The sequence below is a fragment of the Alteromonas alvinellae genome (genome assembly GCF_902705805.1).
Genome location: NZ_CACSIH010000062.1, coordinates 1 through 57,671 on the forward strand (window position 1 = coordinate 1; position 57,671 = coordinate 57,671).

The following is a 57,671-nucleotide window of genomic DNA, read 5'->3' on the forward strand; positions in this document are numbered from 1 at the left end:
GCACTACTACCGCGGAGCGGTTTAGTCCTTTGGCACAAAACGGAAGTAGTCGAATAAAAGTAGAATTGTCAGTATCTTCTCCCAAACGAACCTTTAACACAAACGCTACTCTAAACAATCACCGGCGCCCTAAAAAGCAATTCTTGGTGAATATAAATTACCAATCAGCGCTGTATACTTTGTTGGCTGCGGACGCTTCTACTTCTAGTGGGGCTTTATCGTAACCGTATTCAGCCATGTCGAAAAAGTGTTGGGTGACAACTTCATCTAAACTGGCTCGTTCAATCTGTAACACATGCACTAATTCGTGGGCTAACTTTGGTCTATTAAGCTCGAAATCTTTACGAGCATAAATCGAATAGCCGAAAACTTGTGCGTTATTTATTATTCCTTCTCCAACAAGTCCAACGGCTTCGCCAAACACTTTAAGCGCGAAGTTTTCGTAGGGATATGGCACTTCATCTACATAAACAATTCTTACTTTCTTAGGCTGTTTAATGCCTATCTCCGCTGCTAGCGCCAATTCTTGTTCATTCAACGGTTGACCTATTTTTAAGCCTTTCATATCTGTTTCATGTGCCCACTCTATGTACTGCGGCAACAATACGCGTGCTATTATTTTTTCATAGGAGAGTGCCACAACGACTATTACTATAAACAAGGCTAACGATACGAACTTTATAAATTTCATGTGGTTAAAATCCATTTTAAAGGGGAGTTTGTGCCGCTTACACGCTTTGTTACAAACAGTTGAAGCGTGTAGTCAGCGCAATCGCATTAATGCTATATGCGTAGTAGAGCTTATGATGGCGAAGTGTTCCATCAAAGGGCTACAGGAAATGTGATTAAAAACAAAGTAAAAGGTTACACACCGCTATTCAACAGTGAATTGTGACTAGCGGTGGTGATGGTTCAAACTACGATATAGAGTTTTATTCGTCGTCAGACAGAGTGTTTCTTGGCTTGCGTTTCACAGGAACCATACCAATATCTTCTCCAGACATGGTATCGACACGCTTTTTAGTGCCAGGTTTTGCTGGTTTCGCTACGCGCTTTTTACCATTTTTCGCATTTGATTGTTTTGACACTTTTTGCTTCGGCGTAAAACCTTTAAAAGATGCCGAGAATTCGTCATGCGGTGAACACTCTAATGCATATTGAAGGTGATTCTTAAGCCCCTCGAAACTGTTCCAATCACGAGGGCCAATTAGCGAGAATGCTTCGCCTTTTTGCCCAGCACGGCCTGTACGGCCGATACGGTGAATGTATTCATCCGCGTTCTTAGGAAGGTCAAAGTTAACTACCAAACCTACTTTTGATAAATCTAGTCCACGAGAGGCGAGGTCGGTAGTAACCAGAATACTGTGCTGTCCACGAGCAAACGCACTCATGACTGCTGCGCGTTGGCTTTGTAGCATATCACCACGAAGCGCAATAGCTTCTAAGTTTTGTTCGTTAAGCAGTGCTGCAATTCTATCGGTATCTTCACGGGTAGCTGTAAATACGATAGCTTGGTTGTAGGTACGATTGGCTAGTTCAAACTGTAAAATTTGATCTTTGTTATCAACATTGTCTGCAAAGAAGCACTTCTGTTCGATATCGCCATGCTCTGCGGTTGAGTCTCCTACAGCCACACGAACAGCGCCTTTGGTTAACTGCGTTGTCATATACTTTAGCTCAATATTATCGAGCGTGGCAGAAAACAACATAGTTTGACGCTTTCTGTGATCAGCATAGTCGTTAATCATTTTAAGCTGAGCAGAGAAGCCTAAGTCTAACATTCGGTCGGCTTCATCAAAGATAAGCAACTCTAAACCGTTTAAATACACACTTTTATCTAATAGATGATCGGCTACACGACCAGCGGTACCAACGATAATGTGAGGGTTACGGCGAAGCGCTTTAACTTGGTCGTTATAATTTTCACCGCCCACAATAAGTGAACAAGTAAGATTTAGCCCGGTACACATTGATTTAGCTTCAATGAAAACTTGTTTGGCTAGCTCACGAGTTGGCGCAAGAATAAGTGCGCGTGGGTCTTGACGACTAAGGGCTTTTTGCGACATTAGCCTGTTTATAGCTGGCACTAAAAAGGCGAAGGTTTTACCTGACCCCGTTTTTGATGACGCAATAATATCTTTGCCCTGAATAGCAGGCAGCATAGTGCGTTCTTGAATTTCGGTTAGCGTCGAAATGTTTTTCGTTTCGAGCTTTGAAATAATTTTGTGGTGAACAGGTAAATCAGTAACTAGCAAGAAGGTATAGCCTTTTTAAAATGACATTCGAGCGCATTATCCCTTAATGCACGGTGCATTTAAAGGTTTAATGGAAAGGCTTATAAGTTTGCATAACTAAGGCGGGCACTTGTAACATTCGTTACTCAACGAAGAATATAAAGTTAAAGCAAAAATGTGAGTTAACTCAATGGCGCGCGCTTACCACAAGAGCATAATTGCTGAATGATAAGCGCGACATTGCTAAGCACAATTAAATGAGAAGCTCAATTAAACGCAGAGTTTATTTGAATTAGTTTAAAACTGCATTTCAGGTACATTGTCAGGAACAACGAGCTTTCCGCCCGTTTTCTCTTTAATTTCGTCAACGCTGACGCCCGGTGCACGCTCTTGAAGCACAAATGCACCGTCTTCAACACTCAGCACTGCTAAGTCGGTAATAATGCGCGTAATACAGTTCACTCCGGTTAACGGTAAGGTGCATTCGCTAAGTAGTTTTGGGTTACCGTGTTTGTCGGTATGGGTCATAGTAACGATGATGTTCTTTGCGCCAGCAACTAGGTCCATAGCGCCGCCCATGCCTTTAACGAGTTTGCCTGGTATCATCCAAGACGCAATATTACCTGACACATCAACCTCAAATGCGCCAAGTACAGTAAAGTCGACGTGACCACCGCGGATCATGGCAAAGCTCTCAGCGCTACTAAAAATAGACGCGCCCGTGATAGCCGTTACCGTTTCTTTACCCGCGTTTATCATATCAGCGTCAATTTCATTTTCAGTCGGGTAACGTCCCATACCCAAAAGGCCGTTTTCTGACTGTAGCATCACACTGATGTCATCTGGCACATAGTTAGCTGCAAGGGTAGGGATTCCTATGCCTAAATTGACGTAATCGCCATCTTTAAACTCTTGAGCGACGCGCATTGCGATTTGTTCTCTACTAAGCATTACACTGACTCCTTGCTAACTACACGGCGTTCAATTCGTTTTTCAAATGAACCTTGAATGACACGGTTTACATAAATCCCCGGAGTGTGGATCTCGCTAGGGTTCAATTCACCAGGCTCTACAATTTCCTCTGCTTCTACCACAGTGATTTTACCTGCAGTAGCGGCCATAGGATTAAAGTTTTGTGCTGTATGGCGATAAATACAGTTTCCGTAAGTATCTGCTTTCCATGCTTTTACAATGGCAAAGTCTCCAGTAATAGCATGTTCAAGAATATAAGGGCGACCGTTGAATTCTTTGACTTCTTTTCCTTCACCAACGGGCGTGCCATAACCTGTGGCAGTGTAGAATGCAGGAATGCCAGCACCACCGGCGCGCATTTTTTCAGCCAGCGTTCCTTGAGGTGTAAGTTCAACTTCCAACTCACCGTTAAGCAGTTGTTTCTCAAACAGGGCATTTTCACCTACATAAGAAGACACCATTTTGGCTATTTGCTTATCTTCCAATAAAAGGCCCAAGCCAAATCCATCTACACCACAGTTATTAGAAACTACAGTAAGTCCAGAAACGCCCATTTTCTTAATTTGGCCTATCAGTCCTTCAGGAATGCCACACAAACCGAAGCCGCCCGCAATAACTGTCATCCCATCTTTAAGGCCAGTCATTGCTTCTTCGTATGAGGATACAACTTTGTTAAATCCCGCCATTCTCTATCTCCAATGTATTTGTTAAAAATAAGTATCGACATTGTTGCTTCATTTGTAAAATCGAATTAATCTTGCAATTAATAAATATTGTTTATTAATAGATGGGCTGAGTTGAAAAATTTATGGATGTTTCATACCGTCAAATAAAAGCGTTTGTAGAAGTGGCAAAATCATCAACCTTTGCTGAAGCAGCGGTAAATCTGCACTTAACACAACCAGCTTTATCATCGGCAATTAAAAAAATGGAAGAGCAGTTAGGCGGTAAGTTATTTCAACGCAATACACGCAATGTAAGTCTAACACCGGAAGGAGAGGTGTTGTTTCCAAATGCTTTGAGGCTACTGCACGACTGGGACAATACATTTTCTGATATTCAAAATTTGTTTGCTATGGCGAAAGGGCAGCTTACCATCTGCGCCATGCCGTCATTTGCAGAATCTCATCTGCCAAATATCTTGTCAGTTTTTCATCAACGTATTCCAAACGTTAACTTGCGAATTGTCGATGTAGTTATGGAACAGGTAATTCATGAAGTTACTACTGGTCGTAGTGAAATTGGTTTCTCGTTTGAACCAGAGCGCAAAGATGGTTTAGTGTTTAAAAGCCTATTCGCCGATGAGTTTGTTGTTGTGACCAACAAAGCACAATCAGCCCATTTAGGGGACAAGTTGCATTGGCAGGATTGTCTTAAACTGCCATTAGTAATGATGAATAGGGGATCTGCAGTACGCCACTGGACTCAATCTAAGCTAGCACAATATGGTGAGTTAAATATAATCGCGGAAACCGGGCAGCTATCTACCCTCGGAAAGCTTATTCTAAATGGATTAGGAATATCCATTATGCCAGCGATTTGTAAAGCGCAAATGGAGGGATTGGGGCTAGTAACAAAAGAAATTAGTGACATGCCTCTGGTGAAAAATATTGGAATAATTCGAAACGCGCGAAAAGGGTTATCTCTGCCGGCTCAATCTATGTGGGACATGGCCGTAGCGCATTATGAGTGAAATAATGCGCTTTATTCTTAAGAAAAGGTTCGACCTACCACTTCTTTTTAGGTGCGAACAACTCGTCTAATTCGTCTCTTTCTTCTTCTTGCTTCTTAGCGCGATCCTTTTCGTTCACACTCTTAAGGTTGCTTTGTATGTCGTGTAACCACTCGTTAAGTGTAGAAAGTTTAGACATTGAGTATTCATCTTGAGGGTTTTGATTTTCTAGTGCGTTTTTCGCCTTTTCAAAATACTGTCTGGCAGACCCAAGCATATTGGTTTGAAGCGCAGCGCGGCCGCGCTTAATCAATGTTTCTACATTTACTTTTACCTGCAAGCGTTCAAGCTGCTTATCTTCATCCATGAATACTTTAGAATCAATTTGACCTTTGCTGTGCTCAGAGCGAAGGATAATACGAAGTTTTTTAACCGCTTGAATATACTGAATAATCATTTTGTCGTTGTCGGGTAACGAGAACTCCGTCGTAGCGCCAGAGTTGTCAGAGAGTGCCGCAGCCGTCGCTTGCTCACTACTAGAAATTCTTTGCTTTAACTCAGCGGTGCTTGATAACTCGTTCATCGCTTTAAGTGCATTAAGAATACGATTATGAAGAATGCCCATAATACGTGAAGATACCGGCATATTTACACTTGCAGCGATAACGTTTTCCGTTTCATCGACAAGGGTACGTTGCTTAGCAAGTTCAGTACGTCGCTCCGCCTCTTGCTTTTGTCGATGTTGTTGTATTGCATTTATGAAAATAGCTGCAATAAGCAAGACAACAATTAAAATAATAATAATCACGTACATGCGTGTGTTTCCGTCTGTTTTTATTTCTTATAACGTCAGTTTTTTCTTAAACGCGAGCGTTACTTTCTGAATTATCTATTGTTATCGGACAATACTACGGTATTTTTACTTCAAATACACTTCCGCCGAAACATCCATCATTTGATAGGGCAATAGTGCCATATCTATCGCCTTGCGAATGCGCACTTGCAATAAGTTTGGCAAAGAATAGCCCCAAACCTGTCCGGCCTTGGCTTAATTCAAAGTCACACAAATCTTCGTGGCTTTTGGATAACATTTCGTCTGGGTAACCACTACCATCATCTTCAATTTTTAATGTCATAAAATCATTATCGTCGACATGCGCTGAAACAAGTATTTTTGATGTCCCATAGCGCATAGCGTTTATAATGACGTCGTTCAAAAGTAAATAAATTAACTCACTGTCCAAATACCAGCTCAAGTCTTCTTCAATATCAATGACTATATCAATATTTTTTTGAGCTACGTACAGCGCATTTGAGCCGATAACGTCTTCTACTAGATCTTTTAGAAAACTTTCGTCAACCGTTATGGGAAGGCTTTCTAGCTCTGCTCTGTATAAAGAGAGGATCTGAACAAGGTTAGTGTTAAGCCTAGACGCTTCATAATGAACACTGGCAACTTGTTCTCTTGCTTTTGTGTCCCGCGGAGAGAGGGTATCGCTTAGCGTTTCAATAGACTGAATCAAAAGAAAAAGTGAGTTTTTCATATCGTGTACAGCTGCAGCTAGTACCGATGAAAAATCAATTGTGGATGTAACCTGTTTACTGCTACTCATTAACTATTAAACGCCGTGCGACTATTTCACCCTAAACATACTGTAGAAGAGATTGAACAATGAAGGGCAAATTACGCGTAAATTTGTAAAAAAATAAACAAATTCAACTTTATAATGCAAATTTTGTAATAGCAACTAGTAAAAAACAGTAGTTTTGGTTATAACGGTGGGAGTAAAGTGTCAGTCTATCCTTTGAACGGTGTAAAATATGAAGCTACAGCAACTACGGTATATCGTAGAAGTCCTCAATAATAATTTGAACGTGTCGGCAACTGCAGAAAGTTTGTATACCTCTCAGCCTGGTATTAGCAAACAAGTTCGCATGTTAGAAGATGAGCTAGGCGTTCAAATTTTTGGCCGTAGTGGAAAGCACCTTACACACGTTACTGATGCAGGCAACGATGTAATTAATATTGCGCGTGAAATCTTGGCGAAAGTTGAAAGTATTAAAGCCGTGGCTAGAGAGCACACACTTCCTGACCAAGGTAAACTTAATATTGCGACTACCCATACGCAGGCCCGTTATGCATTACCTGATGTGATACAGGGTTTTATGGGCAAATACCCCAAAGTTTCACTGCATATGCACCAAGGTACGCCATCGCAAATTAGCGACTTAGCAGCTAAAGGCGAAGCTGATTTTGCTATTGCCACAGAAGCACTGCACTTATACAACGATTTGGTCATGCTTCCCTGTTATCACTGGAATCGCAGTGTAATCGTAAACAAAGATCATCCGCTGTCGAAAAAGGGCACTATCGATATTTCTGATATCGCAAAGTATCCATTAGTTACGTACGTTTTCGGTTTTACAGGACGTTCTGAGTTAGACCAAGCCTTCGAAAGGGCTGGGCTAACGCCAAAGATTGTATTCACTGCTACCGATGCCGACGTAATTAAAACTTATGTACGCCTAGGAGTAGGTATTGGCGTAATAGCCTCTATGGCCGTCAGTGAAGAACTAGATGATGACTTGGTAAAAATAGATGCGAGTCACTTATTCGATTACAGCACTACCAAAATTGGCTTTAGAAAAGGCTCGTTCTTAAGAAGCTACATGTATGACTTTATTGAACGTTTTGCGCCACACCTAACAAAAGACAAGGTCGAGAAGGCCATGATGCTGAAAAATAACGAAGAAGTGGAAAAGATGTTTAAAGGCGTAACGCTTCCAGTAAAGTAAACGTAGCGCTTGTTAAAAACGTTCATGTAAAAAGGGGCTATCTGCCCCTTTTTTGCAATTCACACACTATCTAGTTCGAACGAGACGCTAACATTCGATAATATTTACCGCGAGTCCACCTCGCGCCGTTTCTTTATACTTAGTCTTCATATCGTTACCTGTATCGCGCATCGTTTTAATAACCTTATCTAATGATACCTTCTGCTCTCCGGTTCCTCGCAATGCAAGGCGAGATGCGTTGATGGCTTTTATCGCGCCCATGGCATTTCGCTCAATGCATGGCACCTGAACAAGGCCACCAACAGGATCACAGGTTAGACCTAGATTATGCTCCATTCCTATTTCAGCAGCATTTTCAACCGAAGCGGCTGTGCCACCCATAATTTCCGCTAAGGCTCCTGCAGCCATTGAACACGCAACACCCACTTCACCTTGGCAGCCTACTTCAGCACCAGAAATCGACGCATTCTCTTTATAGAGAATACCAATAGCGCCTGCAGTAAGCAGGAAGCGGCTTGCTACTTCTTCATCCACTGGTCTGATAAATTTATCAACGTACTGTAGCACCGCTGGAATAATACCCGCTGCACCATTAGTTGGTGCGGTGACAACTCGACCCCCAACTGCGTTTTCTTCATTTACTGCTAAAGCGAACAAGTTTACCCAGTCCATGGTCTGCATGGGATCGTTGGTATGTTCAGTTTGAAGACGACGATACAAGCCAGGAGCACGACGTACTACTTTCAAACCGCCAGGCAAAATCCCTTCGCTTTCAATACCGCGTTGTATGCAGGCTTTCATTACTAACCAGATATTATGAAGTTGTTGTTTAACTTCGTGCTTAGGCCTAAAAGTCGCTTCGTTTCGCAGCATTAATGAGCTAATACTCAAACCATTATTCTTGCACAACGCTAGAAGGTCGCCAGCGGTTTTGAAAGGAAAGGGAACAGATTCCTGCAGACTGGCTGCGTGAGCTTTAGTGGCGTCAAAGTCCTCATCTTTTATGATAAAACCACCACCAATACTGTAGTAAGTTTGCTCTTTGACCAACTCGTCTTTTGAATACGCATAAAAAGTTAATGCGTTCGCGTGCTTTGGTAGTGTTTTTCGACGATGGAAGACAATAGCGTTTTTATTAGGAAAGCGCACTGACTTTAGGCCGTTAAGACAGAGTTTTTCGCTGTTGCGAATTTCTTCAAGTTTAGTTTCTATACTGTCTACGTCGACAACGTCGGGTAACTCCCCCAAAAGGCCCAAGATAACGGCTTTGCCAGTACCATGGCCGATACCAGTTTGACCAAGAGAGCCAAACAGTTCAACTTTCACGCTATCCACTGAATCAAAAAGCGCAGCTTCCTGAGCGAGTTCAGTGACAAACTCGGCGCCTGCTTTCATTGGTCCTACGGTGTGCGAACTCGATGGGCCAATGCCCACGCTGAACATATCAAATACACTGATCATAAACTTTAAAAATTAAAACAAAGTAATAGTAAGATCATGCATCCACCGCGTAAAAACCACAATACAGAAAAGCTAATAAAGGGATTAGTTTTGCTAATACGCTGTAAAGTTTAATTTATAGTACACACAAGAGCGGATAAGCAAATACAAAGGCTATGGGTGAATATGATGAGATAGATTGCGTAACATTGCCGCCGTTGCGCCCCATATCATACGGTTTTTCCATGGGATAAAGTAAATTGGAAATGCCTTTTTATCGCGATGCGTCGTGTGAACTAAATGATTTTTTCTGTCTAACACATGTGCCAGAGGCACCTCAAAAGCGCTTTCTACCTCATTTTTGTCAATAATCGGTGTAAAGTCAGGCTTTACAAAGCCAACCACTGGCGCGATTTCATATCCACTGATGGTTCGGTATCTAGGCAACATTCCTACTACGTCAACGTGGGTAGCGGGTAAACCAACTTCTTCTTCAGCTTCTCTAAGTGCTGCGTCAAAAAAAGAGTTGTCAGCTTCGTCGACCGCTCCGCCTGGAAAACTGATTTGACCTGGGTGATGCTTGAGGTGGTGAGCGCGTTCGGTAAGCAGTAATTGAAGCGAATTCCCGTAATCTATCAGGGGGATAAGTACAGCCGCAGGGCGTCCTGTTTTTCGCAACGGAAAATCTGGCTCGGTGTGGGGCTGCCTTAAGTGGTGAAACTGTGATAGGAACTCGTTCTTTGTCATAGATATTTGCTTACAACCTACATGCTTACCTTTCTGCTAAAACATTACATACAGCATACTATGCTATTGGTTAATTGATTCAAGTACTGGCAGTATTCTAGACACTTTATCAAGAGTTTCTTGATATTCTTCGCTAGAAACAGAATCTAGCACAATACCACCACCGGCCCAGCAATGTAATCGACGGTTCTCTGCCAGTACGGTTCTAATACAAATACTTGAATCCATGTCTTCACGAAAACCCATATAGAACACGCTGCCACAGTAGATATTCCGGCGGTGTGGCTCAAGCTCATCGATAACTTCCATCGCGCGGATTTTCGGTGCTCCAGTTATTGACCCTCCAGGAAATGCCGACGCCAGAAGGGATAAAGGCGAAGAAGACTCATTTAATTCACCGGTTACCGTACTTACTAAATGGTGCACAGCCTGATAACTTTCAAGAGCAAAGAGTGCAGGTACGTTTACCGAGTGAGGTTTGCAGTGCTTTGAAATATCGTTGCGCAGCAGATCTACAATCATAAGATTTTCTGCACGGTCTTTTTCTGCTGAGAGCAAGCTCTGTGCACTGGCGGCATCTTCTTCTTTGTCTTCAAATCGCGGGCGTGTACCCTTTATCGGTTTTGTTTCTACAACCCCATCTTTAACGCGTAAAAAGCGTTCTGGTGAAATGGAAGCAATACAACCTTGGGGAAGGTTATAAAACGCTGAAAATGGTGCTTGATTTTGATTGCGTAGCTCACAATATGCTTGCCACATATTCCCTTCAAACGCTGCGCTAAAACGTTGCGCCATATTTACCTGGTAGCAGTCACCGGCACGCAAATAGGCCTGTATTTTATCCAAACAAGCTTCATAATCCGTTTTAGACAAATTTGATTCGAATCGTGACGTTAACTTGAAATTTGGCTCAGGAGTTTCGTCGTTGAACGAAGAAAAAACCTGAGTCAGCGATTGACTGTCAACGGAGCAATAATAGATGTAGCCTGTTTTTGTATCTTCAATGAGCGAACGAAGATAAAGGCCAACCGCGAAATCAGGGGTTTCGTAGTCATCTTTGGCGATGCTTGGCATCGTTTCATAAAAGCGCCCAGTGTCATAGCCTGCCATACCAGCCACACCGATAATGAAAGGAAGGTGCGATGTATTTACACTGGCATGTATCTGTATATTTGAAACGCGCGCATGTAAGTGTGCTTGCACCGCTTCAAAGGGGGCCTGTGTCAATTCCTGGCGCTTTGAAGTGTTTAGTTCGATGAGTTGAACCCTATCACCTTTTGCTTCGATAACTGCGGAAGGCGAAAATGCCATGATATTGAAGCGACCTTCACTTTTTGACGAACCGGAAGTATCTAGTAACAGGGAGTATGGGTGTGTAGATACTCGCTTAAAAAGTGCATTGAAAACGGCTGCGTTCTCGTCACAATTTAGCGCTAATTTGTCGGCTAATTCCTCTGCAGTGAAACGGGAAACATGAACGTGAATAGTATCTGCGTGTGACATAGGTGTTTTCTGTACTTCTTTTTATCGTGGGCGTTTGGTGCTCGAATTAAGCACCAAACGTCCTTCTATTTCTAACTGGCGTTAACAAATAACGGCTAATAACCAGTGACATTAGGCTACTTTTTCTGATATCCCTTCAGCATAGTTTTTAAAAATGACTGGAATTAGCCACAAGCACATGGTTTTACATGGTGCGTTGTCTTTAGATGCGCTAGTATACGCTTTTTTAGCTAGCTAAGACCACGAAAGCCAAATAAAAAGAGGATGTCATGACCGTTATCCGTCAACAAGACTTCATTGACAGCATTGAAGATGCCCTGCAATTTATTTCTTATTATCACCCGCTCGATTACGTTAAAGCCGTAGAAGAAGCCTATAAGAAGGAAAAGAGCCAAGCCGCGAAAGACGCGATGGCACAAATTCTTATCAACTCACGCATGTCGGCAGAGGGTAAGCGCCCTTTGTGTCAAGACACGGGGATCGTAACCTGTTTTGTTAAAGTTGGTATGGGAGTGACGTGGGATAAAACTGACATGACCGTTCAAGAAATGGTTGATGAAGGTACACGTCGTGCATACCTTAATCCAGACAATCCACTTCGCGCCTCTATCGTTGCTGACCCTGCCGGTGCGCGTAAAAACACTAAAGACAATACGCCCTCAGTTGTTCACATTGATATGGTGGCAGGCGAAAAGATTGAAGTAATGATCGCGGCTAAAGGCGGCGGCTCTGAAAACAAATCGAAAATGGTAATGCTTAATCCAAGCGATGATATCGCTGACTGGGTAGTAAAAACATTGCCGACAATGGGCGCTGGCTGGTGTCCGCCTGGAATGCTTGGTATAGGTATTGGCGGTACGGCTGAAAAAGCAGCAGTACTTGCGAAAGAAAGCCTTATGGACCCAGTAGACATCCAGGAGCTTATAGAGCGTGGCCCGCAAACTACCGACGAAAAACTTCGCTTAGAAATTTTTGACCGCGTAAATAAGTTGGGTATCGGTGCGCAAGGCCTAGGTGGTTTAACGACTGTTGTTGACGTTAAGATTAAGTCGCTACCTACTCATGCTGCGTCAAAACCTGTAGCAATGATCCCTAACTGTGCGGCGACTCGTCACGCACATTTCTATTTAGATGGTTCAGGTCCAGCCGAGTTAACACCACCAAAGTTAGAAGATTGGCCAGAAGTAACTTGGGAAGTGAGTGAAAACACTCGCCGCGTTAACCTTGATGAAGTAACAAAAGAAGATATCCAAGAGTGGAAAGTAGGTGAAACGGTACTGTTGTCAGGTAAGATGCTTACCGGCCGTGATGCCGCTCACAAGCGCATTCAAACCATGATGGAAAACGGTGAAGGTTTGCCTGAGGGCGTTGACCTAACTAACCGCTTTATCTATTACGTTGGCCCTGTAGATGCAGTGGGTGACGAAGTGGTTGGTCCGGCTGGCCCGACAACGGCTACCCGTATGGATAAGTTTACTGACATGATGCTAGAGAAAACAGGCCTTATTGGCATGATTGGAAAAGCAGAGCGTGGTCCAGCAACCGTTGATTCAATTGCTAAACACAAAGCGGTTTATCTAATGGCAGTTGGAGGTGCAGCGTACCTCGTATCTAAAGCCATTAAGAAATCTCGTGTCGTAGCATTCGAGGACTTGGGTATGGAAGCCATTTACGAGTTCGACGTAGAAGATATGCCGGTAACCGTTGCAGTAGACAGCACGGGTGCCAATGCTCACAAAAATGGTCCGGCCATTTGGAAAGCAAAAATTGAAGAGCTTGATGCCTCGCTATCTAAATAGAGAGGAAGGCAAAACTTAAGATGAGCCGTTCTGCTTAAGAAAGCTAATTAGGTTTTTCTTCACAGTACAAAAAACGGGTGCAATAGCACCCGTTTTCATTTGTGTAGTTTCATTTTTTCAAAGGTTTACGTGCTAGACGTTTTGCCCCAATTTCATTTTAAATTTATACCAGTTGGTATATTTATCTGATTTTGTTTATAGTGCTGTACAAAATAACAGTATGAACGTGCACTATGTTAATTAACCTTATTTCTAGCGAACCCATTTCCTTTCTAATAGCCTTCGTAAGTGTGTGTGCTTTTTCTCTTTATTCATTTATTCGAGGCCAGGCGAATGCCACCAAGATAGCGCAGCTTTCGCAAATCAATGAGCAGCTACAAAATGATTTGAATAGCGAGCGTATTGCAATTGCCAAGCTTCAAGCACAAAACGATGCGCACCAAGCAAAAATTCAGGCGCTTCATACTGCGCATGAAGATAAGCTTGCGTCTATGAATGCATCTGAACAACGTCTGCAGACTCAGTTTGAGAATTTAGCAAACCGTATCTTTGAAGAAAAACAGCAGCGATACACGCAGCAAACCAAACACAACATAGAAGCTGTACTTGCACCGTTTAAGAACGAATTAGAGGGCTTTAAACGCCAAATAAATGAGCAACATATACGTGAAGGCCAAGAGCGAGCTTCACTTAAAACAGAAATTTTAAGTTTAAAAGCCCTTAATCAGAAAATAACTGAGGAAGCCGCAGCACTCACCAGTGCACTCAAAGGTGATAATAAAAAACAAGGAAACTGGGGCGAGGTAGTGTTGGAGCGTATTCTGAAGGAGTCGGGTTTACGCGAAGGGCATGAGTTCGAAACTCAAATGTCTGCGACATCAGACCAAGGCAAGCGTTTCCAACCAGACGTCGTAGTTCATTTGCCCAACGATAAAGACGTAATTATTGACTCAAAAGTAAGTCTTGCCGCCTATGAGCGTTATTACAATTGCGACAATGAAACCGAGAAGGCGCAATATTTAAGTCAACATGTATCATCCATAAAAGGCCACATTAAGGGCCTTGGCGCAAAAGACTATCAAACCTTACAAGGCATAAAAACGCTGGATTACGTTTTGTTATTTATCCCCATAGAACCTGCATTTCTTATCGCAGTTGAAGAAGAGCCCGAATTAGTCACCTTGGCACTCAATCACAACATAATGTTGGTAAGCCCAACAAATTTACTGGTTGCATTAAGAACCATTAACAATATTTGGCAATATGAATACCAAAATCAAAATGCCCAGCTAATTGCTGACCAAGCGGCAAAGCTTTACGACAAGTTTGTTGGCTTTATCGTTGACATGGAAAAGGTAGGAAAGTCTATGGATAGCGCACAAGCAAGTTATGAGCAAGCTATGAATAAATTAACTAGCGGGCGAGGGAATATCGTAAGGCAAATTGAGAAATTTCGTGAGCTAGGGGTGCAACCGAGTAAAAGGATGTCTCAGCACTTACGGCAACTTTCTAACGACGATTAAAAAAGGCCGCGATTGCGGCCTTTTTTGCTTATGAAGAGAACGTTATGAACGTTTCATGCGTCTACGCAGGTATACCGCTGGTGCTAGAAGCAATGCAATCCAACCCATAGAACCGCCAGACTTATCGTTAACTGCGATAGTTACGCTGTCTGTGGTTGTATCAATACCGTCGGTTGCTGTTACTTGAACGGTTACACTACTAGCTTGCTCGTGGCTTGGTGCAGTTCCAGTAAATGACGTTGTCTCAACACCGTCAATAGTGATAGTAACGTCGTCGCCGTCTGCGTCAGTGGCCGATGCAGTTACGGTGAATGACTCACCTTCATCTACGCTAGATGGCGCAGAGATTGAAAGGACAGGTGCATCTTGTACGCCTGCAACCGCTACCGTTACTGTACCTTCGCCTACGATGTCGCCTTCAACAACTTCGCCTGCGTCAGTAGTGGTACCCTCAACCTGAACTGTGTAGGTAAATGCGTCTTCACCGAAGAAGTCTGCATTTGGCGTGTAGGTTACCGTACCATCATCGTTAACCGTCACTGTACCGTTTGCCGCTTCAGTAGTAACTGTAACAGTTGACGGATCAAGTGGCGCTTTATCGATTGTAATAGGCGTAAACGTACGGAAGTCTCCTGAAAGCGATTCCATAGTAAACGTGTTAATAATGGTGCTATCCATTTCATTAGCAAGAATATTAGCCGTTACCGACGCATCTTCGTTCACTGAGAGCATATCGTCCATATACTCGCTTGAAGGAATTACAGTACCTGCATAACTGATTCTTACTTCATCGCCTGCATTAGCCGTTAGTACGAACTCATCACCTTCCACTGGAAGAGTGCCTTGGACGCCTGCTGACGTTAGTGACGCAAGGGTAGTACCGACACTACCAGATGAATTCTCTGCACCAACAACAGTTGCATACACTGGCGTGTCCATTGGACCGTAAACAAAGTTCACGTTACCTGTTTCGTACTCAAACCATAGCTGGAAGTTAAAGCTTGTACCTTCTTCATTCCAAATCTGAGCATTTTCCCACTCAACAACGAAGTGACCTGTTGTGAGACTTACCGCATAAATGTTACCCGTACCAGCACCACCGCCAGCTAAATCCAAGTCAGTCCAATATGGAGCAACAATGTTATTAGGCTCGCTTAGATTAGGAAGCACTTCAGCAAACGGAGTAGTAATGTTACCTGAACTTGTGCCTAGTGATACAAAACCATTCGAAGAAATCTGCATGGTGGTGTACTCAGCACCTAGATAGGTGATAGTACGCGGCAAGCTAATTTCAATAGACGCATCATCACACGCACCAGAACACACAAGAGGGGCAACGCCAATTGAAGCCATAGGAACGTATCTACCTAAGCCGAAGCCTTCAAGTAGGTCACCAATTGTGGTGTCTGCATTCATTGAGAATGACGCAGTATTTAATGCACCTTCCCAATATACCGTGCCAGATTCAGCGTCGTAGCTTACAGGTTCTTGGTTACCGTTTTTAACAGCAGAAATCGTTGACGGGTTGATGTCGTATTTGTGATCAATTTCACCAGATATACTAATCATACCAGTAACATCAGTGTTAGTAGCAAATGCTTCAGTAACAACTAGTTCACCTTCAGCTGCGAATTGATTACTCACGTCACTATCGAATAGAGAAGGCTCATCGCTGCTAATTGGATAAACCGCTACAGGGATAAAGTAATCCGTCGTAGTATCGTCTGTATCAGCCCAGTTAATGCCACCGAAAGACCATGAACCAGTAGAAGCTGTAGTTACGTCTACCGCGACCATAATCTCAGCTGAAGCACCTGCTGCTAGGGTAGCCATTTGTGGTGTAACGGTTGCTACAATTGCGGGGTCGTTAAACATCGCTGTTGCATCAACAGTTACATCTTCGTCACTTGTATTTGTTACCGTTATAGACATTTCACAGTTCAGATAACAGTTACCATCTACAAGGCTCAAATCGCTATAAGTAAGTTCAACACTAGTTGCACGAGGAAGATCTAGACGACCTGCACCCATGTCAAAGTTGTCGGCTTGAGTAGCTGCATCTTCTTTAAGTACATCACGGATAGAAGAAGTTACAAGGGCACTCTTAATCTGTTGTGCAGTCCAATCTGGGTGCATTTGTTTAAGTAGAGCCGCTGCGCCAGCTACGTGTGGAGACGCCATTGACGTACCACCTTTAAACGAGAAGTTCTCGCCTTCATGACCAGGAGCATCTGGAGATTCACCAGAGAAGATTCTTACACCCGGTGCGGCAATGTTCGGTTTAAGGAACGTAGGATCGCCGTTTGGACCACGTGAGCTAAAGTCGGCCATAATGTCCGCTAAGCTTTCAGATACAACGCGAACCACTTCAGCACCGATTGTAATATTTACCGCTTCCTCAGTACCTGAGATTAGGGTTGCTAATTCCTGACCCGGTGTTGCAGGTACCATGAATGATGGAACAGTCTGGTCTGGGCTAAGACCACCCATTAGGATCGGAGCTTCACCACGTCCGTCGACGTTGTGAATTACAACCGCAACCGCACCTGCAGCTTCAGCATTTTCTATTTTTGTTACGAATCCACATGTACCACGGCTAATAAGCGCAATAGCACCGTCAAACGCACCGGCAGCAAACTCTTCACAACCTTCAACGTTAGCCTCTGCAACTTCACCAGCATAAACAACGGGTGCAGTTAAAGCCGTATCAAAAACAATGCTTGGGTTACCAACAGAGTAAAGTGCAGGGATAGTGCCAATTGAAGTATCACCTTCAATTGTCAACTCATTAGCAAATAAACGATCTGTTGTTGTTGCAGCTACAGTAATAACGTCTTCAGAACAACCAGGGCAACCTATAGTTCCTTCTCCAGGGCCATCGTTACCTGCGGCAAATACTGTAACTACGCCGGCATCGTGCATAGCTTCAAGAACGTCTTCGTAAACAGAACCGTTAGGGTTGCCGCCTGCGCCGCCGCCCCACGAGTTATTAACAACATCAGCACCGTCTACTAAGGCCGCTTCTAGCATTGAAAGCAACATAGACGAGGCGCCACTTGAAGACGCAGGGTTTGCTGGCGTAGCGTAAAGACCTTTATAAGCCATCAGGTAGGCCGCAGGTGCAACACCTGAGATTTCGGCTTCAGCTCCATCGCGCTCAGCCATAACACCAAAGTTACCAACGGCAGTACCGGCAACGTGTGTACCGTGTCCGTTGAAACCTAGTGGGCTTTCATATTCTTCCTCAACAACCGCGAAACCTTCTACAATGTCAGCTGCACGTGCAACGATAAGCTTGTTGTTACAAAAATCAGGAACTTCTGAACAATAATCATCTGTAGGTAGCGTTTCTGCAGCTGGCGCTTCAAAGTTCTCACCGCTAAATAGTGGGTTTTCTGGGCGAATACCGCTATCAATGACGGCTACTTTTACACCAGCACCGGCGCTTTCTTTACCGCCAAATTGTTCCCACGTTTCAACAGCACCAATTAGGTCAAGGCTTGCGTCCATTTGCGCATGATGAATAACATCTGGATAAACTGCTTTAACATTTGACAGGCTTGAAAGCTTATCAAGCGAGCTTTTTGACACAATACCCGCAAAGCCGTTGAATGCTGCAGTGTAAGATAGGTCAGCTTTAAATGATTTATCAAAAGCTCTAATCGATTGGATTACAGATTGCTGTTTAGCTTCAAGGAATGATTTGTATTCCTTTGCAGCATTAGATGCAAAGTTAACCTTTTGACCTTTATGCGCAGCCATGCTGCTAACACTTGGATTTACTCCGCTAAACTGTGCCATCGGGGCATCGTACAGTTGGATAATTACACGAACACTATCGCTATTAACTTGGATAGCGTTTGCAAGAATGTTTTTCTTGTCGAAAGATGCTTCGATAGCGTTTTGTTGTTCAACGCTATGACCGGAAATTTGATTTGATAGTGCAAACGCGCCAAAAGCAGAACCTGCTAAGGCAGTGGCAACTACCGTGCTAATAATTGTTTTTTTCATAATTATTCTCGTGTGAAAAGTTCCCTGGGTCTGACGATCTTTGTAACGCTTTAAAGGTCATTTGCCTTTTTAAATCACTTCAAGTCGTCATGACACATTTATTGTTAGCACACTTTTTTAGGTTATGTAATGTGTATTTCAGAAATACACAATTTACATATTTTGTTACATTTGGAAGAAGCTTCATTATGAAAAAAACTAGAATATTTAGGCGTAAAAGTGCAGGTGAACCGCATATTTATTGAAATAAAATTACTTTAATAAACCTTTGGTACAACGTACCGCAGCACAGAAACGCACTTTCCTGATGAAAAATATCCTACTGCGTTTTCATATAATTTACATATGTTTTACGTTTTTAGGACGATTATCCTTCCCAACCAAATTAAATGAGTATGGCTATTTCACCCATTTTGAAAAATACCTTTTAATAAGTAAGACACTCCTGCTTCTCCTCATCTAGCATATTTCAAACTCTATAAGTCGCTATTAACCCTCATATTTAAGGGGAACAAACGTGAAAGACAGAAATCATTTGGCCGAAGTAAAAACAACAAATAAGGTCGAAATTATTACTAAAGGGGTTGTTGATATCCCAATGCTGCAAATTCTTTCTGCTGAAGGTGAACTCATTGAAAAAGCAGTTGAGCCTGACCTCAGCAAAGAGGAAGCATTAAAAATATTTAATACCATGCATTACATTCGAGTATTAGACGAACGTATGGTCGGCGCGCAGCGCCAAGGTCGCATTAGTTTTTACTTGGCCAGCACAGGCGAAGAAGCGGCTTCAGTAGCAAGTGCTGCAGCACTATCGGACGACGACATGATCATGTCTCAGTACCGTGAGCAAGGCGCATTGGCGTACCGCGGATACACCACAGAACAATTCATGAACCAAATGTTTAGCAATAAAGACGACCCGAACAAAGGACGTCAAATGCCTATCCATTATGGTGACAAACCACTTAACTTTATGACGATATCTTCACCACTAGGCACACAGATCCCTCAAGCATCTGGATATGCCTATGGCCAAAAAATGTCAGGTAAAGATGTGGTTACTATCTGTTACTTCGGTGAAGGTGCAGCCTCAGAAGGGGACTTCCATGCAGGGCTAAATATGGCCGCTGTACTAAACTGCCCAGTAATCTTCTTTTGCCGAAATAATGGCTACGCCATTTCAACACCAGCAGAAGAGCAATTCGCGGGTGACGGCATTGCGTCTCGTGGTTTGGGTTACGGAATTAAAACCATCCGTGTTGATGGTAACGATGTGTTAGCCATCTACGCAGCTACAAAAGAAGCCCGTCGTATTGCCATTGAAGAAAAGTGTCCTGTACTTATTGAAGCCATGACTTATCGCTTAGCGGCGCACTCCACGTCAGACGACCCAACAGGCTATCGCTCTCGTGAAGAAGAAGATAAGTGGCGTGCAAAAGACCCTATCGCTCGTATGGCGAAATGGTTAGAAAGCAAAGGCTGGTTTGACGAGGCTGAGAACCAAAAACGCGTCGATAAAGCAAGACAAGACGTTCTAGCAGCAATGAAGAGTTGTGAAAAGACTGACGTATGTGCCATTGAAGACATTGTCGAAGATGTATACGACACAGCACCTTGGCACTTAAAAGAACAACTCAGTGAATTGAAAGCGCATATTAAGAAGTACCCGAAGATGTACCCTAAAACAGCAGGGAGAGTAAAATAATGGCTAAGATGAATCTACTTCAAGCAATTAATAATGCACTCATCACAGCCATGACCGAAGATGAAAAAGTAATGGTCTTTGGCGAAGACGTTGGCCATTTTGGTGGCGTATTCCGTGCGACCAGCCATCTTCAGGAAAAATTCGGCAAAGCACGTTGCTTTAACACGCCGCTTACTGAACAAGGCATTATCGGCTTCGCAAACGGATTAGCATCACAGGGCTCTGTACCTGTTGCTGAAATTCAATTCGGTGATTACATTTTCCCTGCGTTTGACCAAATCGTGAATGAGACGGCTAAATGGCGCTATCGTTCAGGCGGTCAGTTCGACGTTGGTACGCTAACAATTCGTACACCTTATGGCGGCGGTATTGCCGGTGGCCATTATCACAGTCAATCACCAGAGGCCTTCTTCGCTCACTGCCCAGGGTTAAAGATTGTAGTCCCTCGTGACCCATACCAAGCAAAAGGTCTGTTGCTTGCGTCTATTCGCGATAAAAACCCCGTATTGTTTATGGAGCCTAAGCGTCTTTACCGTGCTTCAGTGTCAGAAGTGCCTGAGGAAGATTACGAACTACCGTTAGGTAAGGCAGATATCGTTCAAGAAGGTAGCGATATCACGTTACTGGGATGGGGCGCGCAAATAGAAATTCTGCAAAAAGCCGCAGAGATGGCACTTGAAGATGGTGTGTCGTGTGAAATTATCGATTTACGCAGCATATTACCGTGGGACGTTGAAACGGTTATGCAATCTGTAATGAAAACAGGTCGTTTATTGATAAACCACGAAGCACCGCTAACGGGTGGCTTTGCGAGTGAAATCGCAGCGAGCATTCAGGAACGTTGTTTCTTATATCTTGAAGCGCCTATTGCAAGAGTGTGTGGTTTAGACACGCCGTATCCTTTGGCGCACGAAAAAGAATATATGCCAGATGAAACAAAGACGTACGAAGCCATAAAACGTACGCTTCACTACTAAGCCGGGGGACGATGAAATGACAATTGAATTTATCTTACCGGACATTGGTGAAGGTATAGTTGAATGTGAACTTCTGGAATGGTTAGTTTCTGAAGGTGAGCATATAGAGGAAGACCAACCTGTCGCGGAAGTAATGACCGACAAGGCTACCGTGCAAATTCCTGCAATGCATGCGGGTGTGGTTAATAAACTGCATTACGCGGTAGGCGATATTGCTAAAGTGCATGCGCCGTTGTTCTCTATGACGCCAGATGATGCAGGCACTAACTCAGATACTCAAGAAGACGCGCAAGCGGAAGTAAAAGAAAATGCGTCTGAAACAGCGACAGCGAATGACAGTGCTTCTTCAAGCGCTTCAAACGGAAAGCACATCGAAGACTTTATTCTGCCAGATATTGGTGAAGGTATTGTCGAGTGCGAAATTGTGAAGTGGAACGTGGCCGAAGGCGATGAAATTGAAGAAGATCAAGCCGTTGTAGAAGTGATGACCGACAAGGCAGTGGTAGAGATCCCCGCTAAAAACGCAGGTACCGTGCATCGCCTTTATTACGCGCAAGGCGATATAGCGAAAGTGCATAGTGCATTGTTTGCGCTAGAAGTTGCCGGCGAAGCCACAACGACTAGCGGTACTGATGACGAATCACTATCGGCAAACAACAGTGCTTCAAGCGTTGCATCTCAAAGCTCGGTGACTGTGCAAACAAACGGTTCAAGTCAGCAATCAGCGCAAGTTGCTCCTTCAAAATTCAGCGATGGCGAATACGAGCCACCTATCGCTATAGAAGGTAAGGTGTTGGCTAGTCCCGCGGTAAGACGTGTTGCAAGAGAAAAGAATATCGACCTTTCTTCGGTGAAGGGCTCGGGCAAAAAAGGGCGGATCCTAAAGTCTGACGTATTGAATCTACAACATTCGAATGTTGATACGTCGTCTCAAAATACGTCATCTTCTGCCCCAAGTTCACCTACCGCAGAAAAAGGCGATTCGAATAGCACAAGCACTGCGCTTAAAGGCAGCGTTAGAACAGAAAAAGTACGCGGTATTCAGGCAGCGATGGCGAAGCAAATGTCGGCTTCGGTCTATACTATCCCGCACTTCACAGTTAGTGACGAGTTGGTAATGGACAACCTAATGTCGCTACGCAAGCTGCTTAAACCTGAATTTGAAGCGAAAAACGTAAAACTCAGCTTTATGCCGTTTTTCGTTAAAGCAATGTCATTGGCACTTAATGAGTTCCCTGTCATTAACAGTCAGCTTAACGAGGACGCCACTGAGATAAGCTACTTCGCAGACCATAATGTTGGTTTTGCAGTTGACTCTAAAATTGGTTTGCTTGTACCCAATATTAAGCGCGTACAAGACCTCTCGCTTTTAGATATTGCTGTTCAAATGCAGGATATTATTGAGCAAGCCAGAGCAGGGCGCGTGGCTGGCGAGCACCTTAGAGGCGGTACGATTAGCATCTCTAATATTGGTGCAATAGGCGGTATTACCGCAACGCCCGTAATCAATAAGCCAGAAGCCGCTATTGTTGCACTTGGTAAAACGCAGAAACTTCCGCGTTTTGATGATGAAGGAAACGTTAGTGCGCAAAATATCATGGCGGTTAACTGGTCTGGTGACCACCGCATTATCGATGGCGCGACTATGGTGCGATTCAACAATCTATGGATGAGTTACCTGACACAGCCAGAGAAAATGTTAATGCATCTTAAGTAAACTACCGTTGTTCAATCAGGATTAATGTAACCTGATTGGCGTAAGCAAAATATGAAAATGGCCAATATTAAAATGTTGGCCTTTTTTGTTTTGTATACCTTAAAGCGCGATGGCGTTATTATAGAGCACTATAAACAAATAAAAATTTTACTGAGGTTTTGTGCTTAGTTATCAACACGCCTTTCATGCGGGAAACCATGCTGATGTCATTAAACATCTTTGTTGGATTGGCGTAATAAACGCATTAAAGAAAAAAGATAAACCTTTTACGCTTTTCGACACCCACGCAGGCGCGGGCGCGTACGATCTAACCGATGCCATGTCGTCAAAAAATAAAGAGTACGAGACAGGTATTTCCCGTTTACTTTCAGATGACAAAGGCGCTCAGGACTTGCCAGGCTTGTTGGCCGACTATTTATCGTTGTGTGAACCTTTTTTAGCGCAGCGGCAATATCCGGGCTCACCGGCAATAAGCGCAAAGGCAAAAAGGGACGGTGATAACTTACACCTTATGGAACTTCACCCTGCGGAATTCGATAAACTAGACAAAAACGTATCCCGTTTACGTACCCTTAATAGCCACGTACATAAACGAGACGGATATGAAGGGCTTCGCGCACTCACGCCACCTAAACCCAATCGCGGTGCTATTTTAATCGACCCTCCTTATGAGCGCGTGAATGAATATAGCGACCTTGTTAAGGGTGTGGAACAGGTATTTAAACGCTGGCAGCAGGCACAAATCGTAGTGTGGTATCCACTATTGTCAGAGAGGGCTGGCGCCAAAAGTGGTGCGAGTGAAGCTATGTGTGAAAAGCTTTCAGCAATGGGTAAACCTTGTTTTAAAGCAGAAATACAGGTGGCAGAAAATACCCCAGATTCTGGAATGTATGGTTCTGGCGTATTCGTTTTAAACCCGCCTTGGCAGCTAGATACTAATTTAAAAAGTGCGTTAGAAAGCGTTGTTGGTATGCTAGGTGAAAATGAAGCAGGTTATCACGCTACATCGCAAGTTAGCTGGATAAACGAAGATAATTAACCAATGACTGTAAAGTCTAACAATGGTAAGCGTATTGTTGCTGATTAATCCGTTTCAAATAAGTCACTAAAAGCGTGAAGTAAAAAACATGTCGCAACTCAAAGGCCTAAAACATTTCTATATACCCGATGAACAGTCGATATATCTGCTATCACATGCGGATGCGAAAAAGTTAAAAGACTGGGTAAACCTTTGTATCTCACAGTTAGAAGGGTTGGGGTACAGTGACATCGAGCTTTTAGGGAAAGGAGCCTTTGGGTTTGCGTTTGCAGGGAACGCGCCAAGCGGCGAATCACGGGTATTTAAGTTTTCACGAATTACGTTGCCGCAGCATGTGCAAGATAGACTAGAAGAGGAAGCTTTTATGCTTTCTCACGTTAATCACGAGTTTGTGCCGCGGTTTATTGAATATCAACAAATACGAAAACAATCCATCTTAGTTATGGGTCGCGCACCTGGCGAAGACCTAGAAAAAGTCAGCTTGAAAACAGGCCCACTTTCGCCCCGTATTATCGTCAAAATCGCAGTTCAGGTCGGTGAACTTTTATCCAGTTTTCGTCAATACAGTGAAAATGGAGAAATTAAACCCATTGTGCACGGAGACATAAAACCCTCGAATTTGGTTTGGGATGCCGAAAATGAATCGGTTGGATTGATCGATTGGGGCTCTTCAGTCTTCGCACAGACTGACATCACTGGGCAGTATGTGGGTAACAATGTAATGGATTTAATGTCGGGTGAACTGCATCAAACCAACGCTCGACTTGGCGATGTTTATTTTATTGGCGAGGAGCAGCTTAATGGCGCACTCTCCAGCCCCCGCTTCGATGAACAAGGCTTGGCCAGTACATTATATGCACTGGCATCAGGGCAATCGTGTCGTTATGGAAGCAAGGTTATTACACCTTCATCCCTTGGCCTTCCCAAAATGCTTGCTAATATCCTTGAACACATGCTCAGTGAAGATCCTGAAAAGAGAAGACAGGGCGGAGATTACCTGTTTAATCATCTACACGTTTTGAAGAATATGGTTTTCACGCAAGACAAGCCAACACAATATACACCGTTAATCCCTACATGGCTGGCCCACACTCACAACCGTGCTGATATTGAAACCGTTGTTTACAGCTCTCGAAAATCTTACCTACGCCAACAGGCTAGACTGTCTGACTCATTAGATGAAAAAGACGTAGAGGAACTTCGTTATATAGACGATGCGCAATTTGACCGCTACTACAAAAACTATTTACAGGGCATGGGGGATACCGAAAAAGCATTTGTTTCTGCAATAAGCAGACTAGGTCGTTACCCTGTAGTAGGCGGTATGGCTGTGCGCTGGGAGCCAGAAGGTATATATGTCGATTCAAGCTTGAACTTGTATGATGAATCAATGAAAACTGCGTTTGATTTAGCAGTGAATAATGTCATTAATTTAGCAAGAGCTATTCACAAGCCCGCGGTGTTCAAATGTTGTATGTTCAACGCCAAAAACACGCTGCACATTGAACGCGAAAGTGAAGATGAAGACTTTAAACCTGCCGGCGCCATGTTTATTCCCTACGAACTATCACGGGTTTCTGCACAAAAGGATGAAAGCCGTACTCACTCATATTTCGAAGATGGCGATGATCCAGACGAATTATTAAAGCTGCCTCAGGAGATTATCGATACCATCGTTCAACTTAATACAATACATCACACTGGTTGTATTATATTTGAAGCATTACCGCGGCATTTGAAAATTCACAACTATTACACCTTGCTTGATCACAGCCAAGAAGAGCGCTTCCACGCATTATTAGCGCAGCTCGTTCAGCAAACTCCAAAAATAAAAGGGCTAGGCATTTCAGGGTTTATGAAGTTACCCTATAAAGATACGCGCTTTTTTGAGCATAAAGCAAAATTGCCTGAGAAGTATTACCCGCGAAACCCAAAAGCAGTAATTGAAGAGAAAGTACAACATGTCTGAGATTAAACTAACGTCACTTTTTGAACTCGAAACAGTGGAAGCTGGCATCTATCGAGGTCAAAGCTGGGATTTAGGCTTCCGCGCCTTGTTTGGTGGACAAGTTTTGGGGCAAGCGTTAGCAGCTGCATACGAAACAGTGGAGGCTGGTAGAGTCGCACACTCATTCCACACTTATTTTTTATTACCAGGCGATGCTAAAAAACCTGTAGTTTACGATGTTGAAGTAGTGCGAGATGGCAGAAGTTTCTCTGCTAGACGGGTTAAAGCCATTCAGGATGGTAGAAATATTTTCTACATGACAGCGTCTTTTCAAGTTCCTCAAGATGGCATGGAGCATCAAAACCCAACAATGCCAGAAGTGCCTGCGCCTGAAGATGTGCAGTCTGACATTGAATTTTATGAAGCCAACTTCAATAAAATTGCGCGGCCTATGCAAGAAGCGTTGAGCTATCATAAGCCTGTAGACATCCGCACTGTAGATGCAGCTAACTCTTACCATTCAGCGAAACGCGAACCTACGCGTTATATCTGGTTAAAAGCAAGAGACACAATGAATGCATCACTGACTGTTCATCAAGCTGCGCTTGCTTACGCGTCAGATTATCATTTTCTCAGCACGTCGCTTCAACCACACGGAGTTGCGGTAACCGATAAATCACTTCGAATCGCAACGATAGACCATGCTATGTGGTTCCACCGCCCAATCAATATGAACGAATGGTTATTGTATGCAATGGAAAGTCCTTTTAGCGGAGGCTCTAGAGGTTTGGTACGCGGACAAATATTTAACCAAAATGGTGAACTTGTCGCGTCAACCATGCAAGAAGGATTAATGAGAAAAGTAGACGAATAGGGAGAGGGTAATGCGTTACAAATTAGGTTCTACATCACCGCTGGTTGATGAAAGTACGTTTATAGCGCCAGGCGCACATGTTATTGGTAATGTTGAACTCAAAGTGGGTTCAAGCGTTTGGTTCAATGCGGTTATACGCGGCGATATGGACAAGATAACCGTTGGTGAAAATACGAATATTCAAGATGGCAGCGTATTACACACCGATGCAGGTATTCCCTTAGTGCTAGGTGAAGGGGTAACAGTAGGACATAAAGTCATGCTTCACGGCTGCGAGATTGGTGACTATTCCTTGATAGGCATTAACGCTGTCGTATTAAACGGTGCAAAAATTGGAAAGTACTGCATCATTGGCGCTAACGCTTTGATAACGGAAAACATGGAAATTCCAGATTACAGTTTAGTAGTTGGAGCGCCTGGTAAAGTCATTAGAACGTTTGATGAGAAGATCGAACCCAAACTAAAAGCGTCCGCTGAACATTACGTGGATAACGCCAAAACATATAAGTCATCATTACAGCCAGTTGATAGATGAAATTTGAGACTAGGCTGGCCGCAACATTTTGAATCCCCATAAAAAATGCCCAGAACAAACGTTCCGGGCCTAGGGGAATGGCTCATTGCTGAGCCGTGCGCTAACTTTTACACAGGAGAGTTTAAATAAAATCTTTTAAACGGACAATGAGTATAGAATATATTTGTTTAAATTATAAACAATTTTTGTGTGAATTTTATCTTACAATCTCAACGTCAATTAAATTGTAGAACTTATACGTTAGTAATCAATGGACTAAAGACTGGTCGGATGTGATGCTTTTCGATCAAAAAAGGTATACATTTTATATTCACATCTTGCACACATTTTATCCACGTGATGAAGCGTTGTTAATGTATACCCTTGTTAAATAAATTGACATACTTTCATTCATGTAAGTTATGTTGAAAACAGACGGTTGTACCATGCCATTATCCTTGTAGTATGACGTCAACGTTCATGCTAAATATGCGTGATACTGACTCTAAAAACAGGCTCTTACATTAATACGAGGATGGATTATGCAATCATTTTCTACTTTTATTCCCCCTGAACGGACTCTGATGGGTCCAGGACCATCCGATGTTAACCCCAGAATTCTAAACGCCATGGCGAGACCCACCCTGGGTCATCTCGATCCATTATTCATTGAGTTAATGGACCAAACCAAACAGCTTTTACAGTATGCATTTAAAACTGAGAACGCACTTACTATGCCTATTTCTGCTCCGGGCTCAGCAGGAATGGAGGCATGTTTTGTTAATCTTGTAGAACCAGGCGATAAGGTACTCGTGTGTATTAACGGCGTATTTGGCAATCGCATGGTCGAAAACGTAGAGCGTTGTGGTGGTGAGGCTATTACTGTCAACAATACATGGGGCGAGCAAACTGACCTCAATGTGGTAGAAGACACCCTTAAAGCCAATCCGGATATTAAGATCCTAGCTTTTGTGCATGCTGAAACATCTACCGGCGTACGCAATGAAGCCAAAGCGCTTTGTGAGCTGGCTAAAAAGTATGATTGTCTTAGCATTGTTGATGCAGTTACCTCTCTTGGAGGTATAGAGTTAGATGTTGACGGTTGGGGCATTGACGCTATTTATTCAGGTTCACAAAAGTGTTTGAGTTGCGTGCCGGGTATTTCTCCTGTTTCATTTAGTGAAAGAGCAGTTAACGTTATTCAAAACCGAAAAACAAAAGTGCAAAGCTGGTTTCTAGACATGAACTTGATTGTTGGTTATTGGGGGCAGGGCGCCAAACGTGCCTACCACCATACCGCACCTGTCAACAGTATGTACGCTATGTACGAAGCACTTCTGATTTTAAAAGAAGAAGGCTTAGAAAATGCGTGGCAGCGTCATGCATTGGGTCATGAAAAACTTGCGCAGGGTCTAAGTGAACTTGGGTTAGAGCTAACGGTAGACAGTGCTTATCGTTTGCCTCAATTAAATGTAGTTAAAATTCCAGACGGCGTAGACGATGCTGCCGTTCGCAAGCAGTTGCTTGAAGATTTCAATTTAGAAATCGGCGCCGGTTTAGGCGATCATGCCGGTAAAGTATGGCGAATTGGTCTTATGGGATACGCATGTAAACCCCGTAATGTCGATCACTGCCTTGCTGCGTTGCGCACTGTGCTTAAGTAAAAAGCCTAGGGCCTTTTTAATCTTTTCAGTCAACACGTTCAGCGAGATGCTTAGCTGAACGGTTGGCTTTTAACCATTTAGCATATAAAACCAATTTAACATCGCGCTTTGATACCAGTCCGCATAGGCATTACCCACTCAGCGAGATTTAAAATGTTCGTAAACGCAGCGTCTTACTGCAGGTACAGTGGTTCTACATCAAGTTGACTAGTAATAGTTATCCATTTTTGGGTCTTGCCTCATTAACAGCACATCTCGGCGAAGTTATATCTCTTCTAGTCTCAGTTCAGTGCTAAGATTTCCCTCGTTGCGTATATTCATAAACTATTCAGTTTTAAACATTTATCCTTTCGGTAACGTAGTTGAAAGGCACCATAAAAAGGAATCACTATGAAAATGATCACGCGTACTAATTCTTATTCAATTGCTAAAGGTGTAATTAGAAAAGCACTGTTGGCTTCATCATTTATTGCCTTATCTGCACCTATGGTTTCTGCACAGGCCGCACAAGAAGCGGTTATAAATGTGCAAGGCGTAGGAGCGGTAGAAGTGACACCAAACGCTTATTCAGTCACACTCGTTGTTGAGGAAGAAGGAAATACCGTAGGAAAGCTAAATAACCAGCTCGACTCAGATTTACGTTCCATTGTTAAATTTTTACTTAGTGAAGGCGTAGAGGAAAAGCATATTCAGAGTATGCAGGTACGTCTGCAGCCTCGCTACATCAATACCCCCCAAGGGCGTGTGCAAGAAGGCTTTACGCTTTCTCGTGATATCACTGTAACTTCGACTGACCTCGATACTTACGACAAAGTACTTGATGGTGTGCTTAAAAGAGGTGTCGATCGTATCCAACAGTTTAATTTCATTTCTATAGGTGAAGGCGATGCTTATCAGAAGGCGCTTATCGCTGCTGTGAAAGACGCAAAGCAACGTGCACAGTTATTAGCGAAAGAATTGGATATAGAAGTAGGCGAAGTTGTTGCAATCTCAGAATCTGGTGGCAATATGCCGATTCCAGTAATGCGCGCAGAGGCTTTTGCCAAAGACATGTCTATGTCGCTACCAGGACAAGAGCGTGTAGAAGCGCGGGTTAATGTGTCTTTTAACATTGTTCAATAGCAGGAAATACGATTGAAAGAACAACAGTATGGCCAGTTAATTAGCCAAGCTAAGAGCTTGGTATCTGGCGAGCACGATCTCATCGCTAACATGGCAAATATAAGTGCGCTGCTTTTCAATAGCCTCGAAGAGGTGAATTGGGCAGGTTTTTATCTATATAAAGAAGAACAGTTGGTACTCGGTCCATTTCAGGGGCAACCAGCATGTATCCGCATTCCACTTGGAAAAGGCGTTTGCGGAACGAGTGCAAGTACCAGAACTGTTCAGCGTATAGCAGACGTTCATCAGTTCGAAGGACACATTGCCTGTGATGCTGCGTCAAACTCTGAGATTGTTGTTCCACTAGTACTAAACGATGTGCTGGTTGGTGTACTTGATATCGACAGCCCTGTTTTTGAACGCTTTACCGAAGAAGACGAAAAAGGGCTCGTTGAAATTGCTCAAATTCTTATGGATTCGCAGAAATAATTATGAAATCCAGTGTTGATATTCACGTTGTTTTATCGACGTATGAGGATATGGAAGACTTTCATGATGACCCAGATGAGGCATCTGAACGTTTAAATTTTATCTTACATGCGGTGTACGACAATGCAGAAGAAGATATTGAAACACAGCGTTTAGAGCAAATTTTGCACTACGCATGGGAATCTTGGCAACAAGATAAGCATTTATTAGAAATAGATGACGACGAATTGCTTGATTGGGTTGACCACACGCTGGCAACTTGGGATGATGCAAGTAACGATGAAATCTCTTGAATAATTTAGAAAGTTAATGGAATCACCAGAGAAGTTTACCAACAGTAAGGAAGTGATAGCTTTCCTTGCAGAGACCTTTCCGAAATGTTTTAGCATTGAAGGCGAGGCCCGCCCACTTAAGATCGGTATTTTTCAAGATCTTGCCACACGTTTAGAAGAAGAGGAACGCGTTAGCAAAACCTTACTTCGTTCTACACTACGACATTACACCAACAGCTGGCGCTATCTTCATAGCATCAAAGAAGGTGCAAATCGTGTAGATTTAGACGGCGTTGAAGGCGATGCAATTGAAAAAGAACACGCTGATCATGCGCAGCAGCAGTTAGAAGAAAGCAAAGCAAAAGCAGCTGAAAAGCGCAAAGCTAAGCTAGCTCAGCAGCCTAAGCGAAAAGATAAACGTCAATTTAATCGTCCAAAAGGTGAAAAATCTGCAAATTCGGACCATGCTGATACTAAGCGCGGAACTAAACCGAAAAATAACAGACCAAACAATACACCACCTGCGAAATTGACAGATAGCGATTTACAGCAAGGTACGCAAGTTACCGTTAAATTAGGTAAAACACCTATGCCTGCAGTAATTACCGAAGTAGCTAAAGATGGCATTCACGTCCAATTAGACTCAGGCATGGTAGTTAAAGTAAACGCAGACGCTTTACGTTTGGCACGCTCCAAGAGGTCGTAAAATATGAGAGACATCCTTCGAATTTCCATCGCCAGTGCTTTTCTTACCGTTGGGGTAGGAGCAGGCGCAGTTACGTCAACACCTGAGGTAGACGAGCTTCCTATTTTACAGCAGGAATCTCAACACAGTGTTGCAGCTAAGCGAGTAAGCGCACTCTTTACCAGGGCGCACTACAAGGAAATTTCGTTGGATGATGCACTCTCAGCTAGAGTTTACCAGCGATTCATCGATTCATTAGATCACAATAAACAAGTGTTATTGCTGTCTGATGTTGTGGGTTTTGAGAAATACCGCACATTGTTTGATGATGCGCTGAGTAAAGGCAACCTCTCTGTTGCCTATGATATGTACAACGTAAGCGCAAAACGACGTATTGAGCGCTATGAGTTTGCACTTGCGCTGTTAGAGAAAGGCCCGTTCGACTTTGAAAAAGAAGGCGATAAGTTCTTTTACGACAGAGAAGATGCTGAATGGCCTGTTAATAAAGCTGAGCTGGATGAAATTTGGCGTCAACGCGTTAAATACGACGCGTTGAATCTAATACTTGCAGACAAAACATGGGAAGAGGCGAAAGAGCTTCTTACTAAACGCTATACGCGAGCGATTAAGCGCACTAAGCAAGCAAAGAGCGAAGACGTTTTTCAAACTGCAATGAACGCATTCGCACGTACTATCGAAGCTCACACCAGTTACTTATCTCCGCGTAACGCTGAACGCTTTCAAATGGACATGAACTTGTCGTTTGAAGGTATTGGTGCGGTATTACAAAGTGAAGATGATTACACTGTAATTAAAAGCGTTGTACCTGGCGGTCCAGCAGACGAGTCTGGCGCAATAAAACCAGAAGATAAAATTGTTGGCGTAGCACAAGACGACGAAGAGTTCGTTGATGTGATTGGTTGGCGATTGGACGAAGTGGTCGAGTTAATTAAAGGCCCGAAAGGAAGTACTGTTCGTCTACAGGTTGAAAAAGGAGCCACGGACGCGAAAACCACGTCGGTAGTTAGCCTTACTCGCGATAAAATTAAGTTAGAAGATCGCGCAGCCAAATCGGAAGTATATGTGCCAGAGACTGGCCCTCACGCAGGTGAGCCTTTAGGTGTAATCACCATTCCAAGTTTTTACAACAACCTTAGTATGGATGTTGCTAAAGAAATAGAGAGCTTGAAAGCGCAAAATGTTAAAGGCGTTATTGTAGACTTGCGCGGTAATGGCGGTGGTTCTCTAACCGAAGCAACGTTACTGACTGGCTTATTTATCGAAAAAGGCCCCGTGGTTCAGATTCGATACGGTCAAAGCAAAATTAGCGTTAACCGTGATACAGACGGCGAAGTCGCGTATGATGGCCCGTTAACCGTATTAGTTGACAGATATAGCGCGTCTGCTTCAGAGATTTTTGCGGCAGCGATGCAAGACTACAACCGTGCTCTCATCGTAGGTGAACAAACCTTCGGGAAAGGGACAGTGCAACAGCATCGCGGTTTAGGTAAAATTTATGACCTTTACGATAACCCATTAGGGAGTGTCCAGTTTACTATCGCCAAGTTCTATCGCATTGACGGCGGCAGCACACAGCATAAAGGCGTTATTCCCGACATTCTTTATCCATCGGCGGTTGAACCAGCTGAGTGGGGAGAAAGCCAAGCGGAAAATGCGTTGCCATGGGACAGTATCAATCGCGCTAACTATACAACGTTTGCAGACGACACTGCTGCGCTTGACGTTTTAACAGCGAAACACAACAAACGTATTTTACAAGATCCTGAGTTTTCTTATATCCAAGACGACATAAAGGAATATAAGGAAAATAAAGACAAGAACTTCATCTCATTAGTTAAATCTGTACGTGAAGGCGAGAAGAAAGAGGCGGAAGAGAAGTCGCTTGCTCGTGCTAACGAACGTTTACAGCGATTGGGAATGGAAACTGTCACAACATTGGACGATCTACCTGAAGATATGGAAGAATTAGATCCATTCTTGGACGAGGCAGCCAATATTACATTCGATATGATCGAAACAGGCCGTTACGCTATCACAAGAAATTAAGTGATTAGGAAAAAGGGCTGGTCTAGGGCCAGCCCTTTTTTTGTGTCTATAAATTATTAAAACAATAATAAAGGGAAATAACATGGCTATCAGAGGCGAATTTTCCTCTCGAATAGGGTTCGTGCTAGCAGCGGCAGGCTCGGCAGTAGGACTAGGTAATATTTGGGGCTTTCCTACAAAGGTAGCAAGTAACGGTGGCGCAGCATTTGTTCTCGTATACTTACTGCTGGCTTTTGTACTCGCTTATCCCGTACTTATGGCAGAACTGATAATCGGACGTAGTTCACGTTCAAATATGGTTGACGCTTTAGGTAAAATATCGGGCAATTTCGTGGGAAGGCTAACGGGCATTTGGGGCTGTGTTACCGTGTCACTTATCCTTGCATTCTACGCCATTGTCGGCGGATGGATGCTGGTTTATTTCGCCGATGCTGCCGTTAGCATGGTGGGATTTACGAGCGCTAGCGACTGGCTACTCACTTCATCAGTTACGCGTAACATTATTTTCTGCTTCTTATTCATGGGTTTAACTGCATTTATCGTTGTCGGTGGTGTAAAGTCCGGCATTGAGAAGTGGTCAGTGCGTTTGATGCCTACATTGGTTATTCTCATACTTGCATTGATTGTTTATGTGAGCCTACAGCCTGGTGCCGTAGAAGGTTGGTCAGCATATTTAGTACCTGACTTCTCTCGCGTTTTAGACCCAGACTTATTAATAAACGCCATGGGACAAGCCTTTTTCTCAATGTCTTTAGGTGTAGGTACTATGCTGGTTTATGGTTCATACCTAAGTAAAAATGAAAATCTACCTAGCATTGGTGCGTCGGTAGCGCTTGTCGATATCGGTGTTGCGGTTATTGCGGGTATGCTTATTATCCCGGCCATGTACGTTGCATTAAACAACGGCGTTGAAATCTTCACACCGGAAGGCGCGTTAATCCAAGGCGATACGCTGATATTTAAAGTGCTACCAGCACTGTTTGATACCATTGGTAGCGTAGGTCTTTTCGTTGCTTTTACCTTTTTCGCGCTTATGGCGATTGCTGCCGTCACGTCTTCAATTTCAATGTTGGAAGTTCCCGTTGCGTTTATGGTAGAAAGTAAAGGTCTTCAACGTAAAAAAGCCGTGCTATTGATGGCATCGGTCATCTTTGTATTAAGCTGCATCATCATTTTAAATTTTGAAACCTTGTTTGGCTTTGTTATCGCATTAACTACCGAGTATAGCCAACCGTTGCTAGGACTCGCCTTGTGTATTTTCGCGGGTTGGGTGTGGCGCAGAGATGCAATACTCGATGAACTTAAACAAGGTGATCAGTTTGCTGAACACAGCATTTTCTGGAAAATTTGGCCTTGGTACGTACGCTTTGTGTGTCCCGTTATCATTGCGCTTATGTTCTACCGCTCAGTTTTCTAAAGCATTCTGGTAAAAAGCGGACAGCACGCTTAACGCGTTACAAATACAATAATAAGGTTTTAAAAAACGACAATGACGAATAAAGAAATAAAAACGCCGTCACTTCTCGATGCAATGCTTCCTATTCTTGCGTTAGTCATAATGATGGGAAGCGCAGTTTATTTGTTTGCCAATAACTCTTCTTACGGTCCAAACCAAATTGCACTTCTTTTAGCGATGGGCTTAGCTGCTATCATTGGAATGAAAAATGGCTACACCTGGAAAACTATCGAAAAGGGCATTGTAGACGGTATCTCTATGTCTTTAGGTGCCTGCTTAATTCTGTTGGCGGTAGGTTCTCTTATTGGCACATGGATGCTAGCTGGAACCGTGCCTACGCTTATCTATTTCGGTTTAGAGTTGCTTAACCCCTCGTTTTTCTATGCTGCCGCTTGTCTGATTTGTGCGGTTGTTGCAATGAGTATAGGTAGTTCTTGGACTACCGCGGCGACTGTGGGTGTAGCGCTAATGGGGGTTTCTGCTGGCATGGAAATGTCGGCAGCCATAACCGCCGGCGCAGTAGTTTCAGGTGCGTACTTTGGCGATAAAATTTCGCCCTTATCTGAAACAACAAACTTAGCGCCTGCCGTTGCGGGCACGGATTTATTTGACCACATTCGTTACATGCTTTGGACGACGATTCCTAGCTTTGTTATTGCGCTTATTCTATTTACGGTACTAGGCTTTAGTGAAGTGGGTGAAGCCAAAGCAGAACGCATTGAGCAAATGCAGCTTCTGTTAAATGAATCTTTTGACTTGGGTTGGCATTTGCTAATTCCCCTTGTCGTTTTGCTCACCTTAGCGATTAAAAAGATGCCTGCGTTTCCAGCTGTTTTTATCGGTGCTTTGTTAGGTGGTGTTTGGGCAGTAGTTTTCCAGTGGGATGTGGTTACTTCTATGGCAAGTGGTGACGACTCGGTGAATGTAGGCGCGTTGAAGGTAGTTTGGACTGCGCTATTCGATGGCGTAAGCTTCTCAACACCTGACGAGAACTTAAATAGCTTACTTTCTCGTGGTGGCATGTCTTCTATGTTAAATACCATTTGGTTGATCATCTGTGCAATGTCGTTTGGTGCCGTATTAGAGCGTGTTGGCCTATTAAAGCGTGCAGTTTCTGCGATATTAATTGGTGCAAAATCCGCAGGGGATATGGTGAGCAGAACCATTCTTACTTGTTTTGGTACCAACCTGGTTACTGCAGATCAGTATATTTCAATCGTGATGCCAGGCCGTATGTACAAAGAAGAATTCAAAAAGCGTGGTTTAGACCAATTGAATCTTTCTCGAAGCCTTGAAGACGGCGGCACACTTACGTCTCCACTTATTCCTTGGAACACCTGTGGTGCTTACATGCACAGTGTTTTATTAGTCAATCCATTTGATTACGTATTCTATGCATTCTTCAACGTAATCAACCCGATCCTTGCTGTTATTTATGCGTATTTAGGTATTAAGATTTTACGTATTACGCCACCGCATGTTGAAGTAAACAGCAAAGAGTCGGTTTAACGCAGAGTTCCAATTAAACCCACGTAGGCTTTCTTCCAGGAGGATCTATGTCAGTTCAAGCTAAACGCCGGGCGGATTACCAGCCGCCCGCTTTTTCAATAGCGACAGTTGACCTACATATAACGCTACACCCAACACAAACCAAAGTTATCAGCACGTTGTCCGTCACTCGTAATGGCGTGCACGATACTCCTTTAGTACTTGATGGCGATAATTTATCGCTAGATTCTATTTCTATTAACGGTACGTACCTATCTGATAATGAATACACGGTAACAGATAGCGCTTTAAGCGTAGTTACTGAACTTGATGAGTTCGTCTTAGAAATTACCAATACCATTGCCCCTGAGCACAACAAAGCGCTGGAAGGCTTGTATTTATCAGGTGGTGCCTATTGTACACAGTGTGAAGCGGAAGGGTTTCGTCGCATTACGTACTTCATGGACCGCCCGGATGTTTTGTCGGTCTACACAGTGACGGTAGTTGCCGACAAGTCAGTACCGATGCTTTTGGCCAATGGCAACCCAGTAGACAAGGGCGAAGTTGACGAAAATACGCATTTTGTTAAATGGCACGATCCACATCCAAAACCTTGCTACCTTTTTGCTCTAGTTGCCGGTGACTTCGATTTACTTACCGATAGCTATACCACCACTAGCGGTAAAGAGGTTGCGCTAGAACTTTATGTTGATAAAGGCAAAAAGTCTCAAGGTATTTTCGCACTAGAATCGCTAAAGCGGGCGATGAAGTGGGACGAAGATGTGTTCGGGTTAGAGTACGACTTAGATATCTATATGATTGTTGCCGTCGATTTCTTCAATATGGGAGCGATGGAAAACAAGGGCTTAAATGTATTTAACAGTAAGTTTGTATTAGCCGACCAAAAAAGTGCCACCGACGATGACTTTTTCAATGTTGAGTCGGTTATCGCGCACGAGTACTTCCACAACTGGACCGGCAACCGGGTTACTTGTCGCGATTGGTTCCAGCTAAGCCTAAAAGAGGGGCTTACTGTATTTAGAGACCAACAGTTCAGCGCTGATATGACTTCGGCGTTAAGTAATCGTATAAAGCACGTTCGTGTTATGCGAGAGCACCAGTTTGCAGAAGATGCGAGTGCAATGAGTCACCCAATTCGTCCAGAAGAAGTCATCGAAATGAACAACTTCTACACGGTGACGGTTTATGACAAAGGCGCTGAAGTTATTCGCATGTTCCACACATTATTGGGGCCTGATGGCTTCAGACGTGGTATGGACGAGTACTTTAGAAGACACGACGGTCAGGCAGTCACCTGTGATGACTTCATTTCAGCAATGCAGTCTGCTACTGATATAGATTTAACCCAGTTTACCCGCTGGTATAGTCAATCTGGTACGCCAGTGATTTCTGTCGCTCACAGCACTGAGGTTAATGATGATGGCATTGTAAAACATAGCTTTACATTGTCGCAGCACACACCTGCAACCTCTGATCAGAAAGAAAAGCTTCCTCTGTATATTCCTGTAAATATCGAGATTATTGATGATGAGGGGAAAAGCTACACAGATAACGAGTCGCTCATTAAAAACGGCATGGTCATTTTAAAAGATGACTCTATGCGTTTTACTGTAGAAGCCAAAACTACTAATTTAACACCTGTAGTATTGGGTAATTTCTCAGCGCCAGCGAAAGTAGAAAACCCATTGGGGACAGAGTCTTTACTTACTATATTTAAGCATGCGAAGGATCCATTTAATCGTTGGGATGCAATGCAAACGTTGTATGACCGCTGTGTGAAGCAATTAGAGGAATCGCCGGAGTCTGGTATTAGCAATGAAATCTGGAACGGTATCAAGCAAGCTATTGCCCAAGAGCAAAACAACCTTGAGCTGCTAGGTGAATGTTTAGTCATACCTTCGTTTGAGACTCTGTGCCAAAGCCGAAGCAACATAAACGTTTCCGCACTGTCGAAAGCGCGAAAAGCGTTTTGCGACCAGTTTGCACGTGGCTTAGAGAAAGAATTGTTAGATATTTTCAACAGCATAGAACAGAAAGCTTATAGCTATACACAAAGCGCTATCAACGAACGTCGCTGCAAAAACGTCGTGCTTGCACACTTAGCTCGGTTACCACAGCATGAGCACATTGTAGTTTCTCAGTTTGACTCCGCTGACAATATGACTGACACACTAGGAGCGCTAAGAAGCGCACAGCACTGTAGCGCTTCCACTTTCGATAGCTTAATGGCTCAATTTGAAGAAACGTGGAATCACGACCCGCTTGTTTTGGACAAATGGTTCGCACTTCACGCTACACAAAATAGAGACGACATCTTTGCCACTATCACTATGTTGTGTGAGCATCCGCAGTTTGCGATGAGTAACCCAAATCGCGTTCGTTCGGTGATTGGTAGCTTTGCTTTCTATAACAGCGAAAAGTTCCACGCAGTGGATGGCAGTGGCTATAAGTTCGTCACCGATTACTTACTTAAGCTCGATGCGGTCAACCCACAGGTTGCAGCCCGTATTGTAACGCCACTGACGCAATGGCAGGGCTATGCAAGTGAACACCAAGTTCATATGAAGCAACAGCTTGGCCGTTTGCTTAATCACAAAGGTTTAAGTAAAGATTTGTTTGAGAAAGTAAGTAAAAGCCTTGCTTATGACAACCATTAGCCAAACTGACTCGGTTTTTTACTTTTCAATAAATGCACCTTACAAGCAATGTGAGGTGCTTTATGTTCCATCTATGCCAGATGTGGTCATGGTGAGTGAATCAGGCCTAAGCGTCCAAGTACCGACCAACCGGCTCAGGCAATTTGTTACGTCTGATGGTATTAAAGGTCGTTTTAGGATGATTATTGATACCAACAAAAAAATTAAATCCTTTGAGAGGCTCGGGTAGAGCCTTTTTCTTCTTCAGACCTACAGATAATATTTCTTAGTATAAGAATATCTCATAACTTGCTTACCTATCGAAGTAGGTTAGATAAAGTTCCGAAATTTCCTTTATCTAGTCCAAAATAACTTAAACACCGCATTTCCAATTAATTTGTACAATTTCTCTGCAACTTTATAAATGCCTTTTATACTCACAATAAAGCAATAACTATTTGATACGACTAATGTTGTAAATTTTGTTAACTGGTAGGATTAGTTCTTGCGGTTATGGCAAAATGATGTAATGATTTTGTTAATCGTTATGGTTGGTCATGATGTCACGTATTAAGTCACATCGACTTGGGAGTATAAAAATATGAAAAACGGGCCTAGCGCTTTTAAAATATCACCGGTAGCAGCGGGAGTTCTCTCACTGCTAGGTGCTGCTGCAGTACCAGTACATGCTGCAAACTGGCAAGTGGGTGATGTAAGTATTTCTTTAGATTCAACATTTACATTGGCTACAAGTATTCGAACAGAGGCACGAGATTACGACCTTATTGGTAACAGTAACCAGCCTCAATTCGACTGGAGCGGTTATCACGCAGCTTTCAACCCTATATACCCAAGTGCCGACGTGTGGGCGCTGGCAGATGGCGGTTACTCAACTAACGGTGATTTGGGTAACCTTGCGCACGATCCAGGTGACGCATTTGCAACGCAAATTTCAGGAAGCCATGAATTAGACGTTAATTTTGGTGACTATGGTTTCTTCGCCCGTGGCTTCTGGTTCTACGACTTCGAGCAAATGGACGGCGATCGCCCATATTCTAACCCGATTACGGGCAACCAATACGACCTGTGCCAAGATCCTGAAGCAGAAGACCTACTTTGTACCGATGTACGTTTATACGATGCATTTTTCTACGGCGATTGGTGGATTGGTGACAAGCCGCTTACACTTCGCGTAGGTCGTCAGGTAATCAGCTGGGGTGAAAGTACTTTCATTCAGCATGGTATTAACACTACTAACCCTGTAGACGTTACCCGTGCACGCGCACCAGGCGCAGAACTGAAAGAAGTATTCCTTCCTGTAGGTATGGTATACGCGTCATTAGGTTTAACAGATACTGTTAGTATTTCTGGTTACTATCAATACGAGTGGGAACGCAGCTGGCTTCCAGTATCTGGTAGCTACTTTGCCGGTAACGATTTTGCGGGTGAGGGCGGTCAACGCCAAAATATCCAGCTTGGTTTCAGTGGTAACCCAGACATCGACTTAGATCACCTTCTCACTGCGTTAAACGGATATGGCGATTTGCTTCGCTCTGGCGCTAATCCAGCTGACATTTCGCAAGCCTACCTTGCTTATCCAACCAAAGTGGCTATCCGCGGTTTTTCTGACGAAGCGCACAATGACGCGGACGATCAGGGTCAATACGGTTTACGCTTGACGTGGTTTGCTGAAAATTTGAATGAAACAGAGTTTAGTTTCTATCACATCAATTACCACAGCCAACGCCCGCTTATTTCAGGTAAGACATCCGATTTTACTGCTGAAGGAATTGGCGCGGATCTCGCGTTCCTAGCGTCTAATACCGTTACTCGCGACAACATCACTGAACTGGGTGCATTTACTCAGTCAGAGTTCTACTACCCAGAAGATATCAAACTTTATGGTATGAGCTTTAACACTAACATCGGTACTACGGCTCTTGCGGGTGAATTTGCTTACCGTGTAGATGAGCCGCTTCAAATCGATGATGTTGAATTGCTCTACATGGGTATGCCAGAGCAGCTTGCGAATGCTGGCCTACGTCCTGATTTAGCAGGTATATCACAGCTAAACAACATTGGTCGCGCTGTAGGACCAGGTGAAACTGCAGAAGGTTTCCTATTCTCTGATACATGGCAAATGCAGTTTACTGCATCACACGTATTTGGTCCTAAGTTCGGCTCTGATAACTTTGTGCTTCTAGGTGAAGTAGGTTATGTGAACGTTGTTGATATGCCAGACCCAGACGTAATTCGTTTAAATGCACCGGGCACAGCACGAACACCGTCTTTAGAACCAATCAACGGCAATGCTCGTGAAGGATTACACGTTGGCCTTTCGGATGGCCCTGAAACTAACCCGTTTGCAACAGACGACGCATGGGGTTACCGTTTGTTAGCTGTTGCTGATTACAATTCAATATTCGCGGGTATGAACCTTCGCGTTCGCGGTACCTTCTCGCACGATGTTGAAGGCACAACGCCGGATCCATTATTCCTTTTCACAGAAGATGTTAAGTCTGCTGCACTTTCTTTCACGTTTGACTATTTAAGCAAATGGTCTGCAACGGCGTCTTACAGTGCATTCTGGGGTGGTATTGGTACAACCAATGCGCTATCTGACAGAGACTTCATTTCATTTAACATCAAATACGCAATCTAAGAGTGGTTTTTATGATTAGAAAAGTAGGAATTATCGCTGCAGCCTTGTCACTAGCCTTGTCTGGTGCAAGCGCGATGGCTAAAGTGTCTGAAGCAGACGCAAACAAACTGGGTAATGATTTAACACCATTAGGTGCGGTTAAAGCGGGAAATGCAGACGGCAGTATTCCAGCATGGACTGGCGGTATTACTACTGCACCTTCAGGTTATACCGTGGGTGACCATCACCCTGATCCATATCCAGATGATAAAGTGCTGTTTGAAATTACGGCTCAAAACTACAAAGAGTACGCAGAATTTTTATCAGAAGGTCAGAAGAAGCTATTTGAAGCGTACCCTGAAACGTTCCGCATGCCGGTTTACCCAACACGCCGTTCTGCGTCAAATCCACAAGCGATTTATGATGCTACTAAGGTAAATGCGACACGCGCCGAACTGCTAGATGACGGTAATGGTATTAAAGGCGCGGTTTTGGGTATTCCTTTCCCAATCCCTCAAAACGGTCTTGAGGCAATTTGGAACCACATCCTTCGCTATCGTGGCGAAGCGGTTCAGCGCAACGGTGGCCAAGCGGCGGTTACTACCGGCGGTGACTACAACGTTATTGGTTTTGACGAGCAGTTATTAATTAAGTACGCAGAAGAAGATGCTACACCGGAGAAGCTAACAGAAGACAACATTTTGTTCATGTTTAAGCAAAAGGTGACTAAGCCCGCTCGCTTGGCGGGAACTGCACTACTTGTTCATGAAACAGTAGATCAGGTCAAAGAGCCGCGTAAAGCATGGACTTACAACACTGGACAGCGTCGTGTTCGTCTCGCGCCAAATATCGCGTATGACACGCCAGGAACAGCAGCCGACGGTCTTCGTACTACCGATGATTTTGATATGTTTAACGGTTCTCCAAACCGTTATGACTGGAAACTTGTTGGCAAGCAGGAAATGTTTGTTGCCTATAACAACTATGCACTTCATTCAGATAATGCCTCATATGAGGATATTTTGAAGCCAAATCACGTTAATCCAGATTTAACACGCTGGGAAAAGCACCGTGTTTGGGTAGTTGAAGCGACGCTAAAAGAAGGGTTCCGACATATTTATCAAAAACGCGTATTCTTCATCGATGAAGATAGCTGGCAAATTCAAGTTGCTGATATGTATGATAATCGTGGCGAACTGTATCGCGTTGGTGTAGCTTATGGTGTGAACTATTATGAAGTACCAACACAATGGTCGACGCTTGACGCGTATTACGACTTAAACTCTCGACGTTACTTGGCCATTGGCTTAGACAACGAAGAAGAGATGTATGACTTCACCGTACGCCCTAGAGACGTGGAATTCACGCCTCAAGCGTTACGACGAGAAGGTATGCGCTAATCGCCTTACACAACAAACGGTTGGCAAATGCCAACCGTTTTTGTATGCAGACAATTATAAATAGGGGGAATGGTTAATTATGAAAAAAACCATTGCAGCGTGCATTGCCGCCACTTTCGCAGTTACCTACTCTTCAACTGCACTTGCCGAAGAAGCATTCATGGCACCATTGGTTGAGCAATCAGTTCTTTTGGACATAGACGCTAATTCATTTGTCGTTATTGTCGGTGAACGCGGTCACGTTTTATTATCGGAAGATGGCAAGAGTTTTCATCAGAAACTCGTGCCTACTCAATCAACGCTTACTGCTACTACTGTTGTAGGTGAGAATATTTGGGCAGTAGGTCACGACGCTGTCATTCTTCATTCTTCAGACAAGGGCGAAACTTGGGAAATTCAAAATTATCAACCCGACCTTCAACGCCCGTTTTTAGATGTATTATTTTTTGACGAAAAGCAAGGTATAGCCACTGGTGCCTATGGCCTGTTTTATCGAACGCTAGACGGTGGAAAAACGTGGACTGCAGAAAGACACGCCAGTCTTCTTGACCCAATGGACCAAGAATACCTCGAAGAAATTCGCAAGGAAGACGAAGATTTTTATCAACAAGAGTTAGAGTCCATTCTGCCTCACTTAAACCGTGTGACCCTTGACGGTGATACGCTTTACATGGCGGGTGAAGCGGGTTTGTTAGCAAAAAGTACTAACATGGGGGAGTCTTGGGAGCGTTATTACGTTGACTATACTGGGTCATTTTTCGATATCAAACCGTTAGATGAAAGTACGGTGTTAGCGGTAGGGCTTCGCGGTAACATTTTCGTGAATAGAAACCAAGGGGAATGGGAGTACGTTCAAACTTGTTCAACCAGCACGCTTAACTCAATTCTCGTTGGCTCAGAGTCAAAGATCTATGCATTAGGCAACAACGGTATGATGGTAAGCGCACAGCGTCCACTTCCTACCAGTATGCGGGACCCTTATGCCAATCCATCGGACTGCGAAGCTGATGAAGGCATCGAGGTATCACAGATAAAAGATAAAGCAGCGCTTTTAAACGCCACACAGTTCAATGGTATAAGCATTGCTGTTTCCGCGAATGGCATTAAAACGTTGAATTTAAAATAGGGCAGTATAAAAACAATGACCCATTTTCTAGAAAAATTAGTGTTTGGAAACCGTAAAATTGTGGTAGCGCTTTTCGCTATTGCAACGGTATTTCTAGGTTACCAAGCCTCACAGATGCGCTTGGACGCAGGTTTTGAGAAAAATATTCCGCTTAATCATGAATACATGAAAACCTATATTGAGCACCGCCAAGATTTTGGTGGGGCCAATAACATATTGGTTTCTGTCTGTGATAAGAACGACAATATTTACAATCAAAACTTCTTTGATACGTTGAAAAATGTTCACGACCAGCTTTTCTTTATTAATGGTGTGAACCGCTCATTAGTTATCTCACTTTTCTCGCCTTCAACGCGCTTTACAGAAATCGTTGAAGGCGGTTTTGCTGGCGGTCCAGTCATTCCCGCAGACTTTAATTCGTCTAGCCCTGAAGCACTGGAATTAGTTGCTGCAAACGTAGAAAAGGCAAACATTGTAGGCCGACAAGTTTCCAGTGATTACAGCTGTGCTATGGTAACCGCACAGTTACTCGATATTGACCCACAAACAGGGGAGCCGCTTAACACACTTGCTCTGGCAGCGGAGCTAGAAAAGCAGCTTCGTGGTCAGTATGAAAACGAAAACACGTCCATTCATATAATCGGCTTTGCAAAAATGATTGGTGATGTGGCCGATGGAGCTAAAGACGTACTGCTATTCTTTGCCATCGCAATCGCGATCACTGCAGTAATGGTGTACTTCTTCTCACGCAGCATCATGCTTACGTTATTGCCATTAGTATGCTCAATCATTGCCGTTATCTGGCAGCTAGGCCTGCTTACTTCAATTGGCTTTGGTATGGACCCTATGTCAATACTGGTGCCATTTTTGGTATTTGCCATTGGTGTGAGCCACGGCGTACAAATGATTAACGCGGTAGAAAAACAAGCAGTAACCGGTATTGGTGCAAAACGAGCCTCTATGGCGGCCTTCAGAAACCTACTCGTACCGGGCGGAATTGCCCTGTTATCGGATACCGTGGGTTTCATGACGTTGCTGGTTATCGATATCGGCATTATTCGCGAGTTAGCGATAACGGCAAGTATGGGTGTGGCGGTTATTATTCTGACAAACCTTTTGCTGCTACCTGTTTTGATGAGCTTCTTAAAGCTGGATCAGAAGTATGTCGAAAAGTTCGCGGGTAAAGAAAACGCAAACTCTAAATTCTGGGAAGTGATTGCGGCATGTTCGCGTAAAAAGCCAGCAGCATTAATCTTAACTGTTACCACTATTTTGTTTGTACTTGGGCATTTCCAAGCGCAAAACATGAAGATAGGGGATTTACATGCGGGTGCACCTGCGCTTCATGAAACGTCACGCTACAATCAGGACACTTTTCTGATTACCGATAAGTACGAAGTAACAGTAGATTACATTTCTATTTTGGTTGAAACCACGCCAGAAGCTTGTACGTCACACAGCGTGATGAAGGCCATGGACGATTTCCAGTGGAAAATGGAAAATGTTCAAGGCGTTCAATCGGCGGTTTCGTTGGCATCTGTTGCAAAAATTGTTAACGCAGGTTACAACGAAGGCAATGTTAAATGGCAGGTACTCCCTCGTAACCAGCAAACATTGGTGCAGGCAATTTCTCGCGTTCCAACGTCGTCAGGTTTACTTAACGGCGACTGCTCGGTCATGCCAATTATCCTGTTTATGGAAGACCACAAAGCAGAAACCATATCTCGAGTTGTCGATGCAGTTAAAGCATATCGCGATGAGTATGAAACCGATGATATGAAATTCAGTCTTGCTTCAGGACCGGTTGGCGTAATGGCCGCAACTAACGAAGCTGTTAGTGCAGCACAAGATCCTATGATGCTGTATGTGTTTGGTGCTGTAATTGCACTTTGTCTGATAAGCTTCCGCTCTGTTCGTGCCACGTTAGTCGTTGTAATACCGCTTTATGTAGTGTCTGTATTAGCTCAAGCGCTAATGACATACCTTCAAATTGGTCTCACCGTCTCTACGTTACCGGTTATCGCACTAGGCGTGGGTATCGGTGTGGACTATGGTATTTATATACTATCGACCAAGAGCTTAATGTTGAAGAAAGGCGCCACCGTTCAGGAAGCGTATTTCGCAGCCCTAAAAGAACGTGGAAGTGCTGTGCTATTTACCGGCATCACGTTGGCAATAGGCGTTAGTACCTGGGTGTTCTCTTCACTTAAGTTCCAAATGGATATGGGTATATTGCTAACGTTTATGTTCGTTGTGAACATGCTCGGTGCAATAATTGTACTGCCTGCCTTAGCTAGGTTCTTGTGGTGGAATAAGAATGACCCTGATGCATAAATTATTTTTGCATAGCTACGCATAAAAAAGGGCCTTTTGGCCCTTTTTTTTGGGTGTTTTCTGCATAGTTATCTATGCTGTTAATATAAGGTTAAAAATGGGCTTTCATTAGCGTCATTTATTAGAGAAAATAGTTAGGTACTCGGCACTTATACCAATTTGAATTGGTATTACGACATTCAAAAAAGGTTAACAAATGACAGTCACCTCACAGCGACACTCAGTACTGCTAGAAAACGTATTTGCACTTATTGATAAAAAAGTAGATACCAAGCAGAAGTCTCTTGTGCAGCAATTCGGACGTCTGTTGTATAAAAACATATCAAGCGACGACTTAGAAAATCGCAACGACAGCGACCTTTATGGAGCAACATTAAGTTTATGGAATGGCTTAGCAAAGTTTGAACACGCATCGCCATATATACGCGTATTTAATCCGGAAATTGCCAAACACGGATGGCACTCTAGCCACACCATCGTAGAAATTATCGTATCAGATATGCCGTTCTTGGTTGACTCTGTTCGAATGCTGCTTAACCGGTTAAACATTACCGCACACCTTTTCCTTCACAGCCCAATTGGCATAAAACGAGACAGTGCAAACAAAGTTGAAGCGTTTGCCGAGCCTGGCCAGAGCCTTGATGGTGCTAAAAAAGAGACTGTCATTTTCATCGAAATTGATACCCAGACATCGAAGAAAGATATCGACGCGTTAACCAAAGAGCTTTTCTCGGTGGTTGATGAAGTGTCTTTGGCGGTTAAAGACTGGCAAGATATGACGAATACCTTGCAAGACGTTATCAAAAACAACGCTAAGTATAATTGGCCAGTGTCTGCAGATGCAAAGAAACAGACCAAGGCATACCTAGAATGGTTAGGCGATCACAACTTTACCATGATGGGATATCGCTATTATGACGTTAAGGCAATTGAGGGGGACCACAGATGGATCCCAAGAAATGATACCAGCTTAGGCCTTCTCAAAAACTCAGTGAACGACCGCGAGCGCTTGTTATCACGCTTACCTGCGTCGGCAAGAGCTGAAGCATTAAGTAAAAATCCGTTAATTCTTACAAAAACCAACTCACGTGCGCGGGTACATCGTCCTGCATATATGGACTATGTAGGCGTGAAGGTATTTAACAAAGAAGGTCAGGTTGTTGGTGAGCACCGCTTCTTAGGTCTGTATTCTGCCTCTTTCTATAACAACAGCGTAACTCAGCTTCCGATTTTACGTGAAAAAATCAAGCGTATTTGTGAGCTATCTGGTTTTGAGCCTGGCACACACGCCTATAAAGCGTTCGCTAACATCATAGAAACCTATCCACGTGACGAATTGTTACAAACGCCAGCGGAAGAACTTGCGCAAATTGTAATGGGTATTTTCCAAATGCAAGAGCGCGGTATTTCACGTTTGTTTATCCGCAAAGATACATTTGGTCGTTTCTTTTCTTGTATGGTGTTTGTACCGAGAGAGCGCTACAACACTCAACTGCGCAAAGAAACACAAGCGCTACTTAAGGCGTCTTTAGGTGCAACTGAAGAAGTGGAATTTACCACCTTCTTCTCAGAGTCGGTGTATGCCCGTACGCATTACATTGCAAGAGTCAACGACAACAACGCGGAATTCGATGTGAAGGAAATAGAGCAAAACATTATTGAGTTGACCAAAACCTGGAATGACAGACTCGCGTCAGCTATTTCAGCTGCGCACGGTGAAGCATCTGGCAAAGCCCTTGAGCGTAAGTACAACAATGCGTTTTCTCGTAGCTACATGGAACATAACCTTCCATCAGCAGCGCTAGTTGATATTGGCAAGCTAGAGATGCTTGACGACAACCATACGTTGGACATGTTGTTCTATCGCCCTCAAGAAGAGGACGCAGACAGCCAAGTTGTTAAGCTTAAGCTTTTCCACCGCGCAGAACCTATTCATTTGTCTGACGTGTTACCCATGCTCGAGAACTTTGGGTTACGCGTAATTGATGAAAGTCCTTATAAAATAACGTGTTCAGAGGGCGAACGTAACTGGGTAATGGATTTCACCATGTTGCACAAAAGTGGGCAACACTTTGACATGGAAAACGCGCAAATCCTCTTCCAAGATGCCTTTGCAAAGGTGTGGTATAAAACGTTAGAAGATGACGCGTTTAACCGCCTTATTCTAGGCGCAAATATGACGGGCCGAAAGGTCACCATACTGCGCGCCTATGCTAAATATATGCGCCAAACAGGCAGCTCATTCAGTCGCGATTACATTGCGAATACCCTTTCTAATTACCCAGATATCGCGCGCTTACTTGTCGACTTCTTCGACCAACGCTTTAACCCTAAGAAGAGGCGTAACCAGAAAAAAGAAGACGCTATTTTAGAAGCGATAAAAGCGCAGCTAGACAGCGTAAGTAATCTTGATGACGACCGTATTATCCGTCGTTACTTAGATATGATGTCAGCAACCTTGCGCACAAACTTCTATCAACTTGACGATGCGGGTAATGAAAAGTCTTATGTGTCATTTAAGATGATGCCTGAACTGATCCCTGAAATGCCGCTTCCGCTGCCAAAGTTTGAAATCTTTGTATACAGCCCTCGCGTTGAAGGTGTGCATCTACGTGGCGGTAAGGTTGCCCGTGGTGGCCTTCGCTGGTCTGACCGTCAAGAAGACTTTAGAACCGAAGTTTTAGGTCTGGTTAAAGCACAGCAGGTTAAAAACACAGTTATTGTCCCTGTTGGTGCGAAAGGTGGCTTTGTCTGTAAAAACTTGCCAGTAGGTGAAGGCCGTGCCGCTATACAAGCTGAAGGTCAGGCATGTTATCGAACCTTCATCACAAGCTTACTGGATATAACCGATAATATTGTAAATGGCGAAATAGTACCGCCAAAAGATGTTGTTCGCCTTGATGATGACGACCCGTATTTGGTTGTCGCGGCAGATAAAGGTACTGCTACCTTCTCAGATATTGCCAACGGTATTGCAGAAGAATTTGGCTTCTGGTTGGGCGATGCATTTGCCTCGGGTGGCAGCATAGGTTACGACCACAAGAAAATGGGTATAACTGCGCGCGGCGGTTGGGAATCAGTTAAGCGTCACTTTAGAGAAATAGGTATTGACTGCCAGACCACTGACTTCACCGCTGTGGGTGTGGGCGATATGGCTGGAGACGTGTTTGGTAACGGTATGTTGTTATCAGAGCATACGCGACTAATCGCTGCGTTTAACCATTTACATATTTTCTTCGACCCAAGTCCAGATGCAGCAGCAAGTTATAAAGAGCGGCAGCGTTTATTCGAAAACCCGAGTTTGAGCTGGGAAGACTACGACAGTAAGCTGATTTCGAAAGGCGGTGGTGTATTTAGCCGCGCGTCTAAGTCTATCAAGCTGACGCCCGAAATGAAGAAATGGTTGGGTACGCGCCAGCTTACCATGACCCCTAACGAGCTTATTCATAATATATTGAAAATGCCTGTCGACTTACTGTGGAACGGCGGTATCGGTACCTATATCAAGAGTAAGAAAGAATCTCACTCTGAAGTGGGCGATCGTGCGAATGATGATTTACGGGTTAATGGCCGCGACGTTCAAGCTAAAATCGTGGGTGAGGGTGGCAACTTAGGCTTGACCCAATTAGGTCGTATCGAGTATGCGTCTAACGGTGGCCGAGTTAACACTGACTTCATCGATAACGTAGGTGGGGTTGATTGCTCAGATAACGAAGTAAACATCAAAATCCTTCTTAACAGCCTAGTTAACGACGGTGAGCTTACGCTCAAACAACGTAACAAGCTGCTTTACGATATGACCGACGATGTAAGTCGAATTGTACTGAAAGACTGCTACCGTCAAACTCAGTCTATCTCTATTACTGAGTTAGCTGGCGTTAAGCAACTTAAAGAACAGCTTCGCTTTATCCACGGTCTTGAGCGTGAAGGTCAGCTAAACCGTGAATTGGAATTTATTCCAAGTGACGATGAGATTTCTGATCGCGTAGCCTCGGATCAAGGTTTAACCCGCCCAGAGTTAAGCGTATTGATTGCTTACGGCAAAATGGTACTTAAAGATGCGCTTAATATTCCGGAAATTACTGACAACCCTTACCACGGTAAGTTGTTAGTAGAAGCATTCCCTAAAGTGCTTCGCGAAAAATTCGCAACACACATGCAACAGCACCCGCTAAGAAGCGAAATTATTGCGACTAAGTTAACCAATAACATGGTTAACGACATGGGCCTTAACTTCGTGTTTAGAATGCAGGAAGAAACTGGCGCAAGTGTGAGCGAAATTGCTGACGCATACGCAATTGTTCACGGTATCTTTAACATGAAGACGCTGTGGGAGCGCATCGAACAACTGGATAACGTTATTCCAGCTCAGCTACAGCTTAAAATGTTGGATGAAGCACGCAGGATTATGCGTCGCGCTTCGCGCTGGTATATTCGCCACGGCAATAAAGCGCAATCCATAGAAGAAGCCATTGCTAGCTACCGCGGTACATTCGATAAACTGTCGAAAAACTTACAGCATTACTTGGTTGAAAGTGAATATGCGCAATTAGAAGCGGCAACGCAGAAATATATCGATAAAGGTGTACCTCAAGATATTGCATATCAAGTTGCGAGTTTCTCAAATATGTTCTCTAGCTTCGACTTGGCACAAATCGTTGAAGCAGATAAGCACGATACCGATGTAGTCGCTAAGCTTTACTATCAGCTAGGCTCTCGTTTAGAACTTCACTGGTTCTTAGATCAGATAAACAACCAGGCGGTAAGCAACCACTGGCAAGCGTTAGCTCGCGCCTCGTATCGTGAAGAGTTAGATTGGCAGCAGCGTTCCATTGCAGCTAACCTGCTAGCTTCTCGCGAGGACGTAAGTAGCGCAGATCAAATTCTTGATGAGTGGATTGAAAGCAATCAGGTCCTTCTTAAACGCTGGTATCACATGATGTCTGAGTTTAAGACCAGTACAACGCACGAATTTGCGAAATTTTCTGTCGCTTTACGTGAATTGATGCTTTTAAGCGTGAAGTCTAACCATTAGAATACACGCACCTTAATGATTTAAGCCCTGTTTATCAGGGCTTTTTATTGGCCGATTGAACATTGCTGTATATTTTTGCAGCATCGTTTGTAAAAGCAAGCGCAATATACGTTGATGATCAACAGGCCCTTAATTAGCGAGCGGTAATAATAACCATGCAATCTCTAGTGCAAAAATTCTTGCTTCAGTGTGAACCTGAAAAAAGTCACGATTTCACCATTAACTGGTTAAACAAGACCCAACATACACCGCTGAAATGGATGTACAGCACACCGACGATTAAAAAGCCCGTTACCGTTGCAGGCATGACCTTCGATAACCCGGTAGGTCTCGCCGCAGGTCTTGATAAGAACGGCGATTGTATTGATGCGTTTGCCAGCATGGGATTTGGTTTTGTTGAGATAGGCACAGTAACGCCTCGTCCGCAGCCAGGAAACCCAAAACCTCGTTTATTCAGAATTCCGGAAAAGCACGCCATTATTAATCGCATGGGATTTAATAATAAAGGTGTTGATCATCTTGTAGAACAAGTGAAAAAGGCTCAGTTTAAAGGGCCTATTGGTATTAATATTGGTAAGAATAAAGATACCGAAGAAGCGAATGCGCTCGACGATTACCTGATTTGTTTAAATAAAGTTTATCCTTACGCAAGCTACGTCACTATTAACATTTCGTCACCGAACACACCTGGCCTAAGAAATCTCCAATACGGTGAAGCGCTCGATAAGCTTTTAGTTGGCCTAAAAGCAGCACAGGAAACGCTAACGCAAACCCACGGTAAATATGTGCCGCTGTTCATTAAAATAGCGCCAGATTTGAGCGATGTGGAAATTGACAGTATTGCTGCTTCGCTAATTAACAGCAAAATGGATGGTGTAATTGCTACTAATACGACACTTTCACGTGATGCCGTTGCCGGATTACAGCACGCTGAGGAAATGGGCGGTTTAAGTGGCTCAGTTATGACGGATATGAGCTTAGAAGTAACACGCAAGCTAAACAAAGCACTCGACCGCGCTATTCCTATTATTGGCGTTGGTGGTATTGACTCACCCGAAGCGGCACAAGCACGCTTGGACGCTGGCGCATCTCTGGTGCAGGTCTACTCGGCTTTTATTTATCAAGGCCCATCGCTCGTTAAACGCATAGTAAACGCGTTATAATACAATCTAAGTTAACTACACCCGAAACCAATCTCTCGTGTACGTGCTTTTTTCATAAAGTACGTACATCAAAAACAGGTACATGAATGAATACTATTCTGGTTACGACCAGTCGCGGTCTTGACGAACTATTAAAACAAGAAGTGCTAAGTCTCTGCCCTGATGCACAAATAAAGCAGGGCCCTGGCACTATTCAGTTTGAAGGCTCAAAAGAAGATGCGTATAAACTTTGCCTATGGTCACGGTTAGCTAACCGCGTGATCTGGGTACTAGCATCGGGGAAAGCAGGCGATGCAGATGCACTTTATAACACGGCGATGGGCATCGACTGGCAGATGCAAATGGATTCACGTCATACCTTATCTGTACAGTTTATCGGCACCAACTTTGCTATCAAAAACACCCAGTTTGGTGCAGTTAGAGTGAAAGACGCCATTGTAGATTCATTCGTAGAGCAAGGTTTGCCTCGCCCATCTGTCGAGCGCAAAAGCCCTGATATTTCTGTATATGCCAGATTGCACCGTGACAATGTGATTTTGGGTATCGACCTAGCTGGAGCTAGTTTACACCAACGCGCTTATCGACAAGAAACCGGTGACGCCCCGCTTAAAGAGCATATCGCCAGCGCAATGCTTATGCGCAGTGGTTGGACAGAAAACACCGAAGCGCCGTTGGTAGATTTAATGTGTGGTTCAGGCACCATTGCGATAGAAGCTGCCTATATTGCGCGTAATATTGCGCCGGGTATAAAGCGTTCGTACTGGGGCTTTACTAAGTGGCTTGGCCACGAAGCTAAAGTTTGGGAAGAGTTGGTAGAGCATGCCATATCTGTTCAAAAGCCAAACTGCGGCGGTATTTATGCCGGTGACTTCAGCCGTAAAATGGTGGCGATTGCTAAAGCCAACGCTGATTTTGCAGGCGTATTTAACGATATTTCGTTTTCACAGCAAGACGCAACAAAGTCTTCTCCACCGGTAGCCACTCCGGGCTACGTTGTCTCTAACCCACCTTACGGTGAGCGTTTGGGTGAACTGACTTCGTTAATCCCACTATTTAGTGATTGGGGTAAACGCTTTAAAGAAGCGTGGAAAGGTTGGCATGTGTCGCTTCTTAGCAGTAACCGCGATTTACTGCGCGTATTAAAGCTTCGCGCCACCAAAGACTATGCTATGAATAATGGTAAGTTAGAGTGTCGCTTAGCCAATTACGTACTTGATGAACAAAACACGGTCCAATTTAGTGAAGATGCCAGCAACCACGAGTTTGCAAATCGCCTTAAGAAAAACCTTAAACGCATGAAAGGCTGGATAAAAAGCGCAAACACAAACTGCTACCGTATTTACGATGCTGACTTACCTGATTATAACGTAGCCGTTGATAGATATGGTGATTGGCTGGTTGTTCAGGAATATGCACCGCCGAAAACCGTATCGGAAGATAAAGCCCGTAAACGTCTGCAAGAAGTATTACTGCACCTGCCTGCCGTAACTGGCGTATCCCCTAAGCATATTGCACTTAAAGTGCGTAGCCAACAAAAAGGGACCAAGCAATACGAAAAAATAAATCAGTCAGGTGACATGATGGAAGTGTTTGAAAACGACGCTCGCTTTTTAGTTAACCTTACTGATTACTTAGATACCGGTCTTTTCCTAGACCATCGTAATACCCGTCAAAAAGTAAAAGCCTTGTCTAAAGACAAAGACGTACTTAATTTATTCTCCTACACAGGTAGTGTCTCGGTTTTTGCAGCCATGGGCGGTGCCAAGTCTGTTACCACAGTAGACATGTCGAATACCTACTTGGAATGGGCAAAGAAAAACGTAGCGTTAAATAAACTAAGTGGGCCTCACGCATTCATTCAAGCGGATTGCACAACATGGTTGGGTACGCACAAAGGTAAATATGACGTTATTTTCATCGACCCACCGTCGTTTTCAAATTCAAAGCGTATGCAGAACACGTGGGATGTTCAGCGCGACCATGTAAAAATGCTTACCGACGCCAAAGCCTGTTTAAAAGAGCAGGGGACTATAATCTTCTCTAACAATAAACGTGGTTTTAAGTTAGACGAGTCAGCCATCGCTACGCTTGGCTTAGCAATTGAAAATATTACTCACGAAACCATACCCGAAGATTTTGCCCGAAAAGGTAAGATACACCAGTGTTGGATTCTACGTTCATGAAAATAATCTTTTACACGGGCCCTCAATGTAGCCTCTGTGACCTAGCGGATGTTGAACTTCAGCAAACATCCAAGTTCTCGTCACTTGAAATTGCGAAAGTAAATATTCGTACAAGCACCGAGCTGTACCATTTATACGGTGCAAGGATCCCCGTATTGAAACGAGCAGATAACGAAAAAGAAATTGGCTGGCCTTTTACCGCAGCCGATTTAGAGGAGTTTCTTCAGTGAGCATTTTGCAGTTAAAAAACATCACTGTTATTTATGGAAATCCACCGCTTTTAGATGGTGTTGAACTTGTCGTACAGCCTAAAGAGCGTGTATGTTTGGTAGGTCGCAACGGAAGCGGTAAATCAACGCTGATGAAAGTTATCGCAGGTGATATTATTGCCGACGATGGCCAGCGTATTATTGAGAATAATACCGTCATAGCTCGTTTAGAGCAGGACCCGCCACAAACAACCGATGTAACTCTGTTTGATTACGTTGCTGAGGGATTATCTGACGTAGGTGAAACGCTAAAAGCCTATTTCCATCAAACGCGCATTGTGGGTGAAGACCCAAGTGAAGCTAATTTAAATAAACTTCAACGACTACAAGAACAATTAGAAGCAAGAGATGCGTGGCAGTTCGAACAGCAAATTGAACAAACGCTTACTATGCTTAAACTTGACCCTGAGATATCGTTATCGACGTTATCTGGGGGCTGGCGTAGAAAAGCAGCGTTAGCACGTGCGCTTGTTAGACAGCCTGATTTATTGCTGTTAGATGAACCTACCAACCACCTTGATATTGAAATGATCCGCTGGCTTGAATCGAGCTTGAGCAATTACCAGGGTGCTATCGTGTTTGTAAGCCACGACCGTGCATTTATACGCGCTATGGCGACACGTATTATTGACCTAGATCGCGGGTCTGTTACCAGCTATCCAGGCAATTACGAAACCTACCTTGAGAAAAAGCAGCACGACTTAGAGGTCGAAGCGTCCCAAAACGCGGAGTTTGATAAAAAGCTTGCGCAAGAAGAAGTATGGATCCGTCAGGGTATTAAAGCCCGTCGTACCCGCAACGAGGGCCGAGTAAGGGCACTCAAAAAACTCCGGGAAGAGCGCAAAGCAAGAAGAGCGGTACAAGGAAATGCCGTTGTCAATCAACATCAAGGCGTACGCTCTGGCAAAATGGTATTTGAGGTAAAAGACTTAACCTATAGCATTGAAGGTAAGCCTATTGTTAAAGACTTAAACCTAAATGTATTACGTGGTGATAAGCTTGCCCTGATTGGGCCTAACGGCAGCGGAAAAAGTACGCTCATCAAGCTTTTATTAGGTGAGTTACAGCCTGATAGTGGGAATTGCAAGCAGGGCACTAATTTAGAAGTCGCTTATTTCGATCAACATCGACACGGATTAGATTTAGAAAAGACTGTTATTGACGCTGTAGGGGATGGTAAGCGCGATCTTATGGTGAACGGCCACCCGCGCCACGTTATCAGCTACTTGCAAGACTATCTATTCACGCCTGAACGCGTTAATGCGCCGGTTAAGTCGCTATCTGGTGGTGAAAAGAACCGCCTAATGTTGGCCAAACTTATGCTTAAGCCAAGTAATGTTCTTGTGCTGGATGAGCCAACTAACGATCTTGATGTTGAAACCTTAGAAATGCTCGAAACCTTACTCAATGAATATACCGGCACTGTTCTGTTGGTGAGCCACGATAGGGAGTTTGTTGATAACGTAGCAAATAGTAGCGTGGTTTTCGAAGGTAATGGTTTGCTCAGAGAGTTTATTGGGGGTTTCACTGACGTAGAAAACTGGTATAAAGAACAACAGGAAAAACGTCAGCAAATCGAAAAGGAAGAAAAAGCCAAGGTAAAGAATGAAACTAATTCAGCTTCAGACAGTCCTAGTGCTAAGTCTTCTCCCCGTAAGACGAAAAAGTTATCATACAAAGACCAGCGTGAGCTTGAGTCCTTACCCAAAGAGCTGGAAGCGCTCGAAGAGGAACTTGAGGCTATGCAAGAGAAAGTTAACCATCCAGACTTTTTCAAACAAGACAGTGACACTACTGCCAAGGCACTAGCCGAATTGGCAGATAAAGAAGAATTACTTTCCCAGAAATATGCGCGCTGGGATGAACTAGAAAGTATGCTGGAAGATAATCAGCAGTAAATAGGATTTTAAATGAAACGAACTCAGCTTGCCGCCGCCGTTCTATTGACAACAGGAAGTGTTTCGGCATTTGCCGCGACCTATTCAGTGACACCTCTTCCTTTGCAGGATACCGCTAGAAATAATTTTGCTCGTTCAATTGATAATTCAGGCAAAATGTTGTCTGTTGTGCAACTTGAATACAACCCACCTATAGATGTGGAGCAGTTAGAAGAAGATACCACGTTCTTCGATGTTAACGGTGATGATTTAGAAAACGAAGATGACGCACG

The 57,671-nt window shown here is 43.7% G+C and carries 41 protein-coding genes (1 of these 41 running past the window's edge); 31 read left to right on the forward strand and 10 right to left on the reverse strand.

Going from position 1 to position 57,671, the window contains the following annotated elements; all coding sequences use genetic code 11:
- Window positions 1–157 precede the first annotated feature (157 nt).
- The 4 genes from ACX5KA_RS04015 to ACX5KA_RS04030 form a co-directional block, all read right to left on the reverse strand.
- Window positions 158–691 (reverse strand): hypothetical protein, encoded by a 534-nt coding sequence (locus ACX5KA_RS04015; protein WP_239246715.1) that lies wholly within the window; start codon window positions 689–691, stop codon window positions 158–160.
- Between the two features lie 241 nt (window positions 692–932).
- On the reverse strand, window positions 933–2,255 hold the full coding sequence (locus ACX5KA_RS04020; RefSeq protein ID WP_458730477.1) for a DEAD/DEAH box helicase: 1,323 nt from the start codon (window positions 2,253–2,255) through the stop codon (window positions 933–935).
- A 276-nt stretch (window positions 2,256–2,531) separates the two neighbouring features.
- Window positions 2,532–3,185 (reverse strand): CoA transferase subunit B, encoded by a 654-nt coding sequence (locus ACX5KA_RS04025; RefSeq protein WP_039220256.1) that lies wholly within the window; start codon window positions 3,183–3,185, stop codon window positions 2,532–2,534.
- A complete protein-coding gene (locus ACX5KA_RS04030; protein ID WP_458730478.1) occupies window positions 3,185–3,892 on the reverse strand; it encodes a CoA transferase subunit A in 708 nt (235 codons plus the stop codon). Before ACX5KA_RS04030 ends, ACX5KA_RS04025 begins: the two co-directional genes overlap by 1 nt.
- A 122-nt stretch (window positions 3,893–4,014) precedes the next feature.
- On the opposite strand from ACX5KA_RS04030, the gene ACX5KA_RS04035 reads away from it, so the two are divergent.
- Window positions 4,015–4,899: a LysR family transcriptional regulator gene (locus ACX5KA_RS04035; RefSeq protein ID WP_014949521.1), complete on the forward strand. Its 885-nt coding sequence runs from the start codon at window positions 4,015–4,017 to the stop codon at window positions 4,897–4,899.
- Window positions 4,900–4,933: 34 nt separating this feature from the next.
- Here ACX5KA_RS04035 and ACX5KA_RS04040 read toward each other — a convergent pair whose 3' ends face one another.
- Together ACX5KA_RS04040 and ACX5KA_RS04045 are read right to left on the reverse strand one after the other, a co-directional pair.
- On the reverse strand, window positions 4,934–5,692 hold the full coding sequence (locus ACX5KA_RS04040) for a membrane protein (RefSeq protein WP_039220252.1): 759 nt from the start codon (window positions 5,690–5,692) through the stop codon (window positions 4,934–4,936).
- 94 nt (window positions 5,693–5,786) lie between these two features.
- On the reverse strand, window positions 5,787–6,491 hold the full coding sequence (locus ACX5KA_RS04045; protein ID WP_458730479.1) for a sensor histidine kinase: 705 nt from the start codon (window positions 6,489–6,491) through the stop codon (window positions 5,787–5,789).
- Window positions 6,492–6,699: 208 nt separating this feature from the next.
- Between ACX5KA_RS04045 and cysB the strand changes: the two genes are divergently transcribed.
- Window positions 6,700–7,674 carry an HTH-type transcriptional regulator CysB gene (gene cysB, locus ACX5KA_RS04050; protein WP_039220248.1) on the forward strand — a complete coding sequence of 325 codons (975 nt, stop codon included), beginning with the start codon at window positions 6,700–6,702 and terminating at the stop codon, window positions 7,672–7,674.
- An 87-nt stretch (window positions 7,675–7,761) separates the two neighbouring features.
- Here cysB and ACX5KA_RS04055 read toward each other — a convergent pair whose 3' ends face one another.
- The 3 genes from ACX5KA_RS04055 to pabB all read right to left on the reverse strand — a co-directional run bounded on the left by ACX5KA_RS04055 (window position 7,762) and on the right by pabB (window position 11,364).
- Window positions 7,762–9,135 carry an L-serine ammonia-lyase gene (locus ACX5KA_RS04055; RefSeq protein WP_458730480.1) on the reverse strand — a complete coding sequence of 458 codons (1,374 nt, stop codon included), beginning with the start codon at window positions 9,133–9,135 and terminating at the stop codon, window positions 7,762–7,764.
- Between the two features lie 153 nt (window positions 9,136–9,288).
- Complete coding sequence (locus tag ACX5KA_RS04060; protein ID WP_039220243.1) at window positions 9,289–9,861, reverse strand: CoA pyrophosphatase; 573 nt, start codon at window positions 9,859–9,861, stop codon at window positions 9,289–9,291.
- Between the two features lie 63 nt (window positions 9,862–9,924).
- Window positions 9,925–11,364 carry an aminodeoxychorismate synthase component I gene (gene pabB, locus ACX5KA_RS04065; RefSeq protein ID WP_458730481.1) on the reverse strand — a complete coding sequence of 480 codons (1,440 nt, stop codon included), beginning with the start codon at window positions 11,362–11,364 and terminating at the stop codon, window positions 9,925–9,927.
- A gap of 269 nt (window positions 11,365–11,633) precedes the next feature.
- Between pabB and ACX5KA_RS04070 the strand changes: the two genes are divergently transcribed.
- Together ACX5KA_RS04070 and rmuC are read left to right on the forward strand one after the other, a co-directional pair.
- Window positions 11,634–13,163 (forward strand): fumarate hydratase, encoded by a 1,530-nt coding sequence (locus tag ACX5KA_RS04070; protein WP_014949528.1) that lies wholly within the window; start codon window positions 11,634–11,636, stop codon window positions 13,161–13,163.
- A 233-nt stretch (window positions 13,164–13,396) separates the two neighbouring features.
- Window positions 13,397–14,686, forward strand: a complete 1,290-nt coding sequence (rmuC, locus tag ACX5KA_RS04075; protein ID WP_458730482.1) for a DNA recombination protein RmuC — start codon at window positions 13,397–13,399, stop codon at window positions 14,684–14,686.
- Window positions 14,687–14,728: 42 nt separating this feature from the next.
- Here rmuC and ACX5KA_RS04080 read toward each other — a convergent pair whose 3' ends face one another.
- Entirely contained in the window at window positions 14,729–18,697 is a 3,969-nt protein-coding gene (locus tag ACX5KA_RS04080; protein ID WP_458730483.1) for a S8 family serine peptidase, read from the reverse strand.
- Between the two features lie 517 nt (window positions 18,698–19,214).
- Here ACX5KA_RS04080 and ACX5KA_RS04085 point away from each other — a divergent pair.
- The 27 genes from ACX5KA_RS04085 to ACX5KA_RS04215 all read left to right on the forward strand — a co-directional run.
- Complete coding sequence (locus ACX5KA_RS04085; protein WP_014976583.1) at window positions 19,215–20,402, forward strand: thiamine pyrophosphate-dependent dehydrogenase E1 component subunit alpha; 1,188 nt, start codon at window positions 19,215–19,217, stop codon at window positions 20,400–20,402.
- Window positions 20,402–21,379: an alpha-ketoacid dehydrogenase subunit beta gene (locus tag ACX5KA_RS04090; RefSeq protein WP_039220227.1), complete on the forward strand. Its 978-nt coding sequence runs from the start codon at window positions 20,402–20,404 to the stop codon at window positions 21,377–21,379. The genes ACX5KA_RS04085 and ACX5KA_RS04090 overlap by 1 nt, the downstream gene beginning before the upstream one ends.
- Before the next feature lie 16 nt (window positions 21,380–21,395).
- Entirely contained in the window at window positions 21,396–23,096 is a 1,701-nt protein-coding gene (locus ACX5KA_RS04095; RefSeq protein WP_039220226.1) for a dihydrolipoyllysine-residue acetyltransferase, read from the forward strand.
- Window positions 23,097–23,256: 160 nt separating this feature from the next.
- Window positions 23,257–24,135, forward strand: a complete 879-nt coding sequence (locus tag ACX5KA_RS04100; RefSeq protein ID WP_039220224.1) for a 23S rRNA (adenine(2030)-N(6))-methyltransferase RlmJ — start codon at window positions 23,257–23,259, stop codon at window positions 24,133–24,135.
- Between the two features lie 88 nt (window positions 24,136–24,223).
- Window positions 24,224–26,104, forward strand: coding sequence for a protein kinase domain-containing protein (locus ACX5KA_RS04105; RefSeq protein WP_458730484.1), 1,881 nt, complete (start codon window positions 24,224–24,226; stop codon window positions 26,102–26,104).
- Window positions 26,097–26,957, forward strand: a complete 861-nt coding sequence (tesB, locus tag ACX5KA_RS04110) for an acyl-CoA thioesterase II (protein ID WP_039220218.1) — start codon at window positions 26,097–26,099, stop codon at window positions 26,955–26,957. Before ACX5KA_RS04105 ends, tesB begins: the two co-directional genes overlap by 8 nt.
- Window positions 26,958–26,967: 10 nt before the next feature.
- Entirely contained in the window at window positions 26,968–27,492 is a 525-nt protein-coding gene (locus ACX5KA_RS04115) for a gamma carbonic anhydrase family protein (RefSeq protein WP_039220216.1), read from the forward strand.
- 521 nt (window positions 27,493–28,013) lie between these two features.
- Window positions 28,014–29,135, forward strand: coding sequence for a pyridoxal-phosphate-dependent aminotransferase family protein (locus tag ACX5KA_RS04120; protein WP_039220215.1), 1,122 nt, complete (start codon window positions 28,014–28,016; stop codon window positions 29,133–29,135).
- 390 nt (window positions 29,136–29,525) lie between these two features.
- A complete protein-coding gene (locus ACX5KA_RS04125; protein ID WP_458730485.1) occupies window positions 29,526–30,257 on the forward strand; it encodes an SIMPL domain-containing protein in 732 nt (243 codons plus the stop codon).
- 12 nt (window positions 30,258–30,269) lie between these two features.
- Window positions 30,270–30,725, forward strand: a complete 456-nt coding sequence (locus ACX5KA_RS04130) for a GAF domain-containing protein (protein WP_458730486.1) — start codon at window positions 30,270–30,272, stop codon at window positions 30,723–30,725.
- Between the two features lie 2 nt (window positions 30,726–30,727).
- Entirely contained in the window at window positions 30,728–31,018 is a 291-nt protein-coding gene (locus ACX5KA_RS04135) for a hypothetical protein (RefSeq protein ID WP_014949541.1), read from the forward strand.
- A 16-nt stretch (window positions 31,019–31,034) separates the two neighbouring features.
- Complete coding sequence (gene proQ / locus ACX5KA_RS04140) at window positions 31,035–31,703, forward strand: RNA chaperone ProQ (protein WP_039220208.1); 669 nt, start codon at window positions 31,035–31,037, stop codon at window positions 31,701–31,703.
- A gap of 3 nt (window positions 31,704–31,706) precedes the next feature.
- Window positions 31,707–33,749 carry a carboxy terminal-processing peptidase gene (prc, locus tag ACX5KA_RS04145; protein ID WP_039220205.1) on the forward strand — a complete coding sequence of 681 codons (2,043 nt, stop codon included), beginning with the start codon at window positions 31,707–31,709 and terminating at the stop codon, window positions 33,747–33,749.
- 82 nt (window positions 33,750–33,831) lie between these two features.
- Window positions 33,832–35,166, forward strand: coding sequence for a sodium-dependent transporter (locus ACX5KA_RS04150; protein WP_014949544.1), 1,335 nt, complete (start codon window positions 33,832–33,834; stop codon window positions 35,164–35,166).
- 72 nt (window positions 35,167–35,238) lie between these two features.
- The gene (gene nhaC, locus ACX5KA_RS04155) at window positions 35,239–36,714 is read left to right on the forward strand and encodes a Na+/H+ antiporter NhaC (protein ID WP_458730487.1); all 1,476 of its coding nucleotides are present in this window, start codon (window positions 35,239–35,241) and stop codon (window positions 36,712–36,714) included.
- A gap of 47 nt (window positions 36,715–36,761) precedes the next feature.
- Window positions 36,762–39,371, forward strand: coding sequence for an aminopeptidase N (gene pepN / locus ACX5KA_RS04160; protein WP_458730488.1), 2,610 nt, complete (start codon window positions 36,762–36,764; stop codon window positions 39,369–39,371).
- Complete coding sequence (locus ACX5KA_RS04165) at window positions 39,358–39,600, forward strand: DUF2835 family protein (RefSeq protein WP_039220196.1); 243 nt, start codon at window positions 39,358–39,360, stop codon at window positions 39,598–39,600. The genes pepN and ACX5KA_RS04165 overlap by 14 nt, the downstream gene beginning before the upstream one ends.
- Before the next feature lie 351 nt (window positions 39,601–39,951).
- Entirely contained in the window at window positions 39,952–42,012 is a 2,061-nt protein-coding gene (locus ACX5KA_RS04170) for a DUF1302 domain-containing protein (protein WP_458730489.1), read from the forward strand.
- Between the two features lie 11 nt (window positions 42,013–42,023).
- Window positions 42,024–43,391 carry a DUF1329 domain-containing protein gene (locus tag ACX5KA_RS04175; RefSeq protein WP_321825475.1) on the forward strand — a complete coding sequence of 456 codons (1,368 nt, stop codon included), beginning with the start codon at window positions 42,024–42,026 and terminating at the stop codon, window positions 43,389–43,391.
- Window positions 43,392–43,470: 79 nt separating this feature from the next.
- On the forward strand, window positions 43,471–44,517 hold the full coding sequence (locus ACX5KA_RS04180) for a WD40/YVTN/BNR-like repeat-containing protein (RefSeq protein WP_039220188.1): 1,047 nt from the start codon (window positions 43,471–43,473) through the stop codon (window positions 44,515–44,517).
- Between the two features lie 15 nt (window positions 44,518–44,532).
- On the forward strand, window positions 44,533–46,851 hold the full coding sequence (locus tag ACX5KA_RS04185) for an efflux RND transporter permease subunit (RefSeq protein ID WP_334050657.1): 2,319 nt from the start codon (window positions 44,533–44,535) through the stop codon (window positions 46,849–46,851).
- 196 nt (window positions 46,852–47,047) lie between these two features.
- The gene (locus ACX5KA_RS04190; RefSeq protein WP_458730490.1) at window positions 47,048–51,886 is read left to right on the forward strand and encodes an NAD-glutamate dehydrogenase; all 4,839 of its coding nucleotides are present in this window, start codon (window positions 47,048–47,050) and stop codon (window positions 51,884–51,886) included.
- 155 nt (window positions 51,887–52,041) lie between these two features.
- The gene (pyrD, locus tag ACX5KA_RS04195) at window positions 52,042–53,049 is read left to right on the forward strand and encodes a quinone-dependent dihydroorotate dehydrogenase (protein WP_014949553.1); all 1,008 of its coding nucleotides are present in this window, start codon (window positions 52,042–52,044) and stop codon (window positions 53,047–53,049) included.
- Between the two features lie 86 nt (window positions 53,050–53,135).
- A complete protein-coding gene (rlmKL, locus tag ACX5KA_RS04200; RefSeq protein ID WP_458730491.1) occupies window positions 53,136–55,232 on the forward strand; it encodes a bifunctional 23S rRNA (guanine(2069)-N(7))-methyltransferase RlmK/23S rRNA (guanine(2445)-N(2))-methyltransferase RlmL in 2,097 nt (698 codons plus the stop codon).
- Window positions 55,229–55,462, forward strand: a complete 234-nt coding sequence (locus ACX5KA_RS04205; protein ID WP_039220177.1) for a glutaredoxin family protein — start codon at window positions 55,229–55,231, stop codon at window positions 55,460–55,462. Before rlmKL ends, ACX5KA_RS04205 begins: the two co-directional genes overlap by 4 nt.
- Window positions 55,459–57,399, forward strand: a complete 1,941-nt coding sequence (uup, locus tag ACX5KA_RS04210; RefSeq protein WP_458730492.1) for an ATP-binding cassette ATPase Uup — start codon at window positions 55,459–55,461, stop codon at window positions 57,397–57,399. Before ACX5KA_RS04205 ends, uup begins: the two co-directional genes overlap by 4 nt.
- A gap of 12 nt (window positions 57,400–57,411) precedes the next feature.
- A protein-coding gene (locus ACX5KA_RS04215; protein WP_458730493.1) for a DUF3466 family protein crosses the window boundary here: on the forward strand, window positions 57,412–57,671 show its start. Its footprint extends 1,501 nt past the window's final position; the window shows 260 of its 1,761 coding nt (coding positions 1–260); the start codon lies at window positions 57,412–57,414; the stop codon falls past the right edge of the window.

Excerpts from the sequence above, each read along its gene's own strand:
- ACX5KA_RS04060 (WP_039220243.1), bottom strand. The coding sequence starts at position 9,861 with ATGACAAAGAACGAGTTCCTATCACAGTTTCACCACTTAAGGCAGCCC.
- ACX5KA_RS04135 (WP_014949541.1), top strand. The coding sequence starts at position 30,728 with ATGAAATCCAGTGTTGATATTCACGTTGTTTTATCGACGTATGAGGAT.
- ACX5KA_RS04115 (WP_039220216.1), top strand. The coding sequence starts at position 26,968 with ATGCGTTACAAATTAGGTTCTACATCACCGCTGGTTGATGAAAGTACG.
- ACX5KA_RS04025 (WP_039220256.1), bottom strand. The coding sequence starts at position 3,185 with ATGCTTAGTAGAGAACAAATCGCAATGCGCGTCGCTCAAGAGTTTAAA.
- ACX5KA_RS04095 (WP_039220226.1), top strand. The coding sequence starts at position 21,396 with ATGACAATTGAATTTATCTTACCGGACATTGGTGAAGGTATAGTTGAA.
- pepN (WP_458730488.1), top strand. The coding sequence starts at position 36,762 with ATGTCAGTTCAAGCTAAACGCCGGGCGGATTACCAGCCGCCCGCTTTT.
- ACX5KA_RS04090 (WP_039220227.1), top strand. The coding sequence starts at position 20,402 with ATGGCTAAGATGAATCTACTTCAAGCAATTAATAATGCACTCATCACA.
- ACX5KA_RS04180 (WP_039220188.1), top strand. The coding sequence starts at position 43,471 with ATGAAAAAAACCATTGCAGCGTGCATTGCCGCCACTTTCGCAGTTACC.
- ACX5KA_RS04070 (WP_014949528.1), top strand. The coding sequence starts at position 11,634 with ATGACCGTTATCCGTCAACAAGACTTCATTGACAGCATTGAAGATGCC.
- ACX5KA_RS04125 (WP_458730485.1), top strand. The coding sequence starts at position 29,526 with ATGAAAATGATCACGCGTACTAATTCTTATTCAATTGCTAAAGGTGTA.
- ACX5KA_RS04205 (WP_039220177.1), top strand. The coding sequence starts at position 55,229 with ATGAAAATAATCTTTTACACGGGCCCTCAATGTAGCCTCTGTGACCTA.
- pyrD (WP_014949553.1), top strand. The coding sequence starts at position 52,042 with ATGCAATCTCTAGTGCAAAAATTCTTGCTTCAGTGTGAACCTGAAAAA.
- ACX5KA_RS04015 (WP_239246715.1), bottom strand. The coding sequence starts at position 691 with ATGAAATTTATAAAGTTCGTATCGTTAGCCTTGTTTATAGTAATAGTC.
- tesB (WP_039220218.1), top strand. The coding sequence starts at position 26,097 with ATGTCTGAGATTAAACTAACGTCACTTTTTGAACTCGAAACAGTGGAA.
- nhaC (WP_458730487.1), top strand. The coding sequence starts at position 35,239 with ATGACGAATAAAGAAATAAAAACGCCGTCACTTCTCGATGCAATGCTT.
- ACX5KA_RS04190 (WP_458730490.1), top strand. The coding sequence starts at position 47,048 with ATGACAGTCACCTCACAGCGACACTCAGTACTGCTAGAAAACGTATTT.
- proQ (WP_039220208.1), top strand. The coding sequence starts at position 31,035 with ATGGAATCACCAGAGAAGTTTACCAACAGTAAGGAAGTGATAGCTTTC.
- cysB (WP_039220248.1), top strand. The coding sequence starts at position 6,700 with ATGAAGCTACAGCAACTACGGTATATCGTAGAAGTCCTCAATAATAAT.
- prc (WP_039220205.1), top strand. The coding sequence starts at position 31,707 with ATGAGAGACATCCTTCGAATTTCCATCGCCAGTGCTTTTCTTACCGTT.
- ACX5KA_RS04120 (WP_039220215.1), top strand. The coding sequence starts at position 28,014 with ATGCAATCATTTTCTACTTTTATTCCCCCTGAACGGACTCTGATGGGT.
- pabB (WP_458730481.1), bottom strand. The coding sequence starts at position 11,364 with ATGTCACACGCAGATACTATTCACGTTCATGTTTCCCGTTTCACTGCA.
- ACX5KA_RS04080 (WP_458730483.1), bottom strand. The coding sequence starts at position 18,697 with ATGAAAAAAACAATTATTAGCACGGTAGTTGCCACTGCCTTAGCAGGT.
- ACX5KA_RS04175 (WP_321825475.1), top strand. The coding sequence starts at position 42,024 with ATGATTAGAAAAGTAGGAATTATCGCTGCAGCCTTGTCACTAGCCTTG.
- ACX5KA_RS04030 (WP_458730478.1), bottom strand. The coding sequence starts at position 3,892 with ATGGCGGGATTTAACAAAGTTGTATCCTCATACGAAGAAGCAATGACT.
- rmuC (WP_458730482.1), top strand. The coding sequence starts at position 13,397 with ATGTTAATTAACCTTATTTCTAGCGAACCCATTTCCTTTCTAATAGCC.
- ACX5KA_RS04150 (WP_014949544.1), top strand. The coding sequence starts at position 33,832 with ATGGCTATCAGAGGCGAATTTTCCTCTCGAATAGGGTTCGTGCTAGCA.
- ACX5KA_RS04185 (WP_334050657.1), top strand. The coding sequence starts at position 44,533 with ATGACCCATTTTCTAGAAAAATTAGTGTTTGGAAACCGTAAAATTGTG.
- ACX5KA_RS04105 (WP_458730484.1), top strand. The coding sequence starts at position 24,224 with ATGTCGCAACTCAAAGGCCTAAAACATTTCTATATACCCGATGAACAG.
- rlmKL (WP_458730491.1), top strand. The coding sequence starts at position 53,136 with ATGAATACTATTCTGGTTACGACCAGTCGCGGTCTTGACGAACTATTA.
- ACX5KA_RS04170 (WP_458730489.1), top strand. The coding sequence starts at position 39,952 with ATGAAAAACGGGCCTAGCGCTTTTAAAATATCACCGGTAGCAGCGGGA.
- ACX5KA_RS04045 (WP_458730479.1), bottom strand. The coding sequence starts at position 6,491 with ATGAGTAGCAGTAAACAGGTTACATCCACAATTGATTTTTCATCGGTA.
- ACX5KA_RS04035 (WP_014949521.1), top strand. The coding sequence starts at position 4,015 with ATGGATGTTTCATACCGTCAAATAAAAGCGTTTGTAGAAGTGGCAAAA.
- ACX5KA_RS04040 (WP_039220252.1), bottom strand. The coding sequence starts at position 5,692 with ATGTACGTGATTATTATTATTTTAATTGTTGTCTTGCTTATTGCAGCT.
- ACX5KA_RS04165 (WP_039220196.1), top strand. The coding sequence starts at position 39,358 with ATGACAACCATTAGCCAAACTGACTCGGTTTTTTACTTTTCAATAAAT.
- ACX5KA_RS04055 (WP_458730480.1), bottom strand. The coding sequence starts at position 9,135 with ATGATCAGTGTATTTGATATGTTCAGCGTGGGCATTGGCCCATCGAGT.